The organism is Salinimicrobium gaetbulicola, assembly GCF_042676025.1.
Classification (GTDB): Bacteria; Bacteroidota; Bacteroidia; order Flavobacteriales; family Flavobacteriaceae; genus Salinimicrobium; species Salinimicrobium gaetbulicola.
In genome coordinates, this window is the sequence record NZ_JBHTJP010000032.1 from 983232 (window position 1) to 1040902 (window position 57671).

Genomic DNA, 57671 nt, shown 5'->3' on the forward strand with positions numbered 1-57671 from the left:
TCTGTTCCAGGTTCCAGGTGACGGTGACCTGTCGCGAATTGTGGGTTGGCGTCTCTCCGCTTTTCCCCGGCCCTAAAGGGTGGCGGAGAGGGTAGGTTTTTATTCAAGTTATAAGGATCTCAGTTGTAAGAAGAATGTCACACTGAGCCGCCAAAGGCGATCAGTCGAAGTGGCTTGAGTTACCTGTTCCAGGTTGCGGTGACAGGTCGCGAATTGCGGGGTGGCATCTCTCCGCTTTTCCCCGGCCCTAACGGGTGGCGGAGAGGGTAGGTTTTTTCCATTCAAAAAGACCCTGAAACAAGTTCAGGGTGACGGTATTGACTTTAAAGCCGCTTTAGAACCACTAACTTATTACCTTGAAACCTATTCTAACATTGCAAGGATCTTCTGCTCCACTTCTTCAGAATCCCATTTTTCAGAAATATCCGGGAGTTTCATAATGACATCCATGATAGCAGCCTGCTGGTCTCCTATTTGCAGTGCTTCGGAATAAGGTTTTTCAGAAAAAGTCACCCGGGAATAAACAGGCTTCCATTTTTCCGGATGCTTAGAAGCAAAATGCTTTTCGATCTTTTTCCGCAGCAGAAAATCCGGGTCGGCAGTTTTGCTGCTCATCTCAAGAAAATTGCGATAACTCAATTCTGCAATGGCATCGGCATTCGGTTTTCTCAGATTCTGATATTCCCTGAAAATGGATTCCCAGTCATCTCCATATTCAGATTCCAACCGGCTCAATTCAGAAATATCTTCAAAACCGGCATTCATCCCCTGCCCGTAAAAAGGAACGATCGCGTGGGCGGCATCCCCCACCAGGGCGATCTTGTCATTGTAGGTCCAGGGAAAACATTTCACCGTCACCAGCGCGCTGGTAGGATTGCGAAAGAAGTCACGGGTGAGATTGGAGATCTCATCCTTTATATCAGGAAAATAACGGCTGAAGAAATTTTCAGCTTCCTTTTCGGTAGTCAGGTTTTCAAAGGAATGCTCCCCTTCAAAAGGCAAAAACAACGTACATGTGAAGCTACCATCCAGGTTAGGCATGGCGATCAACATGAACTTTCCGCGAGGCCAAATGTGAAACGAATTCTTATCTAGTTTATGTGACCCATCCGCATTTGCGGGAATTCTCAGCTCCTTATAGCCAACATCAATAAAATCCTGCGAGTAATTGAATCGGCTCTGGCGTTGCATCTTATGTCGCACCCTTGAAAAAGCGCCGTCGGCACCAAAGATAAGGTCAAAATCATATTCCTGCCACTCCCCTTTTTCACTCTCGCCTGTGAAAAGTTTTGCTTCGGAAAGATCTACATCCCATACTTTTTCCTCAAATCTGAATTCCACGCCGGCAGTTTCTGCCAGGTCGATCATTTTTCTGTTCAGCACTCCGCGGGAGATAGAATAGATCGCTTCTCCCTCTTTTCCGTATTTCTGAAAATAAACCGGACTGCTGTTTACGTGCATCGCTCGTTGGTAAAGAGGAATGGCCAGTTTCCTGATCTCCTCCTCGATCCCCGCTTCCCTAAGAGCCTTCCATCCTCGATTGGACATGGCAAGGTTAATGGAACGACCCGAGAATTCCACTGTTCGCACATCAGGACGGCGGTCAAAAACGGTTACCCGATGTCCGGCCTTTGTAAAGTGTAGTGCTAACAAGGATCCCACAAGACCCGATCCCACCACGGCAATATTTTTAGAATGCTGCATTCAGATTTAAGTATGGGGCGAAAATACGAATATTATTGTGACCGGGTGATGTTGTGATCTTGTGACCCTGTCTAAATAACTTCACCGCGTCACTTCATCACTCCTTTACTTCATAACTACTCCCGAAGGGTTAAACCTCCGTTAAAGAAGAATCTAGACAAAAAAGCTTTTGTACATTTAAGTAAAGCATTGAAAACCATATATAAAAACCAATAGTAATATCTAACCAGCAGCTATAAAGGCTGCATAAAAAATCAACCTATGAGAGATTTAGTTTGGCTTATCATCGTTTTACTGATCATTGGATGGCTAATAGGCTATTTCGCTTTTCCTGACCTGGGAAGCCTTATCCACATTTTAATCGTGATCGCTGTTATCCTTGTCATTTATAAGCTATTAACGGGAAGAAGCCTGTAATCATAAAAAATAGAATAAGCATGGGTCACCTGTCGGAGGTGCTGATGAAAATTGAAGACCTTCCTTATTTTTGGAAGGGTTAGTGATTTTCGTTTGTCGGCATCCGGAGGTGACCTTATTTGTTATTTTCTAAATAAAAATAAGCGAGCATGTGGAATTTAAAAGGACAAACGGCCGTCATAACCGGCGGCACTAAAGGAATAGGAAAGGCTACCGTACTGGAATTTCTGGAACTGGGCGCGGAAGTACTTTTCACCGCCCGTAGCGGGGAAGACATCATAAAACTGGAAGATGAACTGCTGGCCAAAGGTTATAAGGTCAAAGGAATGGTCGCCGATGTTACCATTCCTGAGGACAGACAGAAAATACTTTCATACGTCGAGAACAACTGGAAAGCCCTTACTATCCTGGTTAATAATGCAGGTACCAACATCCGTAAAAAAGCGGTCGAGTACTCTGAGGAGGAATACCGAAAAGTACTGGAAATAAATATGTTCTCCCCCTTCGCTTTAAGCAGACACCTGTATCCGCAGTTAAAAAAGGCACACCGGGCGAAGGTGATCAATATTGCTTCCTCAGCGGCGACCCAGGATGTGAGTTCAGGCACCCCCTATGCGATGTCAAAAGCCGCTTTATTGCAACAAACCCGAAGCCTCGCTGTGGAATGGGCCGAAGAGAACATTCGCGTCAACGCGGTATCTCCCTGGTATACCCATACACCGTTAACAGATAGTGTACTGAGTCAGAAGGACCGTATGCGCAACATTCTGGACAGGACTCCCCTGAACAGGGTTGCCCAGCCGGAAGAAATGGCCGCGGTGATCGCTTTTCTGGCGATGGATAAATCGTCCTACATCACCGGGCAGAACATCGTTGTGGACGGCGGGATGAGCGTGAAGGCGTTGTAACGGAGTGATGCTGTGACCGGGCTATGTTATTAGCTGTTTATAAAAGAATGTCACACTGAGCCCGACCGAAAGGAGGATCAGTCGAAGTGCTTTTAACGGTTTGCGGTTCTCAGTTCTCAGTTTTGGGTTCTTTTCGAAGTTTTGATCATTCTTTTAGATTATTTTTTTTTTGCTAAACAGCTTTCACTTATTGAGAGAATCAAAATTGGATTTCTCTATCCACTGACCACTGTGCACTATTCACCGGAGCGGAATGTCACACTGAGCCCGACCGAAGGGAGGATCAGTCGAAGTGCTTTGGTTTTTAACTCAATTGTCATCCCTAAAGCACATATAATGCGAGAAGGATCTTGAATATGCACACCAGGGGTCATCTCTTTTTTCGTTTCATCCCTGCCCTAAAGGGAGCCGAAAAAAGTTAAGTATTCACCAAAACCGAGAACGGAAAACCGTGAACTGAGAACTGTTCCAAAGAGATTTCTCAGTCGTTCCTCCTTCAAAATGACAAAAACCCGCAATTCGTAATCTGCAACCCATATCCCACAACCCGCAACATCGGCAACCGGAAAGAAATTACTATTTTAGTCTCCTAAACTTCCAACCAAATGAAAAACCTATACATCTTTCTGGCTGCTGTTATAATTGTCGCTTGTACCAGCTGCAAAAACGAAACAAATAATGATCCGGCAACAGCAGATCCTGAAAAAACGATCGTTGAGAAGATCGCTGCAGCCAACGGACTGGAGAACTTCGATAACGTCCAGGAATTGAAATACACTTTCAACGTTAAAGTGAATGACAGTCTGCGCACCAGCCGGGCGTGGACATGGGAACCAAAGACAAATAGGGTGACCCTCACTACGAAAGATTCTACTGTTGCTTATGACCACAAAACTGAAGCAGCGAATCACGAATGGGTGGATCAGCGATTTATAAATGACCAGTACTGGCTTTTGTTTCCTTTTCACCTGGTGTGGGATAAAATGGAATGGAAACATGAGGAAAAAGCGATAGCACCAATCAGCGGAGAGGAGATGCAAAGCATGACTATAACTTACCCTTCTGACATAGGCTACACACCGGGAGACGTTTACGAAGTATTCTTTGACGACAACTTCATGATACAGGAATGGATCTACAGATCGGGAGGCAATCCCGAAAATGCCTTCCCCGCCACCTGGGAAGATTATAAAGATTTTGGAGGCATCAAGATCGCTACCAGGCACACGAGTAAGGACGGGAGTTTTGTATTATTCTTTGACGGGATCGAGGTTGTGAGGGAGTGATGTTGTGAAGGTGTGACGCAGTAAAACTGTTAAGAAGTATCTTTTAATCAAGGTAAGGAAAAACTGATTCTCACCCTTTAGGGCGGGGAAAAAGAATTAGTTTTTCCGTTAAAATCACTTCTTTTCATTCATCATTTCCCCTACCCTCAAGAGCTACCTGAAATACAGGTGAATTGAAGAAGTTACAGAGAAAAATCATTTCCCTTTTCCGGTTTGCCCCTACCCTAAAGGGAGCCGGAAAAAGTTTATAGTACTAAAGAGAAGAGAGTACTAATCTTAAGCGATTCCGTAGTCGTTCGTCACTTCTTGAAATCAAACCACAAACCGGAAAAAAACGAAAAATTAAAAATTCCTTAGTAAGGACTTCGACTATTCGGCTCTGCCTGCCTATTGGCAAGCAGACCGGCTCAGTCTGACAGTCGTTAATTAAAACTTGACCACAGGAAACCGGAACCCAGAAAACTAAAACAATACGCTAACAATATTATAATCTCAAATGTCACACTGAGCCCGACCGCAGGGAGGAAAAGTCGAAGTGCTTATAGAGGCTGTACTCTTTTTCCGGTTTGCCCCTCACCCTAAAGGGAGCCGGAAAAAGTTTATACTCCTAAAAAAAGAATGGCTCTCAAGAGATTTCTCAGTCGTTCCTCCTTCGAAATGACACCCCAACACTATCCAACCTGAATAAGATCCAATTACAATTATCATCTCAAATGTCACACTGAGCCCGACCGCAGGGAGGAAAAGTCGAAGTGCTTATAGAGGCTGTACTCTTTTTCCGTTTTACCCCTACCCTAAAGGGAGCCGGAAAAAGTTTATACTCCTAAAAAAAAGAATGGCTCTCAAGAGATTTCTCAGTCGTTCCTCCTTCGAAATGACACCCCAACACTATCCAACCTGAATAAGATCCAATTACAATTATCATCTCAACTGTCACACTGAGCCCGACCGCAGGGAGGAAAAGTCGAAGTGCTTATGGAACCCTTAGAGATACATAACTAAAACAGGGACCTCAACCTACAACCGGAAACCGACAACTGACAACCGATCTCCCCAATTAACCTCACTTCGGTTATCCATTTTTCATCGCAATTCCTTATTTTTGCAAGGGAAAGGAATCCCCTTCTTTCTTCCCCAGCCTACTGTTTAAAGGAGATTATGCAAAACGGAAAAGAACTTTCTAAGAATTGGTATGCGATCTACACCAAGCCTCGCTGGGAAAAGAAGGTCGCTAAGCAGCTGGAAGAGATCGGGATAGAAACTTATTGTCCTACCGTGACAGAAGTACGGCAGTGGAGCGACCGCAAGAAGAAGGTCACTACTCCCCTTTTCAAATCCTACGTTTTTGTGCATTTAACCGAAAAGGAACGCGCCCTTGTTTTTGACGTGCCCGGAGTCGTACAATACATTTTCTGGCTGGGAAAACCGGCAATTATCAGAGATCGGGAAATCGAGACCATCAAGCTGTGGCTGGAGGACGGCCGTGCAGAGCATGTGGAAATTGGGCACCTTACTCCCGGTGACAAGATCACCATAGCCGGTGGAAGCTTTAAAGGACAGGACGCTATCATTGAAAAAGTGGGCAAAAAACGCCTCCGACTCGTACTTAAAAGCCTGGATTGCGTAGTGAATGTAAAGGTGGCTGAAGCATTAGAATAGACGAAAGTCTTTAGTCGGGAGGCGGGAGTTCAGAGTTCAGAGTTTAAGATTCAAGGTTGTTGAGTTGTTAATTGATAATTGTTTACTGTTCATTGTCCCTCGTCTTTGCGAGCGACGAAACGTCTCGCTCTAAAAAAACAAAACCCACTTCAAGCGAAGCAATCTTATGTTTGGGCGAAAGTCTTTAGTCGGGAGGCTTTTTAGACGAAAGTCTTTAGTCGGGAGGCGAAAGTTCAATGTACTGAGTTGGGAGTGCAGAGTGCAGAGTTAAGGTTCATTGATAATTGTTTACTGTTCATTGTTCCAACCATTCCCGTCAGTTCGAGTGTCCCGATAGCTATCGGGATGTATCGAGAACAACCACTCCCCAATCAACCATTCTCCAATTAACCATTCCCAATTAACCAACACTTCCTTTAACATTTCATTATTAAAATATACTTCAAAAATTAGTCTGTTTTACGGAAAACCGTAATTGAATCACCTCCATTTCATATTATATTTGCACTCCCAATTTATTTTGTTAAAATCTTTAACAAATAAGCTTGCCTAAAAACCTATCAGACAATATATTTGCGCGGTTTCCCGGCAGATTTTTTTGGTCAGTTTTTGATCTATATAACCCCTTCCGGGGGACTTAGAACGGCGAAGCCGTATCAAAATCGTAGCAGTCAAACACGCTTCGGAATAACACCACCAAAAAAATCATTATTCAAGAATGGCACAACACTACCCTACCTCTGTGCAGGAAGACGAGATGAACCTTCAGGAAGAACTTCAGAAACACCTCCGCTACTGGCCCTGGTTCCTGGCTTGCATACTTACGGCTCTGGCAATTTGCTTTGTCCTGCTTAAGTTCATGACCCCGGTTTATCCTACAACAGCCACCATCCTGATAAAAGAAGGTGAAAAGAATCCGGCAAGCGGCATCGAAGCCTTTACAGAACTCGGATTATTGGGCGGAATGAACACCAACAGTATTGAGAACGAGATCGGGATCCTGAGATCGTACCGACTTATGGAAAGTGTAATCAAAGAACTCAACCTGCACGTGCGCTATTTTGAAAGCGGACTCTTCCAAAACAGGGAATTATACAGCAACAGCCCTGTTACCGCACAGGTTCTGAACATTAATAAGAGCAAGTTTTCACAGCTGGAAGAAGCTTCAGAAAGTAGCTTCAGAATAGAATTTAAAGATGACCGTTCGCTAGAAGTCTTCAGACTTTCAGACGAGAAGAGATACAAGACAGGATTCAATGAACCTGTAGATCTCGGTTTTGCGATGGTAAGCTTCCGCAGGAATGAAACAGTTTTTGAAGTACAGGAACTTGAGGGACCCTTAATGGTCAGCATTAACCTGCCCGAAAAAGTAGCTGACATTTATCAGGAGAAACTCAGCATACAATTAATCGAAAAGAATGCGAGTCTTATCGAGCTGCAGCTTCAAGATCCGGTACGGGAAAAGGCAAGGGATATTTTGGATCAACTGGTGCGCGCATACAACCGGGAAGCCATTGAGGACAAGAATATTCTGGCGCTGAACACGGCCGATTTCATCAATGAAAGATTAAGCATCATCAATGAGGAGCTGGCCAGTGTGGAAACAGGCAAGGTGGAGTTTAAAGAAAACAACGGACTCACCGACCTGCAGGCTGAATCCCAGTTGTTCATGACCAGCGCTACCGAGAACAAAAAACGTCAGCAGGAACTGGCTACCCAGATAGAACTGGCAGATGCCATTCTCGAGTTCATGCAGACAGGCTCCTCCTCGGGGCTGCTTCCCGCCAACCTGGGGATCGATGAAAATATGGTCAATGAGGAGATCAACGGGTATAATGAATTGATCCTGGAGCGAAACCGCATCCTGAAAGGTTCTACCGAAAAGAACCCGGTGATCATCACCCTGAACGAACAGATCGATGAGCTGAAGGCGAATATCTTTCACAGCCTTACCCGCCTGCGCTCCAACCTGAAAATAGCACAGGATAACCTCAACCGGGAGACTGCTGTAATAGGATCGAAGATAGCCGCGGTTCCTGTCAAGGAGATGGAATATCGAAATATTGAGCGACAACAACAGATCAAGGAGAGCCTATACCTGTTCTTGCTTCAGAAGCGAGAAGAAAACTCACTTTCGCTGGCCGCCACTGCCCCGAAGGCAAAGATCGTAGATCATGCCCGCAGTTCGGACATTCCGGTTTCCCCAAAACCGAAGATCATGTTCCTGGCAGCCCTTATCCTGGGAATGCTCGTTCCCTTTTTGGTGATCTACCTAAAGAACTTGCTCAATAATAAAGTGCGTTCCCGTCACGACCTGGAAGCACATCTGAAAAACTTCCCGATCATCGGGGAACTCCCAAAAATAAACAAAGGCAACCCTGAGCTCATACAACAGAATGACCGTTCTATGCTGGCGGAAGCCTTCAGGATCTTACAGCATAATTTACAATACCTGCTGGTAAAGACCACCAGCAAGAATAATGGCAGCTGTATAATGGTTACTTCCAGCATTAAAGGAGAAGGTAAGACCTTCACCTCCTTTAACCTGGGAATTACACTGGCCCATTCCGGAAAAAAAGTGATCCTGTTGGGAGCCGACCTTAGAAATCCGCAATTGCAACGTTTCATTCCTGAGAGTGCAGGACACAGAGGGATCAGTGATTTCCTGGTAGATCCTGATCTGGATCTCGAAGAACTGATCAGGCCGTCAGGACAGCACGAAAGATTTGACGTCATGGCTTCGGGGAGCATTCCCCCGAACCCTACCGAATTACTAAGTCGGCCGGCTTTGAAAACCCTCATAGAAAAACTTGAAGACCTGTATGATTACGTGATCATCGATTCGGCACCTACCATGCCGGTAGTGGATTCCTTCCTGATCACCGGGCATGTGGACCTGAATCTATATGTGGTACGTACCAATTACACTGACAGGAAACTACTGGATTTCGTAGCCCACGCTAAAGAAGAAGGTAAAATAGAGAACATCGGGATCATCCTGAACGACCTGGATTCCTCAGAATTCGGGTACGGAAATAAATACGGATACACCTATGGGGAGGAAACAGTTCCACTTTGGAAGAGAATAACGAGGAGAGCAGCCTTTTGGAGTCTGTGATGAAGTGACCTTGTGATGGAGTGATGATGTAACCATTCCCAGATCACCAGATCACCAGTTCTCCAAAGTTAATTGCCCACATCACAGCTTTACAGCATCACAACTTTACAGCTTGACCACATCACTCAACATTGTTAATAACTTCAACGCCTTTTTAACGCTTGTAATTTGTGTTAAAGAATTGTGAAACAATATATTTGCATTTCCTTTCAAAAAAAGCATCTGTTCATCGGGTTTTTTGAACCTTTTGCCGACCGATTTCCAGAAATGGGACTTGGAACGGCGAAGCCGTACCTGCCGCAGGCAGGTAGAGATTAGAAAACGGAGAATTGGGATCAGATAAATCTAACTACCAAAGGATTAACGTTCGAGATTGGTTTGTTTTCATGTGATCCAATCACCAATCCCTAATTAACCAGTCAAGAGTCATCAGGCACCATTAAATAACAAATTCACCCTCTCCGGAATCTCCCTACACTACCGGAAAAGGGATTGGAAACCCAATTACCAATCCCCAATTGACAAATCACTACATAATGAACGACATTAAGATCGCGGTAATCGGCCTCGGATACGTGGGATTACCCTTAGCCCGGCTTTTTGCTACCAAATATCCGGTAATAGGATTTGACATCAACGCCGCTCGCGTACAAGAACTTCAGAACGGACACGACAGTACTCTTGAGGTGGAAGATGAAATTCTTCAAAGTGTACTGCTTAAGAAATATCCCCTTGCAATAAAAGTGCCGAAAGCGGCAAAAGAAATGGCTGTTGCAGGTTACTGGGGAGAGAGCAAGCATGAGAATCAACCGGAAGAGTTCGGAGAGACCTCTAATGGTCTTTATATATCACGAGATCTGGGAGACATACAGGATTGCAATTATTATATTGTGACCGTTCCAACCCCTATTGATAAAAACAACCGCCCTGATCTCACTCCGCTATACAAGTCCAGCGAAAGTGTCGCCAAGGTCTTGAAAAAAGGAGATATAGTCATCTACGAATCTACGGTTTATCCCGGAGTAACAGAAGATGAATGTGTTCCGGTACTGGAAAAAGTGAGCGGACTCAAATTCAACGAGGATTTCTTCGTGGGCTATTCGCCTGAAAGGATCAACCCGGGTGATAAGGAGCACACAGTAGAGAAAATATTGAAGGTTACCGCAGGTTCCACCCCGGAGATCGGAAAAAAAGTGGATGATCTATACAAAAGTGTTATCACCGCGGGCACCCACCTCGCTCCAACTATTAAGGTAGCAGAAGCTGCCAAGGTGATCGAAAACTCTCAACGGGATATCAATATCGCATTTGTAAATGAACTGGCGAAGATCTTTAACAAGATGGACATCGACACCAACGATGTTCTGGAGGCTGCCGGTACCAAATGGAACTTTTTACCATTCAGACCGGGGCTGGTTGGTGGTCACTGTATAGGCGTGGATCCTTATTACCTGGCGCAAAAAGCACAGGAACTGGGTTACCATCCAGAGATCATTCTTGCCGGGAGACGCATGAACGACTCCATGGGGCAATACGTAGCTTCTGAGGTTATTAAACTGATGCTTCAAAACGATATTAAGGTAAAAGGTGCCAATGTTCTGGTACTGGGTATAACCTTTAAAGAAAATTGTCCCGATGTTCGAAATACGAAGGTAGTTGATGTCGTGAGAGAATTGCAACAGTACGAGACTAAAGTCACTATCTATGATCCTCTAGCCAATCCCGAGGAGGTGAAACATGAATATGGATTAAGCACAACTTCTTCCTTACCTGATCAAAAATTCGATGCGGTAGTTTTGACCGTTGCACACAAAGAGTTCCTGAGTATAGACCTAAGTACTTTCAAGAATGCAAATGCCGTGGTATATGATGTAAAAGGTATTTTAGAAGTAGTAAACGGAAAGTTATAATGCAAGAACAATTCAAGAAATTAGGAGGTAAAAAAATACTGGTAACCGGCGGCGCCGGGTTTATTGGATCTAATCTCTGCGAGGCTTTACTCGACCTAAATGCTGAGGTTATCTGTCTGGATAATTTCGCTACGGGAAAAAGAGAAAATATAGAGGAGTTTCTTAATAACTCGAACTTCACTCTAATCGAGGGAGACATCAGGGATTTGGAAACCTGCCATAAAGCCAGTGAAGGCGTTGATTTCATCCTGCATGAGGCAGCACTTGGCTCTGTACCCCGTTCCATTAATGATCCCATTACTAGTAATGAGGTGAATGTTTCCGGGTTTTTGAACATGCTAGTCGCCGCAAGAGATGCGGGAGTAAAACGTTTAGTGTATGCAGCCAGTTCCTCCACTTACGGTGATTCAGAAAAACTGCCCAAAGTTGAAGATGAGATAGGCAAACCTCTTTCTCCTTATGCCATAACAAAATATGTCAATGAGCTATATGCAGATATTTTCCATAAATCTTACGGTTTAGACACTATTGGCTTACGTTATTTTAATGTTTTCGGAAGAAAACAAGATCCTAATGGTGCATATGCCGCGGTGATCCCAAAATTCGCAATTCAGTTAATGAATCATGAAAGCCCTATAATCAATGGTGATGGCACCTTTTCCAGAGACTTTACTTATATAGATAATGTGGTGCAGATGAATTTGCTAGCCATTACCACCGAAAATGCAAATGCCCTCAATCAAGTCTATAACACCGCTGTAGGTAGTAGGACTAATTTACTTGAATTAGCTCAGTTGCTTAAGATGTATTTGTCAGTTTTTGACCAGAGAGTAGCTCAAGTAGAGATAAAGCACGGACCAAATCGAGCAGGAGATATACCACATTCTTTAGCATCAGTTGATAAAGCAAAGTCCTTTCTTGGATATTTTCCTCAAGTTGATTTAAAAAAAGGCTTAAAAGAGACATCGGACTGGTATAATAAAAATTTGACTCCCAAAAAAATATAATTCCGATTTCATTTTTAATTAATGAAAGATTTAAATCTACTTTTAAATAAAGAATTTAAAACCAGTTCCCTTTCAAAAATTTCATTGAAAGGAGGAGCCATTAATATTCTTGCTCAAATACTTAACTTTTTAATCCAGTTAGGAACATTAAGTATTATGGCCAGGATTATTCCTCCATCAGGTTTTGGAATTGTGGCAATGGCGGGAAGTATTACAGGCTTTATAATGATTTTTAAAGATCTAGGTCTATCTATGGCTACTGTACAAAAGGAGGAAATTAACGAACAACAAATTTCAAACTTATTCTGGATAAATATTTTAATAGGAATAGGCTTAGCATGCCTAGTAGTTGTTATATCTCCATTGGTTGCTGATTTTTTTATGGAGCCAGAAATTAAGCGCATACTTATTTTTTCATCAATTGGATTATTTATTGGAGCACTCACTATCCAACATCAAGCCCTTCTTAGACGCAAAATGGATTTTTTTTCATTAGCTATTATAGATGTCTCTGCAAAATTGATAGGATCGGTAATTTCAATTATGATAGCATATAAATTGAAAAATTATTGGCCTTTAGTACTCTTACCGATTATCATAAGCTTCTTTTATTTAATTGGAGTACTTATTGTCCTGCCATGGAAACCTAAATTTTATAAAAAAAAATCTAACACAGGAGACTTATTAAATTTCGGCAAAAATATGACCGTTTATGGAGTCATTAATTACTTTGCAAGAACTGGAGATAATATTATTATTGGAAAACTCGTAGGTGCAGCTAGTCTGGGTTTTTATAGTAGAGCCTACTCCTTAATGATGTTACCAATTGGACAATTAATTGCTCCATTAACTAGCGTAATGGTTCCAACATTAAGTAGGCTCCAAAAGAATCCGAATGATTTTCGAAAACATTATTCAAATTCATTAATGCTTATTGCCTATTTAACATTACCTCTAATAACCACATTAGGAATATTAGGAAGGGATGTAGTTTTAATTGTTTTGGGTGAAAAATGGGTTCCCGCTATTGAACTATATCAAATCCTTTGCTTCGCAGCATTTTGGCAGCCCATGTTAAGCACAACTGGCTGGATTCTCACCTCCCTGAACCAAACCGAAAGAATAGTTAAATGGGGATGGATTAATTCCATCTTACTCATATTAACATTTTTACTAGGAATAAACTGGGGGGTAAAAGGATTAACTATCGCTTACGCCATCTATATGTGGGTTATAGTATTACCCAATTTCTTGTTTGTTATTAAGTATACACCTGTAAAAATAAGTGACTTTTTCAAGGCTATAAAAAAACCTATCATTAATACTTTGATTTTAGGAACGATATTTCTTGCTTTTTTAAGGTTGGAAATTGACGATATAATTTTAAGAGTTATTATATCAATCCTAATTTTTATAACATTTTGGACTGTTTTATTTTTTATTGATCAAAAATTAAAAGTTCAATTAAAATCTTTAGTTAAAAAATTATTTTAAATGAAAGTTTTTCTGATACCTTCTTGGCACCCTACCCCAGATAAACCAAATTGGTGTAATTGGATAAAACCACATATCCAACTTGCTAAATCTGTTGCTGAAGAAGTTATAATACTACAGGTAGACCAAGAAACAAACAAAAGCAGCGATGAAATAATTGAATTATCTAAAAATCATTATTACATAACTTCTGGAGAACCCAAGAATAGATTCCACCGTAATTTCTTTACATATAAGAAAAGCTTGAAGAAGTATAATGCTAAAATAGAAAAGCTTTACCAATTTGCAGTAAGAGTTCATGGAAAACCAGATCTAATCCATGCTCATGTCTCTATGCCGGCAGGATATGGCGCTGCTTCTTTAGGAAGTCAACATTCAATTCCTGTAATTGTTACAGAACATTTTTCAGGTTTCTTTTGGGATCACAAATTTCCTTGGAGAATTGGTTCCTACTATTTTGAAATGCGATCAAAGATTAATGGGTTCTATACCGTTAGCCCAGGATTTAAAACTGAAGTAGAAAATAAAACCAAAATTAAAGTTGATGATGTGTTTCCTAATCCAATTAACACAGAATTATTCTCTCCCGAACCATATAAAAACGAAGAGAATATAATTAAATTTGCAACAACCGGGAATTTTGGACTAAGGAAAGGTACTGATGTTTTATTGAAAGCCTTTCAATCTTTACCTAAGAGCATAAATTGGCAATTAACCATTGTAGGAAAAAGGGATTCGCAAAATGCTTTTTGGAACGATCTTTTAAATCTTTTACCTCAAGAGAGATTAAAACTTGTGGAAGCCGTTCCTCAGACAGGTTTAAGAGAAATTTATTCTCAAAATGACATATTCATCGTATCAAGTCGTATTGAAACAGCAAATGTATCGATGCTGGAAGCTATGGCCTGTGGATGCTATGTCATTACAAGTACTATTAATGCTCCTGAGACGCTTCTTACACCCGAGGTAGCAACTAATTATGATAATACTGCTGAGGGATTAAGAAAAGCTATCTTAAGTATAAGCCAGACAAAAAACCTACCTGCGAGAAAAGATTTACGCCAATTTGTTTTAGAAAATTACTCTCGGGAACAATTGAAACCAAAATTGTCGGGAATTTACCAGTCATTTGTAAATACTGGGGGTATATCTAAAATTAAGAACTAAACCTAGTAGAGTGATCATTAGAGAAAAAAATATAAAAAATTTATGGTATCTTTTTTTTATTACTAGCGTTTTAATTTCATTTCCACCCTTTCATCACCTGTCTACAGTTATAGTAATATTGTTATTTGTTGTAGCGATGTTCAAAAAGAAAACAACAAGGACGACATTTACTACGAAATTTTTTCTACTAATATTTTTAGTCTCTTTGATCAACCAGCTTATTTTTATGGACAAATTTGGCTGGGATGGTGATTCTTTTACATTATTCGGCGTCCTAATGGTAATTATGGCCGCCGAAAGATTATATATACCTGGTAAGGTATTGGATTTTTTAATTGCTAATGCCTATCCTCTTATTATCCTCTTTATTTTAGGAGGAGTTCATTTTACCGAAGGACGATTGTTTACAGAATATTTAAATCCAAATATTAGAGGAATTTTTTACTTAGGAGGATTCAGTGCATCTTTGTACTACATGTTAAAATATAAAAAGATTAAACTGAATTACGTTCTAGTATTTCTAACCACTACTTCTTTCTTAATATTATCAGGATCAAGAAGAAACATTATATTACTTCTAATAGCCTTAATTATAAACTTCACCTCTTTAAAAGGAAAAATTCAGTCTCTAAAAAATCCTCTTTTAAAATTTTTTATCATATTCAATTTCATAGTTGTTGGCATCTACATCTTTAATATTAGTTATACAACTATTAAAAATCGTTTTAACAACTCAAATCTTATAGATCAAGTTAAGGGAAGTGACGATTCAGGAAAAGAACGCTATAGCTTTATAGAAACTAGTCTGGATATTGTGAAAGAATATCCCACTGGTATTGGGTATGGCAATATAAAAGAGGGTATTCGAGATTACGGTAATAATTTATATGCAGTAACGCAAAACGCACATGCTTTTATTGCCGAAATAGTAGCTTCTACAGGATACTTCGGTTTATTATTCTTAATACCTTTCTTGCTATTCATAATTAAAATTTCAAGGAAGGATTTTGAAAAATGGTTCTTTATTCCCTTGTACCTAATAGTTAGTTTATTAACTATAACCATTTTAAATGATAAATTATTTTGGGTAACACTTGTTTTCTTTGAAAAAGACCTGATGTTTCACAAACAAAACACAATTCCTGTAGTTGAAAAAGCTTCCAAAATTTAATTTCTCTGTATTTACTGTTTTCTAGTCACTAATTTTAATCCTAAAGTAACTTCCCTACAGCAAAAAGAACAGAATGAAAAAAGTACTTTTAATTAACGATCATATCCATTTTAGTGGTGGCGGGGATGCCGCCTTAAAATTTGAACAACAACTTTTAATAGAATCGGGATTTGATGTCTATACCTTAAGCTTTGGAAAGGAAGAATCTTATTATGGTAAAGATTTCGTTATCCAAATACCCACAAATAGAGTTGAAGAAAAGGTTGACAAGTTTTTAATGGGCTATAAGATAAAAAAAGAGGTCACTTCCATAATTAATAAAATTGCCCCAGATTTAATTCACATTCACCTCATATCAAAATTTCCTGTCGCAGTGTACAACTCAACTGCGTTAGAAAATGTACCGGTAATTCAGACTCTTCATGGCCCTACGCTTTTTTGTTCTACTGGTTGGGGGGGATTAAAAAATTCTGGACCATGTGAATTGGGTATTGACACAAAATGCAGCAAACGAGGATGTATGGATATTGCCTCCAACCTACTTTACATTAATATGAAAAATCGGTATTGGGAAGCGTTAAAAAAAAATGTTGATGCTTTTCATTGCCCATCTTTAAATATTCTAAATAGTGCCAAAAGATTAGGACTACCCAATTCTACCTATATTCCTTTAGGAATAGATCAACAATTTTTGGAAGAACCTATAAAAGTAAAAAATGAACGCCCTACCTTAGTTTTTTTAGGAGCAATTGCAGATGTGAAAGGTGTACAGTTTTTATTACCTGCTTTAAAAAAAATAAAAGAAGAAATTCCAAATGTTCTTTTAAAAATTGGAGGCAAAGGAAAACTACTAGTTAAATTAAAGGAACAGGCAGAATTGCTGGATTTAACTAATAATGTTGATTTTGCAGGTTTTATTAGCCGTAATAAGGTTAGAGAATTCTATTTAACGAGTGATGTTTTTTTAATGCCAAGTATTTGGCAAGAACAATTTGGTCTTGTAGGTCCAGAAGCCATGGCATGTAAATTACCCTGTATCGGAAGCAATGTTGGGGGAATTCCAGAATGGCTAAAACATAATCAAACTGGATTTTTAACACCTCCACAAGACATACAATCTTTAGTTAAATATTCAATCCTTCTTTTGAAAGACCCAGCATTACGAGAAAAAATGGGTGATACTGGTAGAAAATTAGCATTGAAAGAATATGGTAGTGATTTATATAAAGAAAATCTTTTAAACTTAATATCTCAGTTCATAAATTAATGAAAGATCAAATCTTATATGTTGTTGGAGGAAGAAGTTTTTCTTCAAAAAACCCTGGACGCAAAATTGGAGAAGTAATCTCAGTGTGGCAAAAAATAGGAGTTGAAGTTCATACTCAATTTGGACGAGACATTATAGAAAAAAATGATAGCGAAGTTATAAAATATGGGAGCCAACACCATTACGATGCAAAATACCGTAATATAAAATGGCTCTCACTCCTAGTAAATTCATACTCTGAATTAAGAGATATTACCCACAACTTTAAATTATATAAAAAATTAAAAAAAGAATATAAACAAAAAGATCTTAATCTAATTTGGGAAAGATCTGCCAGGCTTCATTTCTCAGGTCTAAAATTAGCTCAAAAAAAGAATGTTCCATTTGTTCTTGAATGGAAAGATAATTTACTCAACTACAAATATTCTTTTTTCAAATTTCTGGCCTCATACTATGAGAAGAAAAAATTAAATGAAGCTGATTTTATTGTTGTAGAGTCAAGTGTTTTAAAAAATCAATTAATCTCTCAGGGAATTGAAAGCGCAAAGATAAAAGTAGCTCTCAATGCTGTAAACCCTAATGAATTTAAAAAGGAGGAAGATAAAGGTTTAATGGTTAGAAAAGAATTAAATATCCCGCAAAGCGAAATAGTTGTGGGTTATTTGGGAAGTTATGCCTTTTACCATAATACTTCCTTATTGGTTAAAGCAGCCAAATTAACTTTAGAAAAATCAAACAATATAACTTTTGTGCTTGTCGGTAACGGAAAAGAATATAAAGAGTGTAAAGCTCTTGCAAAGGAATTTAATTTGCCAAAAGAAAAGTTTATGATGCTTGATGGAATTGATAAAGAATTAGTTCCTCATTATCTATCTATGATGGATATTACAATTTTACCAGGTTCTACTGATATTATCTGCCCAATTAAAATAATGGAATACATGGCAGCAGAAACTGTAGTTCTTGCTCCCGATTATGAATGTAATAGAGAAGTCATCAAAGATGAAGTTAACGGTATTCTCTTTGAATCAAATAACGAGTTAGATCTTTCAGAAAAAATAGCAAGCATAGAGAATGATCAATCAATGCAGGAAAAATTAAAAAATAATGCTCGACAATATGTCGTCGATAATTTGACTTGGGAACAAACTTGGGGAGATGTGTTATTAAAAACCCTGCAAAATGAGGCTGATTAGAAACATTATAAGAATTAAAAGAGGGTTACACCGTAGAATTTCTCGGTTCATAATTATGAGTCAGATAAAATCCACTGGAGAAAATTTTATATGTGACTCTGGTGTTTCGGTTTATGGAGGTGAAAACATCAACATCGGGAAAGGTGTTGTGATTAATAAAGGTGTAATTCTCCAGTCATGTGAAGGTGCAAAAATATGCATAAAAGATAATGTGACTATTTCCTACAATGCTATGATAATTACCGGTAATCTTAATTTTAGGAAAAATGAAAAGGAACGACATTTTACAGAAAACATAGAAATTGGTAACCAAGTTTGGATTGGCGCAAATGTTATTGTTTTACCAGGTGTAAAAGTTCCTGATAATGTAGTTTTAGCAGCAGGAAGTATTGTTGCAAATTCCTTACCTGAATCGAATTGCATTTACGGTGGAGTACCTGCGAAGAAATTAAAAAAAATTTAAAAGCAACTTCGTGAAATTAATCATTAATACCGCCAACCTATTGCCTGGTGGAGCTTTTCAAAGGGCTATTTCCTTCCTGAATGAGTTAAAAGTATTTGGCCAAGACTCGTATCTTATAATTCTTAATCACCATGTTAAAAATGAACTAGATATTACTAGCTTCCCAGAAAATTATCAATTCAAACTTTTAAATCATAGCCCCGCTGAACTTAAATATTTAATCCAAACAAGAAAGATTTTAAAAAATATTGAGAGTGAATTTCAACCAGATCTTGTATTTTCTTTTGTAGGCCCTTCTTATTGGCGTCCCAAAAGCCCACATTTAGTTGGTTTCGCTTTAGGACACTTAGTTTACAATGATTTTTCCTACGTAAAAAATTATTCCTACAAAACCAAATTGGAAATGGTTTACAAAAAATTTTGGACCATTAAAGAAGCAGATTATTATGTAGTTCAAACCTCCGATATTAAGGAAAGATTATGGTCAAATTTATCTGTGCCAAAAAATAAAACCTTTATTGTAACTAATGGCGCAGGATATCAATACCATCTCGCGACTCCTGAAAACAGGAATTCCAACACAACAAAGAGATTGTTAATGTTGAGCACCTATAGGCCAAATAAAAATTTTGAGATAATTAGAAAAGTTATTCCGTATTTAGAAAATTACGCCTTCAAATATGAGTTTCATGTCACATTAAAAGATGGGGAATACCAATACCTCTTTAATGGTTTAGAAGCATCTGTAATTAATCATGGGTATGTGCCGGCTGAGAAAGCTCCTGAGCTATATAATCATTGTGACGCGATGTTTTTACCTACTCATCTAGAATGTTTTTCAGCATCTTATGCAGAAGCCATGAAAATGGAAAAGCCTATTTTAACTTCTAATTTATCTTTTGCAACCTCAGTATGTGGGGAAGCAGCTATATATTTTGATAATTTGGATCCTAAAGATATTGCAGAAAAAATTAACAAATTATTCAACGATAATTCTCTTTATCAATCTTTAGTCAACTTAGGAAAGAAGCAACTTCAAACTTTTGACAGCTCTCGAACCCAGGCTGAAAAATATATCAAAATCTGCAAATCAATTTTGTCGTAGAAAAAATATGAAAAAACTAATTCAGAGTTATAGTCTGTTAGGCTTGATTAATTTAGTCTTGTTTTTTATAGGTACAAAAATCCTTTTTCCCAAAGCAAGATTAATTAGATTTCCTTTTAGGCTAAGGGGTAAGAAATATATAAAGTTTGATTCTGGTTTTACTACAGGTTATAATTGTAGAATAGATGCATTTCCACTAAACCAAAATAGCTTACCAATCATTGAAATTGGTAAGAATGTGCAACTTAACGATTACGTCCACATTGGAGCTATCAATAGCATCATTATTGAAGATAATGTTTTAATTGCCAGCAAAGTATTTATTACGGATCATAATCATGGTTCTTATTCAGGAAAGAATTGTGATGCCCCTAACACTCCTCCAGCATCAAGAAAATTATTTTCAAAAAAAGTTCATATTGAAAAAAATGTATGGATAGGAGAATTTGTTTCTATTTTACCAGGTGTAAGAATCGGTGAAGGCTCTATAATTGGCACTATGTCTGTCGTCACTAAAAGCATTCCTCCGCATTCCATTGCGATAGGCTCACCTGCCAGGGTTATAAAAGAGTTTGACACATCTTCAAAGCAGTGGGTGAAAGTGTAAAAACAGTTTCTGCTTATTACAAAATATAATTAAATGAAAGGAATAATTTTAGCCGGCGGATCAGGCACCCGTCTTTACCCTATTACCAAAGGAGTTTCTAAGCAACTTCTAAGTATATATGATAAGCCCATGATTTATTATCCACTATCCGTTCTGATGCTGGCAGGAATAAGAGAGGTGCTTATCATATCCACTCCGGAAGATCTTCCAAATTTCGAAAAATTACTTGGAGACGGGAAAGAACTGGGAATGAAGTTTCAATATAAAGTCCAGCCAAGTCCCGACGGACTGGCACAGGCATTTATTATTGGAGAGGAGTTCATTGGCTCAGATGATGTATGTCTTGTTCTGGGGGATAATATATTTTATGGACATGGATTTAGCGGATTGTTAAAACAATCAGTAGAAAATGTCGAGAAAGAAGGGAAAGCCACAGTATTTGGTTATTACGTAAATGACCCTGAGCGATATGGAGTCGCTGAATTTGATGAAAAAGGAAACGTAACCAGTATTGTGGAGAAACCTGAACACCCTAAAAGTAATTATGCAGTTGTGGGATTGTATTTCTACCCTAATTCAGTAGTGGAAGTCGCAAAAAATGTAAAGCCAAGTGATCGTGGAGAACTGGAGATCACCTCTATTAACGAAGCCTATTTAAATAACGGAAATCTTAAAGTAGAATTGATGGGAAGAGGTTATGCGTGGTTAGATACCGGCACCCATGAATCGATGCTGGAAGCTTCTAATTTCATTCACACCATTGAGAAAAGACAAGGGTTAAAAGTAGCCTGTATTGAAGAGATAGCCTACGAAAAAGGATACATCAGTAAGGAAGAACTTATAGAACTTGCCAATCCCCTTAAGAAGAATGGTTACGGTCAGTATTTACTAAAAAGAGCAGAGAAAAAGTAAATCTATGAATTTCACCAGAACACAAATTCCAGATGTGGTTATTTGCAATCCAAAGATCTATGGAGATCATCGCGGTTATTTTTGTGAAACCTTTAGAAAAGATTCTCTTGAAGAATTCTTAGGATTCAAAGTTGATTTTTGCCAGGATAATGAATCGAAATCCTCCTTTGGTGTATTAAGAGGTATGCATTATCAACTACCTCCATTCACACAATCAAAATTGGTCAGAGTCCTTGAAGGCAGCGTTCTTGATGTGGCGGTAGATATCAGAAAAGGCTCGCCATATTACGGAAAAAGCGTAGCTGTAGAACTCAGTTCGGAAAATAAAAAGCAATTGTTCGTTCCCCGGGGATTTGCTCATGGCTTCGTTGTTCTATCTAAAACGGCCACTTTCGCATACAAATGTGACAACTTCTATGCTCCGTCTTACGACAGAGGATTTTTATTTAGTGACAAAAAAGTGAACATAGACTGGAAGCTATCCTATGGTAAATTGGTTCTTTCTGAAAAAGATCTAAACCAACCCTTATTCGAGGATGCCGAAACCTTTGACTATTTTCAAAATTTATATGAAGAAGAATATTCTGGTCACAGGATCTAAGGGACAACTTGGTTCTGAATTAAAAGAGCTTGCCTCGGATTATCCGGATCATGAATTCTTTTTCACTTCAAGGGAGGATCTGGACATCTGCAATAAAAAAGCTCTGAAGGAGTTTGTGACTTCAAATCAAATAGAGACTATTGTTAATTGCGCGGCCTATACAGCGGTAGATAAAGCAGAATCAGAACCCAAGCTTGCAGATGAGATCAATCACCTGGCTGTAAAATCCCTGGCCGAAATTTCAGTCGAAAAAAATCTTCGCTTAATACACATTTCCACGGATTATGTCTTTAACGGAAAAGGATTTCGCCCCTACCCTACAGATCATCCTACTGATCCGCTTAACGTTTACGGAAACACAAAATTAGCAGGTGAAAAAGCTTTGATAACCGTTAATCCAAAAAATTCGATGATCATCCGCACTTCGTGGGTATACTCTTCCTTTGGTAACAATTTTGTGAAAACGATGCTTCGGTTGGGTAAGGAGAGAAAAGAATTAAATGTAATATGTGACCAGGTAGGGGCGCCAACCTATGCGAGAGACCTGGCCAGGTTTATTTTATCCAGGGGTTTGAAAGTGAAAACTAACCAGGTGGCTGTATATCACTTCTCCAACGAAGGGGTTTGCTCGTGGTATGATTTTGCAAGAGAGATCATGGCAGATGCAGGGTTGGAATGTGAGGTAAATCCTATACAAACTACAGCTTATCCAACTCTTGCAAAAAGACCTTATTACTCCCTGATGGATAAAAGCCGGATCACCACAGAATTAAATTACAATATTCCTAACTGGAAGGATAGTTTAAAAATCTGTATTCAAAAACTAAAAGAAACGTCAGTTCGATTGAATTCATAACTGCGGCAGCAGGAATTAATTTGTATCGAGAACTAATTGTAAGAAAATAAACATGTCAAAAAAAACAATACTCATCACCGGCGGAGCCGGCTTTATAGGTTCCAATTTCATTCCTTATTTCCTGGATTCAAATCCTGGATGTAAATTGGTTAACCTTGATCTTCTTACCTATGCAGGAGACCTAAGGAACCTTGAAGAGGTTGCGGAAAATGACAGGTATACTTTTATCCAGGGTGATATTTGTGACCGGGAACTGGTAGAGAAGATCTTCGCAGACCATAATATTGCCGGAGTAATACATTTTGCCGCCGAATCTCATGTGGATAATTCAATAAAAAATCCGGGGATTTTTGTAGAAACCAATGTCAGAGGAACTTTCACTTTGGTTGACGTTGCCTATAAGTACTGGATGGAAAAACCCTTTCATTATAAAGAAGAATATAAAGGCAGTCGTTTTTTACATGTTTCAACAGATGAAGTATACGGCACGCTAGGAGAAACCGGTCTCTTTACCGAAGAATCTCCCTATGCCCCAAACTCACCATATAGTGCCAGCAAAGCAGGATCTGACATGATCGTTCGCAGTTACCATCATACTTATGGAATGAACTCCATAATCACCAATTGTTCGAATAATTATGGTCCCAAACAACACGATGAAAAGCTGATCCCTACGGTAATAAGAAAAGCTATAAACGGAGAAAATATCCCTATCTATGGAGACGGAAAAAATATACGGGATTGGCTGTATGTACGGGATCATGCAAAAGGCATTGACCTTGCTTTTAATAAAGGGCAGTCAGGTGAAGTCTATAATATAGGGGGGCGTAACGAACGGAACAATAATTATATAGCGAAAACCATTTGTGAAATACTGGATAACTTACAACCTAAGGCTACCGGCAGCTATTTAGAACAAATAACTTATGTAGAAGATCGTGCCGGTCATGACCGTCGTTATGCCATAGATGCTACAAAGATAGAAACTAACCTGGGCTGGAAAGCAGATGAGAATTTTGAAAGTGGGATAAAAAAAACAATTGAATGGTATTTATTAAAGAATATAGAATTTATATCTAATAGACACACTACTGCAATTTAAGAATTGCAGCAACTTATAATCACGCTAAAAACAATCCCATATTTTAATATGTTGAAAATTTCAATAATTGCTGGAGCGCGACCGAATTTTATGAAAATCGCACCTATAATTCATGCAATCCAAAATTCAGGAAACTATATCAAATTTCGATTAATACATACAGGTCAACATTACGATAAAAAAATGTCAGGCTCATTTTTCGAGCAATTGGAAATTCCGGAACCTGATGTTAATTTGGAAGCGGGAGGCGGAAGCCAGGCTGAGCAGACCGCCAATATAATGGTGCGATTTGAAAAGGAACTCCATGAAAATCCTACAGACCTGGTATTGGTAGTAGGTGACGTCACCTCCACTATGGCATGTGCAGTAGTGGCACAAAAACTTCACACCAAAGTTGCACATGTGGAAGCAGGTATACGATCCGGTGACTGGAGCATGCCCGAAGAAATAAACAGATTAGTAACAGATAGTATCACCAACTATTTCTTTACTACTTCTGAGATCGCTAATAATAATCTAAGATCTTCAGGGATCGAAGAAGAGAGGATCTTCTATGTCGGAAATACGATGATCGACACGCTTCTAAAGCAAAGACCGAGATTTCAGCAACCTGAGATATGGAAAAAGTTAAACTTAAAGGATAAGGAATATTTGGTAATGACCCTGCATCGCCCTGCTAACGTAGACCAAGAAGAAAAATTAAAGGAACTCATGGATGAGATCATAGCCCATTCAGGAAATTTACCCTTGGTTTTTCCGGTACACCCACGTACGGCTAAGATCCTTCAGGGATTAGGCGTTTCTCATCCCCGACTGCATATGGTTGAACCATTGGGTTATCTTGAATTCAATTATTTAGTAGAACGAGCAAAAGCAGTAGTTACTGATTCGGGAGGAATTACTGAAGAAACTACTGTAATGGGGGTGCCCTGCATGACTCTCCGAGATAACACAGAAAGACCGGAAACTATGACCTTTGGAACAAATGAATTACTTGGAACGAATCCGAAAGCCATAAAACCGGCAATGGAAAAACTTTTTGCAGGGGAATGGAAACAAGGTAAGAAAATACCTCTCTGGGATGGAAAAACTGCGAAACGTATTGTAAAATATCTTTTGGAAATCAGTAATAATAAAGAGTTTTAAGATTATATATAACTTTTTAAAAAAATAATATGAAAGTTAGTCTTTCAATCGTCACATATAATACATTAATTGCAGATTTAGACAAAGTCCTAAATTCTATAAAACAAACATCGCAAGAATGGACTTTATATATTATTGATAATTCCCCTAATAAAGAATTGGAAAAATTCTTTCAAGATGATAAAAGAATTATTTACCATTTTAATAATTCTAATATTGGTTTTGGGGCAGGTCATAATATGGCAATAGAACTAAGCCTTCAAGCGGGATTTGATTTTCATTTTGTGGTAAACCCTGACATTTATTTCAATGAAGATATAATTACACCAATGATAAATTATATTAATAAGAATAAAGATGTCGGGATGATGATGCCGGAAGTGCTATTTGCTTCAGGAGAAATACAATATCTCCCAAAATTACTTCCAAGTCCTTTTTCTATATTACGTCGAAAATTAAAATGGCCTAAAGCTTCTTTCGAAAAATTCATTTGTAAGTATGAATTGAGAAATGTTTCTCGAAATGAGATTATAGAAGTACCTATTCTTTCAGGTTGTTTTTCACTTCTCAACTTAAAAATAATAGAGGAAATTGGAGGCTACGACGAAAAATTCTTTATGTATTTCGAAGATTTTGATCTATCTCGTAGGGTACATGAAAAATATAAAACCCTTTACTTCCCTAAAGTTTCTGTATATCATGGTTATGAAAGTGGAGCAAATAAAAACTTAAAATTATTTAAAATTTTCTTTTCTTCGGCAATTACTTATTTTAACAAATGGGGATGGTTTTTTGATCATGAAAGAGATAAAATTAACACTACAATTACAAAAGCTCTCTCATTAAAGTCAAGCACATGTTAATATATTTCCACCTAACAAGATCCAATTGAAATTCCTCTTCTGGCTTTTTTTAACGGTTAAATTTCTTGATGCTTAACAAAATTTTATAGATTTGTTCTTCTTTATTAAGAATTCATTAATAGGAAATTATAACCAAATCTAACTGTATGAATCCAATGAACATGGTCGACGACTTTTCCCAAACAGAATTAGATCTCCTAGAAGTAACGGAGTCAACAAATCCGGAAAAAAGACTAAAGTTAATAGAAAATATTACCCGGTATGAATTCAATGCATGGTATGGTAGCAAATATAACAACAGGTGGTACACGGCTTCAGATGGAGCCTTTCTCTTCATGATAGTTGAGATTGACGATTGGAATAATCCCTCTTTTAATTTAACCGTTAGAGAATTCATAGTTAAAAAAGGAGAAACTCTTCATATTCCTCCCGGCTTTGCTGTAGGTTTTAAGTCTCTGGATAATAAAGCTTTCCTGAAGTGCTTGATAGAAGGAAAATATCCTGAGAATTTAGACACCTATGTCTACGACAAAAGTAGATGGTACTTCGAGACTTTTATGTAGTTCATTAAATTTCTCTTTTTGAAAAAAATTATTATTTCGGGGATTACAGGTTTTGTAGGTTCCAATCTCAGTCCTTATTTAAAGAGTAATTTCGACATCACCGGACTTTCCAGGAATGAGAATTTAGAAAAGAATATCCTTTCCTTTTCATCTTTAACGGGCAAAAAACTGGATGAATTTTTCACATTTATTCATTTAGCCGGAAAAGCTCATGACATAAAAAAAGTGAGTTCAGAAGAAGATTATTTTAAGGTCAATTTTGAATTAACGAAAACCTTATTTGAGAAATTCATAGAAAGTAAATGTGAGGTCTTCATTTTTTTAAGTTCTGTTAAAGCAGTAGCTGATGCCTTCCAGGGTATTCTTGATGAAGACGTCTTACCAAACCCGATTACTCCGTATGGAAAGTCGAAACTGGCCGCTGAACAATTTTTATTAAGTCAGGATCTACCAGAAAACAAGAAGCTATATATTCTCAGGCCCGGTATGATACATGGCCCTAATAACAAAGGTAATCTTAATCTACTGTACAATATGGTTTCCAAAGGAATTCCATATCCTTTAGGAAACTATTCAAATAAGCGTTCCTTTTTGACAGTAAACAATTTATGCTATATAATTGAGAAATTAATCATAAACAAACCGGAATCCGGTATTTATAATGTTGTTGATGACAATCCTTTATCGACCGAAGAACTGGTTGAGATAATTGGTGAAGTAACCGGAAAAAGAGTCCGCATCTTTTCAATTCCTAAAGGAATTATTCAAGGGTTAGCCCTGGCAGGAGACTTTCTAAAGCTTCCTTTTAATAATGAAAGACTGGAAAAACTAACCGAAAATTATGTTATTTCCAACAAGAAATGCGTGCAGGCATTAGGTACTAAATTGCCGTACGAAACCAGAACAGGTATGAAACACACAATTCAATCCTTTAATTCTTGAAATTATGTTAACCTATTTTCTTTCCATTATTCTTTTCATTATTCTGGCACTTTCTTACTCAAAAGTAGCCAAATTGTGCAATATCCTGGATTTTCCTAATGAGAGAAGCAGCCATAATTTTCCCATAATTAGAGGCGGAGGAATCTTATTCTTCTTTGCGGCAATTTTATTTTATATACTTTCCGATTTCCAGCATACTTATTTTATTCTCGGTCTAAGTATAATTTCCATATTGAGTTTTATTGATGACTTAATTTCTCTTAAGGCGATCCAAAGATTACCTTTTCAGTTCTTAGGAATATATTTAATGTTCTATTCTTTTAGTTTAGACTCCATCCCCCTTTACATGTTGTTCGTTTTGGCTATTGTTGCAGTAGGTTTTATTAATATTTATAACTTCATGGATGGCATCAATGGAATTACCGGCATGTATAGCCTTGCTGTTCTTCAGGGTTTCTGGATTCTTAATGAAAAATTAGTGCAGGTAATTGACAAAGATTTAATTATCCTTACCGGCATCTCCCTTATAATTTTTGGCTATTTTAATTTTCGGACTAAAGCAAAGTTTTTTGCCGGAGATATAGGAAGTATCAGCCTTGCCGGTATTATTCTTTTCATTGGGATAAAATTTCTGGTGGTTACCAACTCCCCTCTTATTCTTCTTTTGACCGCTGTTTACGGTATCGATGCTGGATTGACAATTTTAAGAAGGGCATTAAAAACAGATAATATTTTTGAGGCACATCGGCAGCATCTGTATCAACATCTTGTCGATAAAGCAAGAATCAGTCATTTGAAAGTCGCCGGAGGATATGCCATGGTTCAGTTGATTATTAATCTAATCGTTTTATTTTCATCATCTGCCAGTCTGAAAAACCAATACCTGATCTTTTTCCTATTACTGGGAACATTAACCCTGATCTATTTTGCACTTTTGTTTTGGAGCAGAAAACAAGAACAACCGCAGTTCTCTTACGAGAAAAAATAATTTTAAAGTCCCCCTACTTTATTCAAATATCTCATAATTCTCCCCTGCAGCTTTAATTTAATTCACAACTCATGAAATCCATTTTAAACCCAACCTATCTTTCAGTTAGGATGCAGGAGCAGCTTAAAAAGGTTAATCTTTCTGAAATTGGTTATTTACCCCGGTACCTGGTTTTCATTATAGATATATTCCTTCTTTGCCTGGCTTTGGTAATTAGTTTGTTCGTACTACAGGCAGTAAATGTAAATTTTGATTCAGGGGTCACCCAACATAAGATATTTCTCCTTCTTTCGACCAACATACTTTTCTTTTACTTATTCAAAACTTATTCCGGCCTTATCCGGCACTCCTCCTTTACGGATATTTACAAGCTAACCCTGGCCTCTCTAAGTACCTTTGCTCTGGTCAATATCATTGACTACGGTATTTATTTCATCACGGGAACCAAAGTCTTTATAATGGCAGGGCTGCTTTTATATACTGTTCTGTCCTTTTCTTTCCTTTTAATTTTTCGGGTCTTCATTAAACAATTATATGTGACATATAAAGATTTGATCGGGAAAAAAAGTAAAAAAAAGGTAGCCATAATTGGGGTGGAGGATGCTTCCATATCCTTAGGAAAAGCCTTAGCCACAGAAACCGGGCAGAATTATGAACTTATCGCCTTTTTGTCTCAAAAGAAATTTAAAAATATCCGTATTGCTGGAAAACCGGTAATAGCAGTCACTTCCTCATTACAGGAGACTTTGAAAAATTTACGGATAGACGGAGTCCTGATAATTGGAAAAACCTTATCTGTAAAGGAAAAAAATCAAATAGTGAATGACTGCTTCGCCTGTAATCTCCAGGTTTTTAACGCACCTCATGTTGAAGAATGGAGTTCAGCGAGCCAGGTTACTCAACAAATAAAAGCCATAGAGATCGAGGATCTTTTGGACCGGGAACCTATTAATCTTGACAATAATTCTATTCGTAGGGATCTTAGCGGAAAAACAATTTTGATCACCGGTGCTGCCGGATCAATCGGAAGTGAACTGGTAAGGCAGATAGCCCCGTATAATCCAAAGAAACTGATCCTGGTGGACCAGGCAGAATCTCCCTTATATGACCTGGAACTGGAACTAAAAGAAAAATTTCCGAAACTGAATTTCAAACCGGTACTCGCCACCATCAGTAATAAATACAGAATGGAGGCTCTGTTCAAAAAATATAATTTTTCGGTGGTTTTTAATGCTGCCGCCTATAAACACGTGCCGGTTATTGAAAGGAACCCTCGCGAAGCCATCATGGTCAATATCCTGGGCACGGTGATCCTGGCCAAATTGTCCAGTCAATTTGGAGTGAGAAAATTCGTCATGGTTTCCACCGATAAAGCTGTGAACCCTACCAACGTAATGGGTGCTTCCAAAAGGGCTGCGGAAATGTTCGTGCAATCCTTTCAAAATGAAAAGGAAAACAAAACCCAATTTATAACCACCCGTTTCGGGAATGTTCTAGGGTCTAACGGGTCTGTGATACCTCATTTTAAAAGGCAGATCGCCCAGGGCGGACCTATAACTGTCACCCATGAAAAAATAATCAGGTACTTTATGACCATTCCGGAAGCATGCCAATTGGTTCTGCAGGCCGGGACAATGGGGCAGGGAGGAGAGATCTTTGTATTTGACATGGGCAAACCTGTTAAAATTCTGGATCTTGCCAAAAGGATGATCAGGCTTTCCGGATTTAAACCATATACGGATATCGATATTCAGATAACCGGCCTAAGACCGGGAGAAAAATTATTTGAAGAATTACTGGGAGACACCTCTACTACCCTACCTACTCATAACGAAAAGATCATGATCGCTAAAGACTCTCCGCTTCCTTTTTCGGAAGTGGAAGCAAAGACTAAAAAGCTGATCAAGGCATCTGTCAGGATGAATGATAAAAACCAAATGGTGATGTTGCTCAAGGAATTAGTGCCTGAGTTTGTAAGCAGGAATTCCAGTTTTGAAAATCTGGATAAGCTAAAACGGTTAGATAAAATAGATTTTTCCGAAATCGCATCCAATACCATGAATTCTGTTTAATTAAATTCACCAATTTAATAACTTAAAGAACTCCTTGTAACAAATCTGTTACTTTAGCAACAAATCTTTCCCTACCAGTTGCTATCAAATTCATAAATACTATTTTTGCACCCCCATTAAAAAATACCATGAAGAAAAACCATTTTTCACCACTCCTATTGGGAATTTTATCCATTTTACTTACCACCTCCTGTGTTTCCAGAAAAAAGATCGCTTACTTCCAGAACATGGAAGAATTAGAGATGCACGCAGATGCTGCTGAAGCCGATCTTAAAATAAAGACCAATGACCTGCTTACCATTACAGTTTCGGCGGCAAATATGGAGGCAGTACAACCCTTTAACCTGCCGATTACTGCAGCGCCGAGAATAGGTGATCCCGGGAGCGTTTCGGGGAATATGCAACTGCAGAGTTACCTGGTGGATAGTGACGGGAACATAGAATTCCCGGTCCTGGGAACCGTGCATGTAGCCGGCCTTACCCGGCAGGGACTGGTTGAAAAGCTGAAAAAAGAGATCTCTGTTTACGTCCAGGATCCTATCGTAAATATCAAACTCATTAATTTCCAGGTTACCATCCTGGGAGAGGTAAACCGCCCCGGTACCTATACCGTTCCCGATGAACGCCTGAGCCTTACAAAGGCTCTTGGCTTGGCAGGTGACCTTACCATCTACGGACGCAGGGACAATGTGATGATCCTGCGCGAAACCGGAGACACCAAAGAATACAAGACCGTGGATCTCACCACAAGTGATTTCCTGAACTCCCCCTACTACTATTTACAACAGAATGACGTGGTGTATGTGGAACCTAACTCAGCCCAGATGCAAGGCGCCAGTTACAACCGGAACGCTTCGGTCTACATCTCCATCGCTTCTGTACTTATCTCACTGATCATCGTAATAATCCGCTAACTTATGGCACACCCAAATCAACATCAGGAAGAAGAAATAGACCTTAGGGAAGAACTACAGAATTACCTGCGCAGATGGCCTCTTTTTGTAGCCGGGGTACTGGTATGTCTTGCCGGCGCGTTTCTGTACCTGCGCTACGCAACCCCTACATACAATACCCTTACCACCATCATCATCAAGGAGGAAGAAAAAGGAGGACTCTCCTCTGAACTTTCTGCTTTTGCCGATATGGGCATGCTGGGCGGAATGGGCAGCGGTTCCATCGAAAATGAACTGGGCATCCTCAAGTCCAAACGCCTAATGACCAACGTGGTAAAAGAGCTGCAGCTGAACGTGAGATACTTCCAGGAAGGCATGGTTCGCACGACCGAACTTTATGATGAGCGACCCTTCAACATCCAGGTCCTGGCTTTCGACCGGGAAAGATTTGAAAAGATCGAAGAGCCGGAGGCATTATATTTCGACATCATTTCAGATTCCACTTTTGTGGTAAGCATGAAGGATTCAGATTTCCGGAAAAAAATGAATTTCGGAGAGGCTTTCAGCCTGCCTTATGCGGAAATTTCCGTGACTCCTAATTTCAATAGTCTAAGTGAAATTTCCGAATCCCGGGAAAAAGGAAAGATCAGCGTGCAGTTCAATAGCATTGATGCCGTCGCGGCCGGATACCGCCAAAAGTTACAGGTAAACCTGACCGACAAGAATTCAAGCCTCATCGAACTTAGCCTGGAGGACCCGGTAAAGGATAAGGCGCAACACCTGCTGGATCAGCTGGTAAGGCAGTATAACAGCGAGGCCATTGAGGACAAGAACCTGGTATCCATGAACACCGCTAACTTCATAGAGGACCGGCTGGAGATCATTACCCGTGAACTGGATTCGGTGGAGACCGGAAAGGAAGCCTTCAAGAAAGAGAACAAGCTTACCGATATTGAAGCGGAATCTGAACTGTTCATTGAAAATGCCAGTGACTTCAGGAATCGTCAACTGGAAGTAGAAACCCAGCTGGAACTGGCGAATACCATGATCGACTACCTGAAGTCTGATGAAGGGAACGGGCTGCTACCTTCCAACCTGGGTTTTAAGGAAGAAGGGGTGGTAAGTATCATCCAGTCCTATAACCAACTGGTGCTGGAAAGGGATCGTATCCTGGCCGGTTCCACCGAGCGGAATCCTGTGATCGTCAACCTGAACAACCAGATCAACCAGATACGCGCGAACGTACTTCAAAGTTTAAATAACCTCCGGACTTCCCTGCGCATTGCCCAGAAGGATCTGGATGCCCAGGAAGCGAAAATAGACGCGCAGATCGCGAAGGTGCCTTCCAAAGAGAAACAGTTCCGAAACATTGAGCGGCAGCAGAACATCAAGGAAGCGCTATATCTTTACTTGCTACAGAAACGAGAAGAGACCTCCTTATCACTTGCGGTGACGGCTCCCAAAGCCAAGATCGTGGACGCGGCATACAGTTCCAACACTCCTGTATCTCCAAAACCACAAATAATTTTATTGGCAGCCTTTATTCTTGGATTACTCATCCCTTTCCTGTTCATTTACCTGAAACAGCTTCTAAATAATAAGCTCCAGGAGCGAGGGGATATTGAAGATATTACCAGGGAAATACCTATAGTGGGAGAGATCCCGAGTATTGGAAAGAACGACAGCGAGATGGTGTTGCAAAATGACCGCTCTGTGCTGGGAGAATCTTTCCGCATCCTGCACACCAACCTGCAATACCTCCTGGCTAATTACACCGAAAAACCTAGCGGAAATTCTATTTGTGTTACATCTTCAGTTAAAGGAGAAGGAAAGACCTTTGTGTCTTATAATTTCGCGTTAACCCTTGCAAATACCGGAAAAAAAGTAGTAATTGTAGGTGCTGACCTAAGGAATCCCCAGTTACAACGTTACGAAACTGACGCTAGACAATACCGCGGGGTTAGTGATTATCTTGTAAATAACGACCTGAAACTTGAAGAGCTGATCACAGGTTCTGAGTTCCACCCCAACCTGGATATCCTTGCATCAGGTACCATTCCTCCTAACCCGTCGGAGCTATGGAGAAGCAAAAAAACACCCCAGTTGTTCGCCGAACTGGAAAGCTTGTATGACTACGTGATCGTGGATACGGCCCCATCCTTGCTGGTGACCGATACCTTCCTGATCAATCATTACGCGGATCTTACCCTGTACGTTTCCCGTGCGGGCTATACCGAAAAGAAACTTATCAATTTCGCGGTCGATTCCCGCAACGAAGGCAAACTTAAGAATCTTAGCTTCGTCCTAAACGATGTAAAGGCCGCCAACTTCGGTTACGGGAACAAATACGGCTACGCCTACGGAGAAGAAACCACCGGTTTCTGGGATAAGGTGAAGAATAAGGTTGCTTTTTGGTAGACGTTAGTCAATAGTTGAGAGTCGTTAGTTCAGAGTTCGGAGAAGTTTCTGTTCACATCTGACTGTCACACTGAGCCGCCTATTTGGCCATTAGCTATTCGCTGTTGGCCTTTAGTTTTAAAAACATTTGTCACACTGAGCCGCCGAAGGCGATTAGTCGAAAATCGTTAGTCGGGAGTGCGGAGAATTTCTTATTTATCCCCCGCCAGTCACACCGAGCCTGCCTACCGGTTGGTAGACCCAACCGCTGTAAGGATTAGTTGAAGTGTCTTTTTTGAAACTCTTTGTCACACTGAGCCCGACCGAAGGCGATTAGTCGAAGTGTGCACACGTATCATTTCTTATAATGTCACCTCGAACGCCTGCCTGTCCGGTAGGCAGGGAGTCGAGAGGTCTCTAACAAAGAAGATGCTGAAATAAATTCAGCATGACGTGCTTATTGTGATTTGAGAGGACGAAAAAACAGGGAAAAGGGATCTCTTTTTTTTGAGATTCCCACGAAAAATTGCCCTGTCTGCCGACAGGCAGGCGCGCTCGATCAGAATTCTCTATACCTGATTATTTCGATTCTCACTCGCAATGACAACTCACAACAGACAACTCATAACAGATAACTGATAACCGTGAAACACTTAATCCTCCCCCTACTACTTCTACTGACCTTCCAATCCGCTATCGCCCAATTCTCCTGGAACGCCGAACTGAGCCTGCAGGGAATGGCTTCAACAGAAGAGGAAGAACTGCCCTTCTGGATGTACCACAACCAACGAGGGAGAATAGAAAAAGAAACCAATTTGGTGACCTGGATCTCCGGGAAAGCATTTTATGATTTGGGTAAAGCTGGATTGCTGGAAGCCGGCGTCGGAATCCTGGCGAGGGATGCTGATTCAGACAGGGTTTTTACCGATGAACTTTATCTGACGTATAAAAAAGCCTGGTTTGAACTAACTGTAGGAAGGAAACAGCGTAAAGAAGTATACAACGGTTTAAGCGCCTCCAATGAGAGTATCTTGCGCTCCTTAAATACCCGACCACTACCCGGAATTCAACTCAAATCCACCCGCCCGGTTTTCATATTGAAGAATTTTGGATTTGAAGCAAGTTGGGAGGAATATTTGATGGATGATGATCGCTATGTAAATAATGCACGTTTGCACCACAAGAGCTTTCAACTGGTCTACAGTACGGCTGACAGAAATTTTCAGGTCAAAGCCGGGATCCAGCATTTCGCACAATGGGGTGGAGACTCTCCTTCCCGTGGAAGTCAGGAAAGTTTTGAGGATTACCTGAGAATTTTTACCGGAAGAGGCGGAGGACAAGGTGCATATATTGGTGATCAGCAAAATGCCCTCGGAAATCACATAGGAGGCTATGAATTGTACCTTAGCAAAACTTTTACGAATTATAAGGTGGATCTAATTTACAACCACTTGTTCGAAGATGGTTCCGGAAGTAGGCTGGGTAATACGCCCGATGGTAGATATGGTATATTTGTTTCCTCTAATAATTCTAGCAAATTAGTGAATTCCTTGATGTATGAATTCTACACCACCCACCACCAAAGTCATACCACGACCGGCATCCACAAGAATGATGATTACTTTAACAATACAGGATACCGTTCGGGATGGACATATCACCGGAAAGTATTAGGAGCACCGTTCTTTACCGTAAACCCGGATGGAATGGGAATTGTCAACAACAAATTCACAGCTCATCATTTTGGCATAGGTGGTAATCTTACTTCCACCTTAGGAAATCACCCGTATCGCTTACTTCTGAGTTACGCCCAGAATGACGGTACCAGGCCTGTAAGATTTAAGCCCAAACAGGATGTTTTCTACTCCATGTTAGATGTTAAACTGCTGCAAAAAGACATAGAACTAAATCTTCAGTTAGCTGCCGAGTATGACTCTTATGAAGCTCCTGTTTATGGGGCGGGAGTGAGTTTGAAGTACAGGATCGAGTAAGCTTTTGCTGGCTATTGGCGGTTGGCAGTAATCAGTTCTTAGTTCTCAGTTCTCAGTTCTCAGTTCTCAGTTGATGGTTTTTCAGTTGTCGGCTTTGTCTTTAAGGCTGTTAGCCGTTAGCTTTTAATATTAGATCTTGAAATTCTTTTTCCGTTTTACCCCTTACCCTAAAGGGAGCCGGAAAAAGTCTCCTAGGCTAAAGATCTTCACTTCTTCACAACATCACAGCTTCACAGCTTTACTACCTCACAACATCACCTCTTCCCAAAATACCTTTTCAGAACCTGCCCGAATTCATACATATCTTCAAAAGAACAGTAAAAAGGTGCCGGGGCTAAACGTATTACATTCGGTTCCCGCCAGTCAGTGATCACCCCGTTTTTCAAAAGGTAATTAAAAAAACAGTTCTTTAGCCTATACGTGTAGGAAGATTGAAAAGACTGCCCTATCCTTCTTTTTGTTTAAATACTTATATTTTAGCCAGCGGCCTACGAAAAGTTGACGAAAAATTTGAAGTAAAAGCAGCGTGAAATTTTAGGCTGTTTGAGCCAAAACGAATTTTGACAGGTTAGGAAAAAAAATCAATGGCGAGTTCCTGAAATTTAGCTGCTGAACAAAAAATTTAGGCAACTTTTCGTAAGCCTAGATTTTTTTGCTTACTCATGCATTCTATTTGAAAATCGGAATTCGTGAATCTCCTTACGTCGATTTCTTTTTTCATCAATGGAAAAAAGAAGGTATTAAAAATAATTTCGGAGTATTTCCCCAAATCGCCACATGTCCTCAAAAGAACAATAGAACGGTGCCGGAGCTAAACGAATTACATTCGGTTCCCGCCAGTCGGTGATCACGCCGCTTTTCATTAAATACTGGAACAGTTCTTTTCCTTGGCCATGCAGGAAGACCGAAAGTTGTGTCCCTCGTTCCTTAGGTGTGATGATCTCGAAGTCCCCTCCTACTTCTTTAGCCACTTCCTGCAGGATAAATTCCAGGTATGCCACGATCTTATCTCGCTTTTCGATCAAGGCAGGCATCCCCACTTCCTCAAAAAGCTCCACAGATGCCAGGTATGGTGCAAGGGCCAGGATAGGCGCGTTGCTTATTTGCCAGGCATGTGCCGTGGGCTCTGGCTGGAATTCAGGTTCCATCAAGAACCTTCTCTCCTTATTATGTCCCCACCAGCCCTCAAGCCTTGGGATATCTTTTCTATTGTGGTATTGCTCGTGAATAAAGCAGCCGGAAGCATTCCCCGGACCTGAGTTCATATATTTATAACTGCACCAGGCCGCGAAATCCACACCCCACTCGTGTAACTTCAACTCCACATTTCCTGCGGCGTGCGCCAGGTCCCAACCCACAAAAGCGCCGGTTTCTTTCCCTGCTTTAGTGATGGTCTCCATATCGAGCACCTCACCCGATGGCTATCGGACTAAATGGAGAGCCAAAAAAAGGTATTACAGGTTGAAAGTTCTAATTCCTTCACAAACTCTTCACTTCACAAAGTGACTTCTTAGCAAGGTCACAACTTCATTTCTTAACACCTTCACCACATCGCTACTTCACCAATCAAATTACCCCGACCCTAATATATTGGGCTACCAGTTCATTAATATTTTTACAGTGAGATTTCTTTAAGATATTCTTACGGTGCGTGCGGAGCGTGTGTACCGAAATATGAAGCTGGGCCGCTATTTCATTGGTGCTGAACCCTTCAGCGATCTTCTGAATGACTTCCATTTCCCTTTCAGTCAGGGTCTCAAAAGGATCTAATTCTACCTCAGGTTCTGTTTTAGGATCAAAATACCCTTCTTCGTACGACAGATCGTAATAACATTTTCCCTGTTTTAAGTTTATAAAATGAAGACTGTCTTTTAGTTGGGGCTGTAAATGAGTCACATCTGTGTGGACCACTAAAACATGTTTTGGCTTTAGTTGTTCGGAAGTAAGGGATAATGGCACCGCCTGGTGAAGAATTCTATGGGGTTGATCATAGACATCCCTGATTGAACAATAATAGACACTTTTGTAATTAGTAACTTCAGATGCCGGCAGGAAATTAAAAAAGAAATCTACCACCACTTCTTCTTTTAAAAGCATTTTTTCTCTGTGCTCCGGCACCAATCTCTCGATGAGAAATTCTATGGTTACTTCTCCAGGATCAACTCCCAATATTTGAGCTGTCCCCCCACTAACATATTCCAGCTTTTGAGTTGGCATGTCAATGATATAATAATAATGAGGGCCGGGAGCGAACAAACCTGCGACTTTCTTAATCTGCTCAAGTTGCGGGTACTTTTGAAGATACTTTTTGTCATTCGAGAATGGCTCTTGCCACAGACTTAAAACCTTAGATACATGTTCCCCCATACAAGTAAATTTTTATGATTGATTTATTCATAGGGGGCTACAAATATGGAATTAACAAAGTTTTAAACAAAATGGTTTTCCTCATTTTATGACTTGTAGGAATTTAAAATCAATATAAATCGGACCATAACCTCTTGTTTTACAATAATTTAAAAAGGATGAAAAAAAATTAAAATAAGATCAAAAAATTCCAAATATGGCAAAATTTTAAGATTTCTTACAAAAAATACCTAAAATGAGGTATTGTCTCTCCAACTTAAAACTGCCAATTTTGGCCCCATAAACTAAATCCTTTAAAAAACTGATCATGAAAAAATTCACAAGAATGATGGCCTTAGTCCTTTTAGGCGGGTCAACCCTTGTTACTTCCTGTGTGTCTGAGGACATCTCTCCGGAAGTAGAAAATCTTAGACAAGCTCAGGTTAATTACCTGAACTCAAAAGCAGCCATGGAGCAGGCCAAAGCAGACAATCAGGCAGCAATGACGGCTAAGATCCAGGCTGAAACCGCTTTGATTCAGGTGCAGGTCGAGTTGCAACAAGCCATTATGCAGGCTGAAGCAGACGCCACTATTGCCGCTATGGAAGCAGAGGTAGCAGCCGCAGAAGCTCGAGTAGCCGAAGCTCAGGCGCGTGCCGCTGAAGCTGAGGCCGCCTTACAGCAAGCCATGGACAACTTAGCCGCTCAGGTAAATGAGACTGCACAAGAATACCTTGCTAAGTATCAAAGTACAATGGCTCAGGCTAACAACAAAATGGAAGAAATAATTAACTTAGAGCAGGATCTTGTTAGATTCAACGCTTATGTTGATGACTTCGGAAATGTAGTTGATTTTGAGGGTGCGGCAGCGGAAATTGAGGGACAGATCGCCGAAGATGAGGCAACAATCGCTGCTCTAGAAGCAACTCTTGTTAGATATGAATCTCTGAATACCGATGCCGCTTCTGTTGAAGCTGAAGTCATACAATTACGTGAAGATTTAGATGAAGCTTACAGTAACCGTGCAACGGCTCAATTGGAAGAGGATAAAGCCCTTATTGAATGGACACCTATTAATGAGGCTTACACCATAGCTGATAATTCTTTGGTGGCCATTTCTAATTTTGAAGAAGCGATTGCAAATATTGAAGCATACATATCTGAACTAGAGGAAGATATCACTGCCTTAGAGGCTCAATTAGCTCCTTTTGAGGCTGAATTAGCCCTGGTAGATGAGCCATATTTCACTGCAGAAGCAGAGGCAATTGCTTTGCTTGAAACATGGATCCAGGCTCAGGCTGAATTCGATGCGACTGATATTAACAATGGACCTGGTGATCAGGTTTATGATGACGCTTTGGTAGCCCGTGATGCGGCCCAGACTGCATTTGAAGACTTCGCTGGAACAAACTACCCGGGAACTGCAAAAGAAATTAAAAGTGATTTTGAAGAGGGTTATCTTTATACAACAGGGTCAGGTGTGGTTGTTGAATATGGGATTTTCTTCCAAAATAGGTTTGCTGATCCTGCGACTGAATTTGGAGAAGCAGTACGTGCTTACACTAATGTAGTTTTTGATTATGATTTCTATATTAATAAAGACGAGCTTAACAATTTAGAATTTTCATTAGAAAATGCGCAGGCATCTTTAGAAAATTACCAAACTAACCTGGCTACAGCTGAAGCTAACGTCGCCGACGCCCTTGCAGAAATGGAAGTAGCTGATATCGCAGCATTAGAAACTCTATATGCAGAGGCTACAGCAGACTATCTAGCGAAACAAGAAGTTCGCATGGAATATAGTGCTGAAATTTCATCGTTGTGGACAATGATCAATACGCTTGAAACTTACTTGAGCGGTGATCCAACCTTTATCGAGAATCAAATTGCCTGGACCGAAGACCAAATTGAATCATTACAAAATAATATCGAAGACGCTCAAGCAACTCTTGTAAACAACGAGATCAGTGCCGAGGAGTGGGCGGCTACTATTGTTAGAACCGAAGAAAAGATCGATCGCCTAACAACAGAGTACAATGCACTTGTAGCATTGGCAAATGACTTCCTTGAGCAGTTCAATGAGGTAGTGGAAAACTAATTCCTAAAGGATTTAATAGGAGCTCCGTCAAGCGGAGCTCCTTCTTAAACTGAAACAGTAATCAAATTTCTTAGGACATTAGTATGAAAAAAATAATAGCATTAACGTTCATTTTTCTGGGCAGTCTGACCTCTTTTGGTCAAACCACAACAGAAGATGATGTTACAGATAAATATACACCTCAGCAAGGAGACTTTTCATTTGCGGTGTTGTTCGGGCGTGGAAATTTCTTTTCGTCTAATCTGGTAGCGCCTCCTTCTCCTGCAGGAGAATGGACCATACCGGGTAACGCACCATACGCCGATTTTGTAAGCGCAAATGATAACAGCGCCTCAAACATGGTTGGAGTTGAAGGGCGGTATTTCTTAACGGAAAAAATCGCATTGAAACTTAGTGGTGGTGCTATCCTTAGGGACACTCCAAGCAGAATTAATATAGAAAGTGGCACTGATTTTTCTGAGGAAGATAATCAGGTATGGATCCCTAATTATGCGTCAGTGAATTCTGATGAGCAGGTGGATATTAACATCAACCTGGGTGGAGAATATCATTTTGATTCAAGATTTGATAGAATATCCCCATATGCAGGATTAACAATACCATTTTATTATGCAAGAAGATCTATGTATGATCCTTCCATAACCACTTCTCCCAACGGGGAACCGGTTATTGCCGATATTGGCAACCGCCACCTGGAAGTTGTAGGTACGGGTGCCCAATTGGTTGCAGGTTTAGACTTTCATCTCTTGGAAGGCTTTTATATTGGAGCGGAAACAAAGCCAGTTTCTTATATCTACTCTTATAGTCAGAAGAGTCCGGGACCAGGTTTAGAGCATTTAGAAGCAGATTCACACACGTTTTCATTTTTAGCTCAAAATTTTCTGAAATTAGGATTCAAATTTTAAAACCGTAGCTAGCCTCCCTACATAGTAAGACTGCCTTCCCTGAAGGCAGTCTTCTTTTTTATGACAAATCAATTTTTCTTAGGAAATAATCAGTCACCTATATGGCAATCTCAAGGCCACTTCTACAACAACCCACCACATTACATCTTCAAAACCTCACAACATCAACTCTTCCCAAAATAGCCTTTCAGCACCTGCCCGAATTCATACATATCTTCAAAAGAGCAGTAGAAAGGAGCCGGGGCTAATCGTATTACATTCGGTTCGCGCCAGTCGGGGATCACCCCGTTTTTCAAAAGGCAATTAAAAAAACAGTTCTTTAGCCTATACGTGTAGGAAGATTGAAAAAAACTGCCCTATCCTTGTTTTTGTTTAAATACTTATATTTTGGCCAGCGGCCTACGAAAAGTTGACGAAAAATTTGAAGTAAAAGCAGCGTAAAATTTTAGGCTGTTTGAGCCAAAACGAATTTTGACAGGTTAGGAAAAAAATCAATGGCGAGTTCCTAAAATTTAGCTGCTGAACAAAAAATTTAGGCAACTTTTAGTAAGCCTAGATTTTTTTGCTTACTCATGCATTCTATTTGAAAATCGGAATTCGTGAATCTCCTTACGTCGATTTCTTTTTTCATCAATGGAAAAAAGAAGGGATTAAAAATAATTTCGGAGTATTTCTCCAAATCGCCACATGTCCTCAAAAGAACAATAGAACGGTGCCGGGGCTAAACGAATGACATTAGGTTCCCGCCAGTCGGTGATCACCCCGTTTTTCATTAAGTAATTGAACAGTTCTTTTCCCTGCCCATGCAGGAAAACAGAGAGCTGCGTACCTCTTTCTTTTGGCGTGATGATCTCGAAGTCCCCTCCTACTTCTTTAGCCACTTCCTGCAGGATAAATTCCAGGTACGCTACGATCTTATCTCTCTTTTCGATCAAAGCAGGCATTCCCACCTTCTCAAAAAGCTCCAAAGAGGCCAGGTACGGTGCCAAAGCCAGGATAGGCGCGTTGCTTATCTGCCACGCATGGGCTGTGGGCTCGGGCTGGAACTCCGGTTCCATTAAGAACCTTCTTTTCTTATTATGTCCCCACCAGCCTTCCAGCCTTGGTATATCTTTTCTGTTGAGGTATTGTTCGTGAATAAAACAGCCGGAGGCATTCCCGGGTCCTGAGTTCATATATTTATAACTGCACCAGGCCGCGAAATCGGCGCCCCAGTCGTGTAACTTCAGCTCTACATTTCCCGCCGCGTGCGCCAGGTCCCAACCGACAAATGCTCCGGTTTTCTTCCCTACTTTGGTGATGGTCTCCATATCGAGCACCTGGCCGTTGTAGTAGTTCACGCCACCCATTAATACAAGGGCGCACTCCTCTCCCACTTCCTTAATGGTTTGCAGAATATCCTCCGTCCTGAAATGATTTTCCCCTTCCCTTTTCTTCACTTCCACGATCGCCTCCTTAGGATCAAAACCGTGAAACCGCACCTGACTCGCGATCATATACTGGTCACTGGGAAAGGCTTTTTCTTCCATGATGATCTTGAAACGCTTCGAGGTGGGGCGGTAGAACGATACCATCAGCAGATGGAGGTTCACAGTCAGGGTGTTCATCACGGTGATCTCTTCCGGTTTGGCGCCAACTATTGGGGCCAGTTTTGTCGAGAACCGCTCATGGTAATCCCACCAGGCCTTTTCAGCCTGAAAATGCCCTTCCACCGCCAACTCCGCCCAATCGCTCATCACCTCATCTACATACTCCTTCGCTTTTTTCGGCTGTAAACCTAAAGAGTTACCCGTGAAATAGATCACGTCTTTGCCGTTCACTTTCGGGAATGAAAATTCCTTTCGATATGATCTTAAAGGGTCCTGTTTATCTAATTCCTGGGCGTATTCGAGGGTGTTCTGGAAGTTCATTCTTTGAAGTTTGGACCAAAAATAAGAAAGTCTGTGAAATAGGTGTTGGCATTTGGCAATTAGCTGTTGGCTTTATTTTAAGTTGTGGGTTACGAGTTGGGGGTTATCGGTTTTGAAAACCATTGTCAGACTGAGCCCGACCGAAGGGAGGAAAAGTCGAAGTCGCTTCTTAGACATAGGATATAGTATGGTGTTGGAAAGTGAGAACTTTCGATAGGCCCTATTTATCCTTGCAATAACTTTTTCCGGCTCCCTTTAGGGTTGGGGCAAACCGGAAAAAGAAAAACTAATTCTTTTGCCCCTCCCTAAAGGGTGAGAATTAGTTTTTCTTAAATTCACAGTAGTGAAAAAAGACAATCCATATCATGATAATAGCATGTGGAAAGGCGCTCCTGCTGAGATCTTTAGACGTGCAGAACATCTTCGCAATAATCCTACAGAGGCAGAAAAACTGCTTTGGGCAGAGTTACAACTAGATCCATTTAAAAAATACCATTTCAGAAGACAACATCCCATTCATCAATTCATTGCTGACTTCTATTCCCATAAACTAAATTTGATCATAGAAGTAGATGGTGATTATCACAATAAACCTGAACAGCAATTAAAGGACAAATTACGAACTGATCTTATCCAATTTCAAAAAATAGAAATAATTCGATTTACGAATCAGCAGATTAAACATGAGATGGAAAACGTCCTAAAAAGTCTATTAGAAAAAATATTAACATAGGACTTTTTCCGGCTCCCTTTAGGGCAGGGGCAAAACGGAAAAAGTGCAATTATTCTAACAGGCAGGTTGCTTCAGTCGCCAGGGCTTCTTCGCAAAGACGGTTCATACCTTAGATAAGTTTTTTAACTGGTTTCTGAAAAAAGAGAAAAACAACTTTCTCCAGGCAACATTTTAAGAATTTAGTTCATCAGCACACTTCGCCTAATCGCCTTCGGCGGCTCAGTGTGACAAAGTGCTTCAAAAAATAAATGACAAATTACCCCACTTCGACTCTTCCTCCTGCTGTCGCAGTCGGGCTCAGTGTGACATCCCGAAATGGGATAAAGAAAATATCTAAGGACGTCATGCTGAATTTATTTCAGCATCTTTAGGTTCTTAGTCAATAGACCCTGAAACAAGTTCAGGGTGACTGGGAAAAGGCCAACGGCTAAAGTCTACTTCCGCCTGCTGATGGTCAGTCCATCCCGTATGGGCAGCATCACTGTTTCCAGTCGGTTATCTTCTGCGAGGAGTCGGTTGTACTCCAGTAAGGCTATCGTAGACTCATCATCTTTCTTTACGTCTTCTACCACCTTCCCGCTCCACAGGACATTATCGGAAAGGATGATCCCGCCGGGATTCAGTTTTTCCATTATTAGTTGGAAGTAAGCCGGGTAATTGGGTTTATCGGCGTCTATAAAGACCAGGTCGAAATTTTCCTTTAAAGTCGGGATGATGTCCGTAGCATCTCCCAGGTGCTGTTTGATATTGTCCTTATATTCCGAAGCATCAAAATACTTTTTCTGAAGGTCGAACAATTCCTCGTTGATGTCGATGGTATGAAGAACCCCTTCTTTTTTCATCCCTTCTGCCAGACACAAAGCCGAATATCCTGTATAGGTTCCTATCTCCAGAATATTCTTCGGATTCACCAGTTTGGAGATCATACTCAATACCCTTCCCTGGTAATGACCGCTCAGCATACGTGGTTGCAGGACTTTCTGGTTGGTCTCGCGATTTAGTTGCTGAAGTAGTTCCGGTTCTTTGGCAGAATGAGCAACGACATAGTCGTCGATCTTTTGAGGAAGGAAATGCATGGGTTCGAAGTTAAATTTTAGAATGCGAAATTACGAAATTTATCGGCTGTTGACGGTTGGCCATTGGCTGTTGGCTGTCTGTCAACTTTTTTTAGTGGACAGAGGACAGAAGATTGTGGAATAGATAATCGGGGAATGGTGATTGGGGATTGGAATATCTTCTCAGATATAGTTGTGATGCTGAAATTTCCCTATGAAAACATGGAACCTGATTTCCCAAATTACTTTTTCGGCTCCCTTTAGGGGCGGGGCAAAACGAAAAAGAGTAAAGACTTAACATCCGAATTTTATTCGGCATCCCTTGTTTACCTCTCGACTCCGCTCGAGGAGACATTACCCACAACTGACAACCCGGAACCGGCAACAGCTAACAGCTAAAATCGTCGTTTCACAGATCCCGTGATCTCCTCAATATCTTCCTTTACCTGGTCGATCTCTTTCTTCACGCTATCGGTCATGCCCTGAGCATCGATTCCCTGCTTATCGGCACTTTTCATTACCTCAGATTTGATGTCGTTGGTTGCGTTTTTGATACTGCGCATACCCTGTCCAAGGCCCTTCGCGATCTCAGGGATCTTGTCGGCGCCAAAGACCATTACCAGTATAAAAACTATAAAGGCGACCTCGGCTCCACTGATAAAAAGAGGTAGTGTTTGCATAGGCTGCAAATATACTCACAAATTAAATCATTAAAAAAGCCGACTTGTTAAAAAACCTCCCCGCCCTACGGGCACCCCTCCTTCCTGGAGGGGATCAAATTAAATGACTTCAGAAGCATTTTTCAAAACCGCCTTTAGCTGATTTCACCGGATAAAAGTTGTCATAGCACCCATAAAAAAAACCCTCCGCACGGAGGGTTCCCTTAAATATATTTTTCCCTAAGCTCCCCTCCTTTTTAAAGGAGGGGAATGTCCGCCCATGGCGGACAGGGGTGGTCAGGGGTAGTTACCCCTGGTTCTTTTCTTTAAATTCCTGGAACTTATCCTTCTCAGGTGTTTGTGGCCATGAGTTGTTATCTGTGTTCACATCAGCAGTTTCAAGATCTGGATCTACCGTGATCTTTACGATCTCCTTATCTGTAGCCATAGCTCTGCTCACGCGGTCATCGTTCTTTCTCCAGATCTGTGCCGGATAGGTCACTTTTTCAGAAGTACCATCAGCATAGGTATATTCCACGATCAAAGGCATTACCAAACCTCCCGGCTTGTTGAAGCTTACCTCGTAGAAATACTTAGGCATTTTCATCTTTTGGCGCTGCTCCGGAGTGAAGTTATCCATTAGATACTCATTAAGAGTTGGAGCGTTCTCTACCGGAGTCTTACCTTTCATTTCAGGATTCATTTCCTCTCCGTCTTCAGCAACCACATATAAAAGATCCATAGAAGAAGGATCCTGAACGCCGTAACGCTTCAGAAGCTCTGTACCTTCTTTGGTAGGCTTATCGGTCACGTAATATTTCTTTACACCTTCAATTCCTATATCAACATAATCTGTAGTATAGAACCAACCTCTCCAGAACCAGTCAAGGTCTACAGCCGAAGCGTCTTCCATCGTTCTGAAGAAATCTTCAGGAGTCGGGTGTTTGAACATCCATCTTTGGGCGTAGGTTTTAAAAGCATAGTCAAAAAGCTCTTTCCCCATCACTGTTTCACGCAGAATGTTCAGCGCGGTCGCCGGTTTTCCGTAGGCATTATTCCCCAGCTGATACACATGCTCAGGGTTAGACATGATAGGCGCGATATACTTTTGATCACCCTTCATATAGTTTACGATCTTAGAAGGCTGGCCTCTTCTGGAAGGGTATGCTGTGTTAGGAGCGATATCTTCAGGATATCTTTCCCCATATTCCTGCTCAGCGATATACTGCATGAAAGTATCAAGACCTTCGTCCATCCATCCCCACTGGCGCTCATCAGAATTTACGATCATTGGGAAGAAGTTGTGTCCCACCTCGTGGATGATCACACTCATCATTCCGTATTTCACACGATCGCTGTAATTCCCGTTCTCATCTGGACGCCCGTAGTTCCAGCAGATCATTGGATACTCCATTCCCTGGTTCTTCGCGTGAACCGAAATGGCCTTGTGATATGGATATTCAAAAGTATGATCTGAAAATGACTGAAGCGTGTGAGCCACTACCTTAGTAGAATAATCTTCCCAAAGTGGATTTCCTTCTTTAGGATACATGGACACCGCCATTACATCTTTACTTCCAACCTTCACGGCCATCATATCCCAGATGAATTTTCTTGAAGTAGCGAAAGCGAAATCACGCACCATTTCAGCTTTCAGCTTCCAGGTCTTCTTTTTGTCTGAAAATCCTTTTTCGGCAGCTTCAGCTTCCGCCTGGGTAACGATCATTACAGGCTTGTCATATGTATTTTTAGCCTTTTCGTAGCGGTTCATCATTTCCTTGGTGAACACTTCCTTTCTATTCTGAAGTTCTCCCGTTCCGTCAAGCACATGGTCTGCAGGCACGGTGATGTTCACTTCATAATCTCCGAAAGGCAAGGCGAACTCTCCGCTTCCCCAGAACTGGTAATTCTGCCATCCTTCCACGTCATTGTAAACAGCCATTCTTGGAAAGAACTGGGCGATCACATACGCGTTGTTCCCGTCTTCCGGGAAATGCTCGTATCCGGAACGGGCGCGGTTGGTCACGTGGTTGTTCACATTGTACCACCAGGCGATATCAAAAGTATAGCTCTCCCCTGCCTTTAATGGCTTCGGAAGATCAACCCTCATCATAGTCTGATTAATTACAGTTTTAAGAGGCTTTCCATTCGCGCTTACTTCTGTAATATTGAATCCGCCGTCAAAGGCCTCTTCCATATATTCAGAAACAAACGTTCCGGGCTGGGCAACAGGAGCGATCCCGTTTCCATCCTTCAGTTTCGCAACCGATTCTTTAGAACGGATATTCTGATCTAACTGAACCCAAAGATATTCCAGGTCGTTAGGAGAATTATTGTGATAAGTGATGGTCTCGCGACCGGTAAGCTTTTGAGTGCGGTCATCTAATTCGATGTCCATTTTATAATCGGCCTCGTTCTGGTAATATTCGGGACCGGGCGCACCACTACCGGTGCGATATTGATTAGGGGTAGAAAACTCCTGATACAGTTGCCTGAATTTGTTTTGATTAAGATGACCGCCTTCTTTTACTTCCTGCTGAAGTTCAGCAGGCGCCTCTGTCTCCTGGGCCATGACACCCGCAGAGAAGAAAATGAAAAAAGCAGCTAGTGCCGTTTTGAATGATCTCATATTTAAAATTTAAGTTTAGGTTGCTAAAAATAATTTTTTTCTAAAATCCCGCAATTTAATTGCTGAACTTTAAGATTCCATCTACTTCTGACCTTGTTAAAAGCAGACTTTTAATGGTTCCTTTGTACTCTACCTTGATCACATTTTTTTGCTCCGGAAAAATGTCGGTTAAAACCGCGTTTTTGACAAAAATATTCTGGATGGGTTCCACGTCGGTAACCTCAATGTAGATAAGCAATTCATCCTTGTCATATTCCTTCCCAAGATAATTGAGCTCGACTTCCTTCCCGTTGACTCGTATTTTGAACTTATCGTTGAAATAGCGTTCAATGAATTCGTCGGATTTGGGGTGTTCTCCTTTCTTCAGCAGAAAAAGGTCCGGGTGGTATCTTTCTTTCAAAAGTTTTTCAAGATCATCAATAAACACGTGGGAAATGATCTGAAGCGACCTGTTCTTTTCATTGTACTCAATGTCAGTCGCGCTCACGTAAAACTTATGCGCTGCGGTAAAAGAAAGCAACGGTAATAGGGCAATAAAAAGCAATAAAGTTTTTCTCATGTACCTGATTTTTTGAAGTCCCTGAAACGGAAACTTCACGCTTCCCTGTTTTTCCTCCGGAAGCAACCCCTATAATTAATCAAATATTATTCCACTAAAATATTCGCTTCATTGAGGCAATTAAAGTCTTAGACGATGAAAAGGGAAAAAAGTTTAATGAAAAGGTATTTTTTATAAGTGAAGTGGATATAACCTTATAAAAGTGAGTGAATTTCGTAGTCAGTTATTTATTGTTTTCCGGGGAATCCTTATTGAATTCAGCACTTTTCACCATCAAGAATTGCATGAGGTCCATTTCCTTTTCTTTCTTAAACATTTCGTCAGATAATCCTTTTTCATGTATGAATTCAAGAAAATCGGCAATCTCTTTAGATGAAATATGAAGCACCTCCTCAAAAAAGGAATTATCGTATCGGGTTCTTAAAAGACGTTCCATTTCAACTGGTCCATAGGAATACTGCGGAAGAATGGGAGCAGGTTTGGTTTTCTTCGGAAAAATGAGTTGCCCGATCTTGTCCGCAATTGCCAGAATATTTATAGCAGTTGACGGGCCGCTCTTTTCTCCCAAGGCCGCATTGGCTACAGCCGATTGACGGTCGGGAGAGACAGGGTTGAAAAGTTTATTAACTTCAGCCGCAGAAAAATCCGGGAGATCTACTTTTTCGACCTTGATGTTCTTCACATCATTTCCTACCAGGCCGGTAAGGTCATGTGATCTCAAAACCACTTCGGGTAATTCGTTCAAGCCTTCCGCGATCTCTACGTTCAGAATCTTTTTTTCAATGATATCATCATTGATCACAATTAATAATTCCCGGTATTGAACCGCTGAAAAATAAAGACTATCTCCCGCTTTGACCTGAAGGCTAAAGTCACCCGTAGAAGATGACACCGTACCCTGAGAAGAGTTTTTATTAAATATGGTAATTCCTTCCACCTCAGCCCCGGCAGGAACTTTGATATTACCCTCAACCTCTATTCGGTCATTGGTTTGAGCAAAAGAAATTCCTGAGAAAAGGATCAAAAAAGAAAAGAAAAGTTTCTTCATTTGAGATAAAGAAACGAAAAATATTGAAATACGCAGGTTGAGTGGCCATTCGTGCCTGTCACTTCGAGTGGTTTTCAAAACTGATAAGTTTTGGAAATTGTATCGAGAAATCAGGAATCGGCCAAATTAACCTAAACGGACGGAAAGACCTTGGAACCCAATAATGCTTGTAAACTTCATTTTAACGTAGTGTCAGTTTAGCCGGCTTGGAGATTCCTCCTTCCGTCGGAATGACAACTTTCGACATCCGATTCTTGACTCTTGTCTCTTGACTACCGCCTATCGACTCACGTCTCCCGACTATTAATTACTCCCCGCTTTGATCTCTTTATACCGCTGACTCTGCACCACTAAAAATTCAATTAACTTCATTTCATTCTTTGGTTTGAGCATGGCTTTGGTCAGTCCGTTATCTTCTGCGAAATAGATAAATTCCTTGATGTTCTCTTTTTTTATGTTCAGGTTTTCATTGAAGAAATCGTCATCATATAAAAGAAGGATCTCGTCTTCCAGTTCTTCAGACTCCTCAATGTTTATAACCTCCCGGCTTTTCAAAATATTCCGGAAGATATTGGCGAAATTCGCTCCATTTACCATCATACTGGTACGCATGGCAGCGTTTGGGGGCGAGACCAGCGAATCGGGTGGAAATTCCCATTCATAAGGATCGATCTCAGCAGCCGATTTATTGGGCAGGTCGAGATCTGAAGTCGGAATGATCTGTACGTCCACCCGCACATTTCCGGAGAGGTCGTAAGGCGTCACCACCACTTCAGGCAATTCTGTAACGGCTTCAGAAACGAATACGTTCAATTCACGGGTAGTGATCACCCCTTCATCTATGATCACCGAAAAATCCTGGAATTGCAGGGAGGAAAAACTAAGGGTGTCTCCTTCCGCGGCACGAATCTGAAAAAGTCCTGCCTCATTGGAGATCGTGGCTCTCATAGCTGTGGAATTTACAATGGAAATTCCCTGTGGGTCTTCCCCTGCCGGAACCTTGATCGTTCCGTTGATCAACACTCGTTGAGAAAATCCGGTAAGGGAGATGAGAAAAATTAAAAAAGTTAGAAAGGTTTTCATAGGTCGGATTTTCTTAAAGTAACAAAATCAATTGTTTACAAAAATCTAAACCCCGACTAAACTTTAGTTAAATCTCGAAATGTTTAAGGTTTAAGGTTTATGGTTTGTTGAGTGGGGAGTCCTAAATAGGGTTGACCGTTTTTTGAAGTTGATTATTTTATCTAAAGTTACTAATTCTTATTTCATCTCTATTTTTTCGCCACGAATACACGAATTAATTCTTTCTGTCCTCTACCCTCTGTCCACTGTCCTCTCTTTAACTTGTTGATTGTTTCTATCACTCTTCAAAGAGTCACAACTTCCCAACTTCACAAGATCACAGCTTCACCCGGTCACAACTTCACAACTTCACTCCCTCACCTCTTCACTACCTCCCAACAATTAAGTATTTTTACAAAAAACCCGATCATATGAAAAATCTCATCCTGGCAAGTACCTCTACCTTACACGGACAGGATTACTTAGAATATCTTATTCCTGAACTAAAAAAGCATTTTTCAGGATGCTCAGAAATAGTATTTATCCCATTTGCCCGCCCCGGCGGAATATCGCATGATGAATATACCTCCCTTGCTCAAAAGGCCTTTGAAAAAGCCGGACTTCGAGTGAAAGGGCTTCATGAATTTAAAAATGCCGCGACAGCAGTATCTCAAGCAGAAGGGATCTTCACCGGCGGTGGGAACACGTTCTTGCTCGTGAAACAGCTTTATGACCATGAATTGATCGTTCCTCTGAAAAACGCGATCTCCAACGGCACTCCTTACCTGGGAACCAGCGCAGGCACTAATATTGGCGGTCTTACCATGAAAACCACCAATGATATGCCCATCGTTTACCCGCCAAGTTTCAATACCCTGGGATTTGTTCCTTTCAATATCAATCCGCATTATCTGGATCCGGACCCAAACTCTACGCATAAGGGTGAAACCCGCGAAACCCGTATCAAGGAATTCCATCAATTCAATACCCCTCCAGTGGTGGGACTGCGTGAAGGAAGCTGGCTCGAAGTAAAAGGAGAGAATATCACTTTAAAAGGAAAGCTTACCGCAAGGATCTTTGAAGCAGGACAGGAACCATATGAAGTTGAACCCGAAACAAGCCTGAATGACCTCAGCTAAGATAGAATACGATAAAATACTGGCACAGATCCAGCAGGAATTCTCAGATACTCAACCCTCTGGAAAGGTCGCATCGTACATTCCGGAACTGGCCAAAGTACCGGCCAGTAAGTTCGGGATGCATCTCTATGACCTCAACGGGGAAAACTACCAATTTGGAGACAGTGCGGAACGCTTTTCAATACAATCCATATCAAAAGTATTCACTTTAAGTCTGGCCATGAAGGTGATGGGAGATGATCTCTGGAACCGCGTGGGCGTGGAACCATCGGGCGATCCGTTTAATTCCCTTTCACAGCTGGAGAATGATTCAGGGATACCAAGAAATCCCTACATCAACGCAGGGGCTCTAGTGGTAGCCGATGTGCTGGTCTCTTCTTTTACCAATCCTAAGGCGGCCTTGCTCACATTCCTGCACGAGTTAACAGGTGACACCAGTATTGATTTTGATTACACCGTAGCAGCTTCAGAACAATCTGAAGGTTACCGTAATTACGCGATGGTAAACTACCTCAAGTCTTTCGGGAATATTGAGAACAATGTGGAAGATGTGCTGGACTTTTATTTTCATCAATGCGCCATTGCAATGTCCTGCCGGGAACTGGCCCAGGCTTTTATCATTTTTGCCAACCAGGGCACCACGCTTGATTCAGACCGGGAATTCCTTACCGGAAGGCAGGTGAAAAGGATCAATGCCCTCATGCAGACCTGCGGATTTTATGATGAAGCCGGAGAATTCAGTTTTGAGGTAGGCCTTCCCGGAAAAAGTGGCGTGGGAGGAGGAATTGTCGCTGTGAATCCGTATCACTATGCCGTCGCCGTATGGAGCCCGCCTTTGAACCACAAAGGAAATTCCGCTTTGGGAATGGCAGCACTGGAAAGATTGACCACGCTGACCGGTTACTCTATTTTTTAATTTTTTGAATATTCCTAAAGGTCAGGTTGATCCTTGGTTCTGTTACTTTTTTTGTCTTCGGAAGGCTGTGCACCCAGTACTTTTGAGTTTCTCCCTGCATGAGCAGAAGGCTTCCGGGAGGTAGCTCCAGCTCTATTTTTTCTTTGGAAGTTTTATGTTTCAACACGAATTTTCGTGTTGTACCCAGGCTTAAGGAAGCGATCGCCGGGTTTTTTCCCAATTCAGCTTCAGCATCAGAGTGCCACGACATACCTTCTTCCCCGCTGTGATAGAGGTTCAGCAGGCAGGAATTGAATTTTAAACCGGTCTTCTCCTCAATAAGGTCTTTCAATTCTTTCAATTCCGGGGTCCATATCTTCGCTTTCCGGGTGATCCTGGAATAGGTATATTCGAATTCTTCGGCGCCATACCATCCTGTCTTACGCTTTGTGATGATCCTTTTTCCGAAGATGATCACCTCATCCTGCCGCCAGTCGATATCTTCCATCAGTCGGTTAAAGTAGTGATCAGCTTTTTTGGAAGGCAGGATCTTTCCGAAGAAATAAACTTCTCCGTCATAAGGCAACAAATTATTTAAAGATTCCGGCAGTATTTCCATATAACTAATTCAAATGCATTTCCATCTCGTATTGATTAACGGTATTTTCAAAACCGAGTGATCTCAAATCATTCAGAAGCTGCTTCCGGTGCTCAGGGACATTCCCAAAACGAAGAGCGGGAGTCACTTTGCCTATTGCCTTTAAGACTTCGGAAATATCCTTCTCTTCAGAAGCTTCTATTTGCACTACCTGCCCGTTCGGACCTAACACAAAATATCCCAGGGATCTCCCTTCTTCCGAAGTGACAAAAAAGCTGTTTTTATTCACCTCTGAAATTTCAACAGGTTTGGCCAGGTTATCCCATGAATAATTGGAAGCCTTATAATACCCGGACTCTAAAATCTCCCCAAAAGTAACATTCTGAAGTTGAGAATCGGTAATAGAATTTGGGAGTTCACCTTTATAGGAAAACAGCTTTCGCCGGGATTTAAAACCTATACGCTGATATACCTTCAGCGCCCGCTCGTTCTCACAAATGACCTCCAAAAGGCATTTTTCGATACCTGATTTTTGAAATTCAGAAAGAGCATGATCGTAAAGTTGGTCCACAATTGCCCTTCCACGATATTCTGGCAACACACCTGTTCCGGAATTATAGGCCGTTTTTTTTCCCTCATGGACATCGATCCCGTTAATAATAAACCCAACCAGCTTATCGCCGTCAAACATTCCGAAGGATAGGTTCCAGTCAATTTGTGCAGCGCGGTAGCGGGCTTTCCAATAATTGACATCATCGGGCAGCACAACGAAGTAGTTTGAAAATGCTGTAAGCAGACAGGTTATAACCTCTTCCTGGGTTATAACGTCCAATTTTTTGATCTCCATAAATCCTCTTTTGAGAGGTGGAAAATTACAAATTTATAGTTTAGAGTTAGTTGGATTTTTCACCACGCCAGATGCGCCGATAAGAAGAATAACCAGGAAGACAGGATACAGAATGGAAAATGAAAAATAAATACTTTCTTCAGGAACCAGGGCATTTAAAATGATATTAGATATCGAGGTCAATAACATGCCCAGGGTACCTACTAAAAACAAAGGGTTTGCATTCTTCATATCCTGTATTTTTTAAAATTACTTACAAGGAAGTTACAAACTTTATTAATTCACTGTAGGAAAATACTAAAATTTAAAGAAAATATTAACAATCCCACAAATAAATTCAGCCTGGATTATCATAAATACAAAACAGGTTTCAATGTAGATTATTAAGGAAGAAAGCAAAAAAAAGTCCCATCTTTCGATCAGCGGGAGACCGGGTTCCCTTCGACTGCACTCGGGATAAACTTCTCACCCGGCCTTCCGCAAAAAAAAAGCCCCATCTTTCGATGGGGCTTTGAGCGGGAGACCGGGTTCGAACCGGCGACATTCAGCTTGGAAGGCTGACGCTCTACCAACTGAGCTACTCCCGCATTAGCCCTGCAAATATAAATCGAAACTTTTTATCTCTCCAAAAAAAATTAAAGCTTTTTTAAAAAATGATAACCCTTGATCACGTAGCCTTCATTGAGGTAAAACTTATGACTTCGGTAATTGCTTACGTAACTATTTAGCTCTGAGGTCTCACAGCCTTTTTTCCCGGCATAATCATATATGAATTCAAACAACTTTTTCCCTATTCCCAAATTTCTATAGGACTCATCAATATAAATATGGTCGGGCTCACAAGATCTTCCTGCATAATGTCTGGTCATGAACCACATCCCGAAGACCCCGATAAGCTTTTCATCAAGATAAATTCCGAAGCATTCATAATTCTGGGTGAACATTTCGGTGAAACGTTCCAACAGGATCTCATCAGAAAACTGGTTTTCCATTAACCGCTGGATGAGGGGTAGAATCTGCGGAATATCTTCCTTTAAAATCTTGTTAAATGCTAGGTTCATTCGTGACTTTTCCGCAAAAATAGTCATATTTTTAACTGAATTCTATAACCAATCATTAAAATGGATAACAAAAAAAATTCAGGCAAAATACAGGATATTATTGACCGCTCTCTCCTAAGTGACAGAAAGATCTTTCTTTGGGGACAAATAGATGATAAGGCTTCAAAATATCTTATTGAAAGAATGCTGTATCTTGATTCTATAGGAAACGAGGAGATCCATTTTTATATCAGTAGTCCGGGAGGTTATGTCACAGCCGGGTTTGCTATTTATGACACCATGTTATCCCTGAATAGCCCCGTATCGACCATATGTACCGGAATTGCAGCCTCCATGGCGTCCATACTGCTTTCCGCAGGAACTAAAGGAAAAAGATTTATCCAGCCGCACGCAAAAGTGATGATTCACCAGCCGAGCGGTGGCGCACAGGGACAGGCTTCTAACATAGAAATTCAAGCCACTGAAATTTTAAAGATAAAAGACCTGAGCGCAAAGATCCTTGCCGAAAATTGTAACCAGGACTACGAACGCGTAATAAAAGATTTTAACCGCGATTACTGGATGGATGCTACCGAATCAATGGAATATGGTATCGTGGATGACGTACTCAAAAAAAATATTTAATGGAAAACAAGATAAAACAAAAAGAGACAGAAGGAAAAGGTATGTTCTACATTGAAAAGGACGGAGATATCGTCGCTGAATTAACCTATACCATGAATGATAATAATGTGATGACCCTGGACCATTCGGAAACTGAACCTGAATACACCGGTCAGGGATTTGCCAGCGGACTGGTGAAACACAGTGTAGAATATGCTAAGGAAAACAATCTTAAAATAGACCCCCTTTGTGAGTATGCGGCTAAACAATTTGAAAGACACCAGGAGTACCAGGAAGTTCAAGTAACTGAAGAATAGCCTTGACTGTACATTTAAAAAACAGCCCCGCACTTGTCAGGCAAATTTCTGCTGCAGAAACTTACCCTATTCGAAGCAGGGTGCTTAGACCGGGAAAACCTCTCCAGGAATGCATTTTTGAAGGGGATGAATCCACCTCAACCCTTCATTTTGGAGCCTATATTGACGATAAACTGGTAGGAGTTGCCAGTTATATGGAAAATTCAAATCCTATGTTTGACGCCACTAGTCAGTATCAACTCCGGGGAATGGCAGTGCTCCCTGAATTTCAAAAAAAGAAACTGGGCGAATTGCTTTTACTTGAAGGTGAAAAAAATCTTCGAGAAAAGCGGTCTTCAATCCTGCTGTGGTTCAACGCCCGGGAAACCGCGACAGATTTTTACAAGCGTTACGACTACTCTACCAAAGGCGAAGCCTTTATGATCCCCAATGTGTGTATGCACGTGGTGATGTTCAAAGAACTATAAAGCCCCCGGCTTTAAACCCCTCATCTATGAAAAAGCACGTTCAAAATATATTAATTCTTTCCCTTTTTTCCTTCGGAATATTTTCATGTGACGAGGGATTCCGAAATTCTGAAGAAGCTGATGAGGCTCCAGTAGAATCGGTTGAAAATATATCTGAAATTTCATCTGAAGCAGAACTGGATTACGAAACAGATCCTCAAATTATTGAAAGTCAGCTGCAGGAAATTAGCCCTGATCTGTCCGCTGAAACTGAAACTTTCTATAAAAACAGGGACTTTAAAACTGCCTGGCAAAAAGAGGGAAACAGAAAGACATTTTTGGAACTTTTGGAAAAGGTGGAAGAGGAAGGTCTTACTCCGGGAGATTACCAGGAAGACAAGCTCCTGGAAATCCTGAGTTCAACCGAAGCCGCTTCTGAAAAGATCGCCCAAATGGATATCTATTTGACCGACGCCTTTTTTAAGTATGCTCATGATCTTTACTTCGGAAAATTAGAGCCCAGAGAACTTTATAAGAACTGGGGCGTTTCGAGAAAACCAATTGACCTCCCCGGATTGCTGGAAAAAGGATTGGGGAATAATGATATTTCAGCCACCTTTAACCAGCTAAGACCCTCCCATCCTATCTATTCCCAACTAAAATCAGCTTTAGAAGAATACAAACTTCTGAAAGAGAAAGAACAGGCTTTTCAAAAAGTGGAAAAAGGAGGGTTTATCAAGCCCGGAGAAAAAGACAGTCGTGTTAGAAGCATCTCCAAAAGACTTCAGGAGTTACAATTATTACCCGACAGCATTAATGTTTCGGATAGTATTTATTCCGAAGCACTTCAGGAAAGCATCAAAAAATTTCAGAAGAACAAAGGTCTTCAGGTAGACGGGATCATTGGAAATTCGACGATCGCGGAACTCAACATGACTCCCACAGAACGATACAAT

The 57671-nt window shown here is 40.6% G+C and carries 52 protein-coding genes, 1 tRNA gene and 2 pseudogenes (1 of these 55 only partly in view); 37 read left to right on the forward strand and 18 right to left on the reverse strand.

Annotation, left to right across the window (positions count from 1 at the left end):
• Window positions 1-363: 363 nt before the first annotated feature.
• A complete protein-coding gene (locus ACFQ1G_RS06015; RefSeq protein WP_380737575.1) occupies window positions 364-1704 on the reverse strand; it encodes an FAD-dependent oxidoreductase in 1341 nt (446 codons plus the stop codon).
• Window positions 1705-1965: 261 nt separating this feature from the next.
• On the opposite strand from ACFQ1G_RS06015, the gene ACFQ1G_RS06020 reads away from it, so the two are divergent.
• The 4 genes from ACFQ1G_RS06020 to ACFQ1G_RS06035 all read left to right on the forward strand — a co-directional run bounded on the left by ACFQ1G_RS06020 (window position 1966) and on the right by ACFQ1G_RS06035 (window position 5974).
• On the forward strand, window positions 1966-2121 hold the full coding sequence (locus ACFQ1G_RS06020) for a lmo0937 family membrane protein (protein WP_380737577.1): 156 nt from the start codon (window positions 1966-1968) through the stop codon (window positions 2119-2121).
• Between the two features lie 149 nt (window positions 2122-2270).
• Entirely contained in the window at window positions 2271-3029 is a 759-nt protein-coding gene (locus ACFQ1G_RS06025; RefSeq protein ID WP_380737579.1) for an SDR family oxidoreductase, read from the forward strand.
• Between the two features lie 605 nt (window positions 3030-3634).
• A complete protein-coding gene (locus tag ACFQ1G_RS06030; protein ID WP_380737581.1) occupies window positions 3635-4315 on the forward strand; it encodes a hypothetical protein in 681 nt (226 codons plus the stop codon).
• A gap of 1158 nt (window positions 4316-5473) precedes the next feature.
• A complete protein-coding gene (locus ACFQ1G_RS06035; protein ID WP_380737583.1) occupies window positions 5474-5974 on the forward strand; it encodes a UpxY family transcription antiterminator in 501 nt (166 codons plus the stop codon).
• Window positions 5975-6262: 288 nt separating this feature from the next.
• Here the strand turns inward: ACFQ1G_RS06035 and ACFQ1G_RS06040 are convergent, their stop codons facing one another.
• Window positions 6263-6397 (reverse strand): hypothetical protein, encoded by a 135-nt coding sequence (locus tag ACFQ1G_RS06040; RefSeq protein WP_380737585.1) that lies wholly within the window; start codon window positions 6395-6397, stop codon window positions 6263-6265.
• Window positions 6398-6692: 295 nt separating this feature from the next.
• On the opposite strand from ACFQ1G_RS06040, the gene ACFQ1G_RS06045 reads away from it, so the two are divergent.
• From ACFQ1G_RS06045 to ACFQ1G_RS06160, 24 genes are all read left to right on the forward strand, one after another.
• Window positions 6693-9092: a GumC family protein gene (locus ACFQ1G_RS06045; RefSeq protein WP_380737587.1), complete on the forward strand. Its 2400-nt coding sequence runs from the start codon at window positions 6693-6695 to the stop codon at window positions 9090-9092.
• A gap of 536 nt (window positions 9093-9628) precedes the next feature.
• On the forward strand, window positions 9629-11002 hold the full coding sequence (locus ACFQ1G_RS06050; protein ID WP_380737589.1) for a nucleotide sugar dehydrogenase: 1374 nt from the start codon (window positions 9629-9631) through the stop codon (window positions 11000-11002).
• Window positions 11002-12009, forward strand: a complete 1008-nt coding sequence (locus ACFQ1G_RS06055; RefSeq protein WP_380737592.1) for an SDR family oxidoreductase — start codon at window positions 11002-11004, stop codon at window positions 12007-12009. Before ACFQ1G_RS06050 ends, ACFQ1G_RS06055 begins: the two co-directional genes overlap by 1 nt.
• Before the next feature lie 21 nt (window positions 12010-12030).
• A complete protein-coding gene (locus ACFQ1G_RS06060; RefSeq protein ID WP_380737594.1) occupies window positions 12031-13503 on the forward strand; it encodes a lipopolysaccharide biosynthesis protein in 1473 nt (490 codons plus the stop codon).
• Complete coding sequence (locus ACFQ1G_RS06065) at window positions 13504-14670, forward strand: glycosyltransferase family 4 protein (RefSeq protein ID WP_380737596.1); 1167 nt, start codon at window positions 13504-13506, stop codon at window positions 14668-14670.
• Window positions 14671-14896: 226 nt separating this feature from the next.
• A complete protein-coding gene (locus ACFQ1G_RS06070) occupies window positions 14897-15841 on the forward strand; it encodes an O-antigen ligase family protein (protein WP_380737598.1) in 945 nt (314 codons plus the stop codon).
• A 73-nt stretch (window positions 15842-15914) separates the two neighbouring features.
• A complete protein-coding gene (locus ACFQ1G_RS06075) occupies window positions 15915-17108 on the forward strand; it encodes a glycosyltransferase family 4 protein (RefSeq protein ID WP_380737601.1) in 1194 nt (397 codons plus the stop codon).
• On the forward strand, window positions 17108-18304 hold the full coding sequence (locus ACFQ1G_RS06080; protein ID WP_380737604.1) for a glycosyltransferase: 1197 nt from the start codon (window positions 17108-17110) through the stop codon (window positions 18302-18304). Before ACFQ1G_RS06075 ends, ACFQ1G_RS06080 begins: the two co-directional genes overlap by 1 nt.
• A gap of 55 nt (window positions 18305-18359) precedes the next feature.
• The gene (locus ACFQ1G_RS06085; protein ID WP_380737606.1) at window positions 18360-18767 is read left to right on the forward strand and encodes an acyltransferase; all 408 of its coding nucleotides are present in this window, start codon (window positions 18360-18362) and stop codon (window positions 18765-18767) included.
• 10 nt (window positions 18768-18777) lie between these two features.
• A complete protein-coding gene (locus ACFQ1G_RS06090; protein ID WP_380737608.1) occupies window positions 18778-19872 on the forward strand; it encodes a glycosyltransferase in 1095 nt (364 codons plus the stop codon).
• A 7-nt stretch (window positions 19873-19879) separates the two neighbouring features.
• On the forward strand, window positions 19880-20479 hold the full coding sequence (locus tag ACFQ1G_RS06095) for an acetyltransferase (RefSeq protein WP_380737610.1): 600 nt from the start codon (window positions 19880-19882) through the stop codon (window positions 20477-20479).
• A 33-nt stretch (window positions 20480-20512) separates the two neighbouring features.
• A complete protein-coding gene (rfbA, locus tag ACFQ1G_RS06100) occupies window positions 20513-21391 on the forward strand; it encodes a glucose-1-phosphate thymidylyltransferase RfbA (protein WP_380737612.1) in 879 nt (292 codons plus the stop codon).
• A 4-nt stretch (window positions 21392-21395) separates the two neighbouring features.
• Window positions 21396-21992, forward strand: a complete 597-nt coding sequence (rfbC, locus tag ACFQ1G_RS06105) for a dTDP-4-dehydrorhamnose 3,5-epimerase (protein ID WP_380737614.1) — start codon at window positions 21396-21398, stop codon at window positions 21990-21992.
• Window positions 21961-22848 carry a dTDP-4-dehydrorhamnose reductase gene (gene rfbD / locus ACFQ1G_RS06110; protein ID WP_380737616.1) on the forward strand — a complete coding sequence of 296 codons (888 nt, stop codon included), beginning with the start codon at window positions 21961-21963 and terminating at the stop codon, window positions 22846-22848. Before rfbC ends, rfbD begins: the two co-directional genes overlap by 32 nt.
• 52 nt (window positions 22849-22900) lie before the next feature.
• Complete coding sequence (rfbB, locus tag ACFQ1G_RS06115; protein ID WP_380737618.1) at window positions 22901-23950, forward strand: dTDP-glucose 4,6-dehydratase; 1050 nt, start codon at window positions 22901-22903, stop codon at window positions 23948-23950.
• 48 nt (window positions 23951-23998) lie between these two features.
• Window positions 23999-25096, forward strand: a complete 1098-nt coding sequence (gene wecB / locus ACFQ1G_RS06120; protein WP_380737620.1) for a non-hydrolyzing UDP-N-acetylglucosamine 2-epimerase — start codon at window positions 23999-24001, stop codon at window positions 25094-25096.
• Window positions 25097-25125: 29 nt separating this feature from the next.
• A complete protein-coding gene (locus tag ACFQ1G_RS06125; protein WP_380737622.1) occupies window positions 25126-25959 on the forward strand; it encodes a glycosyltransferase family 2 protein in 834 nt (277 codons plus the stop codon).
• Between the two features lie 161 nt (window positions 25960-26120).
• Window positions 26121-26522, forward strand: coding sequence for a hypothetical protein (locus tag ACFQ1G_RS06130; protein WP_380737624.1), 402 nt, complete (start codon window positions 26121-26123; stop codon window positions 26520-26522).
• An 18-nt stretch (window positions 26523-26540) separates the two neighbouring features.
• A complete protein-coding gene (locus ACFQ1G_RS06135) occupies window positions 26541-27464 on the forward strand; it encodes an NAD-dependent epimerase/dehydratase family protein (RefSeq protein WP_380737626.1) in 924 nt (307 codons plus the stop codon).
• A 4-nt stretch (window positions 27465-27468) separates the two neighbouring features.
• The gene (locus ACFQ1G_RS06140) at window positions 27469-28452 is read left to right on the forward strand and encodes a UDP-GlcNAc--UDP-phosphate GlcNAc-1-phosphate transferase (RefSeq protein ID WP_380737628.1); all 984 of its coding nucleotides are present in this window, start codon (window positions 27469-27471) and stop codon (window positions 28450-28452) included.
• Between the two features lie 71 nt (window positions 28453-28523).
• Window positions 28524-30524: a polysaccharide biosynthesis protein gene (locus ACFQ1G_RS06145; protein ID WP_380737630.1), complete on the forward strand. Its 2001-nt coding sequence runs from the start codon at window positions 28524-28526 to the stop codon at window positions 30522-30524.
• A 128-nt stretch (window positions 30525-30652) separates the two neighbouring features.
• Complete coding sequence (locus ACFQ1G_RS06150; protein ID WP_380737632.1) at window positions 30653-31438, forward strand: polysaccharide biosynthesis/export family protein; 786 nt, start codon at window positions 30653-30655, stop codon at window positions 31436-31438.
• A 3-nt stretch (window positions 31439-31441) separates the two neighbouring features.
• Window positions 31442-33835, forward strand: a complete 2394-nt coding sequence (locus ACFQ1G_RS06155) for a GumC family protein (RefSeq protein ID WP_380737634.1) — start codon at window positions 31442-31444, stop codon at window positions 33833-33835.
• A 623-nt stretch (window positions 33836-34458) separates the two neighbouring features.
• Entirely contained in the window at window positions 34459-35805 is a 1347-nt protein-coding gene (locus tag ACFQ1G_RS06160) for a capsule assembly Wzi family protein (RefSeq protein ID WP_380737636.1), read from the forward strand.
• Window positions 35806-36059: 254 nt separating this feature from the next.
• Here ACFQ1G_RS06160 and ACFQ1G_RS06165 read toward each other — a convergent pair whose 3' ends face one another.
• From ACFQ1G_RS06165 to ACFQ1G_RS06175, 3 genes and pseudogenes are all read right to left on the reverse strand, one after another.
• Window positions 36060-36254 carry a kynureninase/PvdN C-terminal domain-containing protein gene (locus tag ACFQ1G_RS06165; RefSeq protein WP_380738470.1) on the reverse strand — a complete coding sequence of 65 codons (195 nt, stop codon included), beginning with the start codon at window positions 36252-36254 and terminating at the stop codon, window positions 36060-36062.
• A 291-nt stretch (window positions 36255-36545) separates the two neighbouring features.
• A pseudogene (locus ACFQ1G_RS06170) lies at window positions 36546-37223 on the reverse strand (kynureninase/PvdN C-terminal domain-containing protein); the annotation flags it as partial.
• A 148-nt stretch (window positions 37224-37371) separates the two neighbouring features.
• Window positions 37372-38172 carry a response regulator transcription factor gene (locus ACFQ1G_RS06175; RefSeq protein WP_380737638.1) on the reverse strand — a complete coding sequence of 267 codons (801 nt, stop codon included), beginning with the start codon at window positions 38170-38172 and terminating at the stop codon, window positions 37372-37374.
• A gap of 307 nt (window positions 38173-38479) precedes the next feature.
• On the opposite strand from ACFQ1G_RS06175, the gene ACFQ1G_RS06180 reads away from it, so the two are divergent.
• A complete protein-coding gene (locus ACFQ1G_RS06180; protein WP_380737640.1) occupies window positions 38480-40249 on the forward strand; it encodes a hypothetical protein in 1770 nt (589 codons plus the stop codon).
• An 83-nt stretch (window positions 40250-40332) separates the two neighbouring features.
• Entirely contained in the window at window positions 40333-41154 is an 822-nt protein-coding gene (locus ACFQ1G_RS06185; RefSeq protein WP_380737642.1) for a BT1926 family outer membrane beta-barrel protein, read from the forward strand.
• Between the two features lie 164 nt (window positions 41155-41318).
• On the opposite strand, the pseudogene ACFQ1G_RS06190 reads toward ACFQ1G_RS06185, so the two are convergent.
• Window positions 41319-41462, reverse strand: a pseudogene (locus ACFQ1G_RS06190) (kynureninase/PvdN C-terminal domain-containing protein); the annotation flags it as partial.
• 342 nt (window positions 41463-41804) lie between these two features.
• Complete coding sequence (gene kynU / locus ACFQ1G_RS06195; protein ID WP_380737644.1) at window positions 41805-43064, reverse strand: kynureninase; 1260 nt, start codon at window positions 43062-43064, stop codon at window positions 41805-41807.
• 343 nt (window positions 43065-43407) lie between these two features.
• Here kynU and ACFQ1G_RS06200 point away from each other — a divergent pair, with 343 nt between their 5' ends.
• On the forward strand, window positions 43408-43797 hold the full coding sequence (locus ACFQ1G_RS06200) for an endonuclease domain-containing protein (RefSeq protein ID WP_380737646.1): 390 nt from the start codon (window positions 43408-43410) through the stop codon (window positions 43795-43797).
• Between the two features lie 434 nt (window positions 43798-44231).
• Here the strand turns inward: ACFQ1G_RS06200 and ACFQ1G_RS06205 are convergent, their stop codons facing one another.
• The 6 genes from ACFQ1G_RS06205 to ACFQ1G_RS06230 form a co-directional block, all read right to left on the reverse strand.
• Window positions 44232-44873 carry an O-methyltransferase gene (locus ACFQ1G_RS06205; RefSeq protein ID WP_380737648.1) on the reverse strand — a complete coding sequence of 214 codons (642 nt, stop codon included), beginning with the start codon at window positions 44871-44873 and terminating at the stop codon, window positions 44232-44234.
• Window positions 44874-45247: 374 nt separating this feature from the next.
• Window positions 45248-45532 carry a Sec-independent protein translocase subunit TatA/TatB gene (locus tag ACFQ1G_RS06210; RefSeq protein WP_380737650.1) on the reverse strand — a complete coding sequence of 95 codons (285 nt, stop codon included), beginning with the start codon at window positions 45530-45532 and terminating at the stop codon, window positions 45248-45250.
• A gap of 286 nt (window positions 45533-45818) precedes the next feature.
• Window positions 45819-48140, reverse strand: coding sequence for a M1 family metallopeptidase (locus ACFQ1G_RS06215; protein WP_380737652.1), 2322 nt, complete (start codon window positions 48138-48140; stop codon window positions 45819-45821).
• 55 nt (window positions 48141-48195) lie between these two features.
• The gene (locus tag ACFQ1G_RS06220) at window positions 48196-48699 is read right to left on the reverse strand and encodes a DUF6702 family protein (RefSeq protein ID WP_380737654.1); all 504 of its coding nucleotides are present in this window, start codon (window positions 48697-48699) and stop codon (window positions 48196-48198) included.
• Window positions 48700-48922: 223 nt separating this feature from the next.
• Complete coding sequence (locus ACFQ1G_RS06225; RefSeq protein ID WP_380737656.1) at window positions 48923-49825, reverse strand: hypothetical protein; 903 nt, start codon at window positions 49823-49825, stop codon at window positions 48923-48925.
• 225 nt (window positions 49826-50050) lie between these two features.
• A complete protein-coding gene (locus tag ACFQ1G_RS06230; protein WP_380737658.1) occupies window positions 50051-50830 on the reverse strand; it encodes a hypothetical protein in 780 nt (259 codons plus the stop codon).
• 410 nt (window positions 50831-51240) lie between these two features.
• On the opposite strand from ACFQ1G_RS06230, the gene pepE reads away from it, so the two are divergent.
• Window positions 51241-51948, forward strand: coding sequence for a dipeptidase PepE (gene pepE, locus ACFQ1G_RS06235; protein ID WP_380737660.1), 708 nt, complete (start codon window positions 51241-51243; stop codon window positions 51946-51948).
• A gap of 1 nt (window position 51949) precedes the next feature.
• On the forward strand, window positions 51950-52864 hold the full coding sequence (locus ACFQ1G_RS06240; protein WP_380738472.1) for a glutaminase: 915 nt from the start codon (window positions 51950-51952) through the stop codon (window positions 52862-52864).
• Here the strand turns inward: ACFQ1G_RS06240 and ACFQ1G_RS06245 are convergent.
• The 5 genes from ACFQ1G_RS06245 to ACFQ1G_RS06265 form a co-directional block, all read right to left on the reverse strand.
• Window positions 52854-53462: an alpha-ketoglutarate-dependent dioxygenase AlkB family protein gene (locus ACFQ1G_RS06245; RefSeq protein ID WP_380737661.1), complete on the reverse strand. Its 609-nt coding sequence runs from the start codon at window positions 53460-53462 to the stop codon at window positions 52854-52856. The genes ACFQ1G_RS06240 and ACFQ1G_RS06245 overlap by 11 nt on opposite strands.
• A 4-nt stretch (window positions 53463-53466) precedes the next feature.
• Window positions 53467-54288 carry a GNAT family N-acetyltransferase gene (locus ACFQ1G_RS06250; RefSeq protein ID WP_380737663.1) on the reverse strand — a complete coding sequence of 274 codons (822 nt, stop codon included), beginning with the start codon at window positions 54286-54288 and terminating at the stop codon, window positions 53467-53469.
• A gap of 33 nt (window positions 54289-54321) precedes the next feature.
• Window positions 54322-54519 (reverse strand): hypothetical protein, encoded by a 198-nt coding sequence (locus ACFQ1G_RS06255; protein WP_380737665.1) that lies wholly within the window; start codon window positions 54517-54519, stop codon window positions 54322-54324.
• A 283-nt stretch (window positions 54520-54802) separates the two neighbouring features.
• A tRNA-Gly gene (locus ACFQ1G_RS06260) sits at window positions 54803-54875 on the reverse strand.
• Window positions 54876-54923: 48 nt separating this feature from the next.
• A complete protein-coding gene (locus ACFQ1G_RS06265; RefSeq protein ID WP_380737667.1) occupies window positions 54924-55349 on the reverse strand; it encodes a GNAT family N-acetyltransferase in 426 nt (141 codons plus the stop codon).
• Between the two features lie 60 nt (window positions 55350-55409).
• On the opposite strand from ACFQ1G_RS06265, the gene ACFQ1G_RS06270 reads away from it, so the two are divergent.
• The 4 genes in view from ACFQ1G_RS06270 to ACFQ1G_RS06285 are tightly spaced (at most 26 nt apart) and all read left to right on the forward strand, a layout consistent with a single transcriptional unit that may run on beyond the window.
• Complete coding sequence (locus ACFQ1G_RS06270) at window positions 55410-55973, forward strand: ClpP family protease (RefSeq protein ID WP_380737669.1); 564 nt, start codon at window positions 55410-55412, stop codon at window positions 55971-55973.
• On the forward strand, window positions 55973-56269 hold the full coding sequence (locus ACFQ1G_RS06275; RefSeq protein WP_380737671.1) for a GNAT family N-acetyltransferase: 297 nt from the start codon (window positions 55973-55975) through the stop codon (window positions 56267-56269). Before ACFQ1G_RS06270 ends, ACFQ1G_RS06275 begins: the two co-directional genes overlap by 1 nt.
• A gap of 2 nt (window positions 56270-56271) precedes the next feature.
• Window positions 56272-56736 (forward strand): GNAT family N-acetyltransferase, encoded by a 465-nt coding sequence (locus ACFQ1G_RS06280; protein WP_380737673.1) that lies wholly within the window; start codon window positions 56272-56274, stop codon window positions 56734-56736.
• A gap of 26 nt (window positions 56737-56762) precedes the next feature.
• On the forward strand, window positions 56763-57671 hold the 5' portion of the coding sequence (locus ACFQ1G_RS06285) for a L,D-transpeptidase family protein (protein WP_380737675.1). Its footprint extends 747 nt past the window's final position; 909 of the gene's 1656 nt are visible here — the first part of the coding sequence; the start codon lies at window positions 56763-56765; its stop codon lies off the right edge, out of view.

Excerpts from the sequence above, each read along its gene's own strand:
- kynU (WP_380737644.1), bottom strand. The coding sequence starts at position 43,064 with ATGAACTTCCAGAACACCCTCGAATACGCCCAGGAATTAGATAAACAG.
- ACFQ1G_RS06215 (WP_380737652.1), bottom strand. The coding sequence starts at position 48,140 with ATGAGATCATTCAAAACGGCACTAGCTGCTTTTTTCATTTTCTTCTCT.
- ACFQ1G_RS06230 (WP_380737658.1), bottom strand. The coding sequence starts at position 50,830 with ATGAAAACCTTTCTAACTTTTTTAATTTTTCTCATCTCCCTTACCGGA.
- ACFQ1G_RS06045 (WP_380737587.1), top strand. The coding sequence starts at position 6,693 with ATGGCACAACACTACCCTACCTCTGTGCAGGAAGACGAGATGAACCTT.
- ACFQ1G_RS06180 (WP_380737640.1), top strand. The coding sequence starts at position 38,480 with ATGAAAAAATTCACAAGAATGATGGCCTTAGTCCTTTTAGGCGGGTCA.
- rfbD (WP_380737616.1), top strand. The coding sequence starts at position 21,961 with ATGAAGAAGAATATTCTGGTCACAGGATCTAAGGGACAACTTGGTTCT.
- ACFQ1G_RS06035 (WP_380737583.1), top strand. The coding sequence starts at position 5,474 with ATGCAAAACGGAAAAGAACTTTCTAAGAATTGGTATGCGATCTACACC.
- rfbC (WP_380737614.1), top strand. The coding sequence starts at position 21,396 with ATGAATTTCACCAGAACACAAATTCCAGATGTGGTTATTTGCAATCCA.
- ACFQ1G_RS06095 (WP_380737610.1), top strand. The coding sequence starts at position 19,880 with ATGAAAAAACTAATTCAGAGTTATAGTCTGTTAGGCTTGATTAATTTA.
- rfbA (WP_380737612.1), top strand. The coding sequence starts at position 20,513 with ATGAAAGGAATAATTTTAGCCGGCGGATCAGGCACCCGTCTTTACCCT.
- ACFQ1G_RS06040 (WP_380737585.1), bottom strand. The coding sequence starts at position 6,397 with ATGTTAAAGGAAGTGTTGGTTAATTGGGAATGGTTAATTGGAGAATGG.
- ACFQ1G_RS06075 (WP_380737601.1), top strand. The coding sequence starts at position 15,915 with ATGAAAAAAGTACTTTTAATTAACGATCATATCCATTTTAGTGGTGGC.
- ACFQ1G_RS06210 (WP_380737650.1), bottom strand. The coding sequence starts at position 45,532 with ATGCAAACACTACCTCTTTTTATCAGTGGAGCCGAGGTCGCCTTTATA.
- ACFQ1G_RS06070 (WP_380737598.1), top strand. The coding sequence starts at position 14,897 with ATGGACAAATTTGGCTGGGATGGTGATTCTTTTACATTATTCGGCGTC.
- ACFQ1G_RS06150 (WP_380737632.1), top strand. The coding sequence starts at position 30,653 with ATGAAGAAAAACCATTTTTCACCACTCCTATTGGGAATTTTATCCATT.
- ACFQ1G_RS06080 (WP_380737604.1), top strand. The coding sequence starts at position 17,108 with ATGAAAGATCAAATCTTATATGTTGTTGGAGGAAGAAGTTTTTCTTCA.
- ACFQ1G_RS06140 (WP_380737628.1), top strand. The coding sequence starts at position 27,469 with ATGTTAACCTATTTTCTTTCCATTATTCTTTTCATTATTCTGGCACTT.
- ACFQ1G_RS06020 (WP_380737577.1), top strand. The coding sequence starts at position 1,966 with ATGAGAGATTTAGTTTGGCTTATCATCGTTTTACTGATCATTGGATGG.
- ACFQ1G_RS06030 (WP_380737581.1), top strand. The coding sequence starts at position 3,635 with ATGAAAAACCTATACATCTTTCTGGCTGCTGTTATAATTGTCGCTTGT.
- ACFQ1G_RS06175 (WP_380737638.1), bottom strand. The coding sequence starts at position 38,172 with ATGGGGGAACATGTATCTAAGGTTTTAAGTCTGTGGCAAGAGCCATTC.
- ACFQ1G_RS06065 (WP_380737596.1), top strand. The coding sequence starts at position 13,504 with ATGAAAGTTTTTCTGATACCTTCTTGGCACCCTACCCCAGATAAACCA.
- ACFQ1G_RS06055 (WP_380737592.1), top strand. The coding sequence starts at position 11,002 with ATGCAAGAACAATTCAAGAAATTAGGAGGTAAAAAAATACTGGTAACC.
- ACFQ1G_RS06025 (WP_380737579.1), top strand. The coding sequence starts at position 2,271 with ATGTGGAATTTAAAAGGACAAACGGCCGTCATAACCGGCGGCACTAAA.
- ACFQ1G_RS06050 (WP_380737589.1), top strand. The coding sequence starts at position 9,629 with ATGAACGACATTAAGATCGCGGTAATCGGCCTCGGATACGTGGGATTA.
- ACFQ1G_RS06275 (WP_380737671.1), top strand. The coding sequence starts at position 55,973 with ATGGAAAACAAGATAAAACAAAAAGAGACAGAAGGAAAAGGTATGTTC.
- ACFQ1G_RS06265 (WP_380737667.1), bottom strand. The coding sequence starts at position 55,349 with ATGAACCTAGCATTTAACAAGATTTTAAAGGAAGATATTCCGCAGATT.
- ACFQ1G_RS06125 (WP_380737622.1), top strand. The coding sequence starts at position 25,126 with ATGAAAGTTAGTCTTTCAATCGTCACATATAATACATTAATTGCAGAT.
- ACFQ1G_RS06245 (WP_380737661.1), bottom strand. The coding sequence starts at position 53,462 with ATGGAAATACTGCCGGAATCTTTAAATAATTTGTTGCCTTATGACGGA.
- ACFQ1G_RS06250 (WP_380737663.1), bottom strand. The coding sequence starts at position 54,288 with ATGGAGATCAAAAAATTGGACGTTATAACCCAGGAAGAGGTTATAACC.
- ACFQ1G_RS06015 (WP_380737575.1), bottom strand. The coding sequence starts at position 1,704 with ATGCAGCATTCTAAAAATATTGCCGTGGTGGGATCGGGTCTTGTGGGA.
- ACFQ1G_RS06060 (WP_380737594.1), top strand. The coding sequence starts at position 12,031 with ATGAAAGATTTAAATCTACTTTTAAATAAAGAATTTAAAACCAGTTCC.
- ACFQ1G_RS06255 (WP_380737665.1), bottom strand. The coding sequence starts at position 54,519 with ATGAAGAATGCAAACCCTTTGTTTTTAGTAGGTACCCTGGGCATGTTA.
- ACFQ1G_RS06205 (WP_380737648.1), bottom strand. The coding sequence starts at position 44,873 with ATGCATTTCCTTCCTCAAAAGATCGACGACTATGTCGTTGCTCATTCT.
- ACFQ1G_RS06185 (WP_380737642.1), top strand. The coding sequence starts at position 40,333 with ATGAAAAAAATAATAGCATTAACGTTCATTTTTCTGGGCAGTCTGACC.
- ACFQ1G_RS06155 (WP_380737634.1), top strand. The coding sequence starts at position 31,442 with ATGGCACACCCAAATCAACATCAGGAAGAAGAAATAGACCTTAGGGAA.
- ACFQ1G_RS06270 (WP_380737669.1), top strand. The coding sequence starts at position 55,410 with ATGGATAACAAAAAAAATTCAGGCAAAATACAGGATATTATTGACCGC.
- pepE (WP_380737660.1), top strand. The coding sequence starts at position 51,241 with ATGAAAAATCTCATCCTGGCAAGTACCTCTACCTTACACGGACAGGAT.
- ACFQ1G_RS06145 (WP_380737630.1), top strand. The coding sequence starts at position 28,524 with ATGAAATCCATTTTAAACCCAACCTATCTTTCAGTTAGGATGCAGGAG.
- ACFQ1G_RS06220 (WP_380737654.1), bottom strand. The coding sequence starts at position 48,699 with ATGAGAAAAACTTTATTGCTTTTTATTGCCCTATTACCGTTGCTTTCT.
- ACFQ1G_RS06085 (WP_380737606.1), top strand. The coding sequence starts at position 18,360 with ATGAGTCAGATAAAATCCACTGGAGAAAATTTTATATGTGACTCTGGT.
- wecB (WP_380737620.1), top strand. The coding sequence starts at position 23,999 with ATGTTGAAAATTTCAATAATTGCTGGAGCGCGACCGAATTTTATGAAA.
- rfbB (WP_380737618.1), top strand. The coding sequence starts at position 22,901 with ATGTCAAAAAAAACAATACTCATCACCGGCGGAGCCGGCTTTATAGGT.
- ACFQ1G_RS06130 (WP_380737624.1), top strand. The coding sequence starts at position 26,121 with ATGGTCGACGACTTTTCCCAAACAGAATTAGATCTCCTAGAAGTAACG.